50 protein-coding genes and 1 riboswitch (1 of these 51 only partly in view) are annotated in these 56,324 nt (G+C 69.2%); of the genes, 24 read left to right on the top strand and 26 right to left on the bottom strand.

The window, feature by feature from the left end:
* The 5 genes from AC07U4_RS15340 to AC07U4_RS15320 form a co-directional block, all read left to right on the top strand.
* Positions 1-606: the 3' portion of a Vgb family protein gene (locus tag AC07U4_RS15340; protein ID WP_495195998.1), read on the top strand. It extends 414 nt beyond the left edge of the window; the window shows 606 of its 1,020 coding nt (coding positions 415-1,020); its start codon lies beyond the left edge, outside the window; it ends in the stop codon at positions 604-606.
* Between the two features lie 351 nt (positions 607-957).
* Entirely contained in the window at positions 958-1,965 is a 1,008-nt protein-coding gene (locus AC07U4_RS15335; protein WP_495195997.1) for a glycosyltransferase family 2 protein, read from the top strand.
* The gene (locus AC07U4_RS15330) at positions 1,962-2,951 is read left to right on the top strand and encodes an acyl-CoA dehydrogenase family protein (RefSeq protein ID WP_495195996.1); all 990 of its coding nucleotides are present in this window, start codon (positions 1,962-1,964) and stop codon (positions 2,949-2,951) included. Before AC07U4_RS15335 ends, AC07U4_RS15330 begins: the two co-directional genes overlap by 4 nt.
* On the top strand, positions 2,948-3,595 hold the full coding sequence (locus tag AC07U4_RS15325) for a PIG-L deacetylase family protein (RefSeq protein WP_495195995.1): 648 nt from the start codon (positions 2,948-2,950) through the stop codon (positions 3,593-3,595). Before AC07U4_RS15330 ends, AC07U4_RS15325 begins: the two co-directional genes overlap by 4 nt.
* Entirely contained in the window at positions 3,592-4,170 is a 579-nt protein-coding gene (locus AC07U4_RS15320) for a class I SAM-dependent methyltransferase (RefSeq protein WP_495195994.1), read from the top strand. Before AC07U4_RS15325 ends, AC07U4_RS15320 begins: the two co-directional genes overlap by 4 nt.
* Positions 4,171-4,190: 20 nt before the next feature.
* Here AC07U4_RS15320 and asd read toward each other — a convergent pair whose 3' ends face one another.
* From asd to AC07U4_RS15300, 4 genes are all read right to left on the bottom strand, one after another.
* A complete protein-coding gene (gene asd / locus AC07U4_RS15315) occupies positions 4,191-5,045 on the bottom strand; it encodes an archaetidylserine decarboxylase (protein ID WP_495195993.1) in 855 nt (284 codons plus the stop codon).
* Between the two features lie 136 nt (positions 5,046-5,181).
* Positions 5,182-5,805 carry a TadE/TadG family type IV pilus assembly protein gene (locus AC07U4_RS15310; RefSeq protein WP_495181535.1) on the bottom strand — a complete coding sequence of 208 codons (624 nt, stop codon included), beginning with the start codon at positions 5,803-5,805 and terminating at the stop codon, positions 5,182-5,184.
* A complete protein-coding gene (locus tag AC07U4_RS15305) occupies positions 5,802-6,395 on the bottom strand; it encodes a TadE/TadG family type IV pilus assembly protein (protein WP_495181536.1) in 594 nt (197 codons plus the stop codon). The genes AC07U4_RS15310 and AC07U4_RS15305 overlap by 4 nt, the downstream gene beginning before the upstream one ends.
* Positions 6,392-8,359: a TadE/TadG family type IV pilus assembly protein gene (locus AC07U4_RS15300; protein ID WP_495195992.1), complete on the bottom strand. Its 1,968-nt coding sequence runs from the start codon at positions 8,357-8,359 to the stop codon at positions 6,392-6,394. The genes AC07U4_RS15305 and AC07U4_RS15300 overlap by 4 nt, the downstream gene beginning before the upstream one ends.
* A gap of 162 nt (positions 8,360-8,521) precedes the next feature.
* On the opposite strand from AC07U4_RS15300, the gene AC07U4_RS15295 reads away from it, so the two are divergent.
* The 3 genes from AC07U4_RS15295 (at position 8,522) to AC07U4_RS15285 (ending at position 10,945) form a co-directional block, all read left to right on the top strand.
* Positions 8,522-8,734, top strand: a complete 213-nt coding sequence (locus AC07U4_RS15295; RefSeq protein WP_495195991.1) for a hypothetical protein — start codon at positions 8,522-8,524, stop codon at positions 8,732-8,734.
* A gap of 283 nt (positions 8,735-9,017) precedes the next feature.
* A complete protein-coding gene (locus AC07U4_RS15290) occupies positions 9,018-9,932 on the top strand; it encodes an ATP-grasp domain-containing protein (RefSeq protein ID WP_495195990.1) in 915 nt (304 codons plus the stop codon).
* Between the two features lie 14 nt (positions 9,933-9,946).
* A complete protein-coding gene (locus tag AC07U4_RS15285) occupies positions 9,947-10,945 on the top strand; it encodes an LLM class flavin-dependent oxidoreductase (RefSeq protein WP_495195989.1) in 999 nt (332 codons plus the stop codon).
* 20 nt (positions 10,946-10,965) lie between these two features.
* Here the strand turns inward: AC07U4_RS15285 and AC07U4_RS15280 are convergent, their stop codons facing one another.
* Positions 10,966-11,766 carry a TrmH family RNA methyltransferase gene (locus AC07U4_RS15280; RefSeq protein ID WP_495196184.1) on the bottom strand — a complete coding sequence of 267 codons (801 nt, stop codon included), beginning with the start codon at positions 11,764-11,766 and terminating at the stop codon, positions 10,966-10,968.
* Positions 11,767-12,246: 480 nt separating this feature from the next.
* On the opposite strand from AC07U4_RS15280, the gene AC07U4_RS15275 reads away from it, so the two are divergent.
* Complete coding sequence (locus AC07U4_RS15275; protein ID WP_495195988.1) at positions 12,247-14,481, top strand: M3 family metallopeptidase; 2,235 nt, start codon at positions 12,247-12,249, stop codon at positions 14,479-14,481.
* A 36-nt stretch (positions 14,482-14,517) separates the two neighbouring features.
* On the opposite strand, the gene AC07U4_RS15270 is transcribed toward AC07U4_RS15275, so the two are convergent.
* Positions 14,518-16,749, bottom strand: coding sequence for a beta-glucosidase family protein (locus AC07U4_RS15270; protein ID WP_495195987.1), 2,232 nt, complete (start codon positions 16,747-16,749; stop codon positions 14,518-14,520).
* A gap of 248 nt (positions 16,750-16,997) precedes the next feature.
* Here AC07U4_RS15270 and AC07U4_RS15265 point away from each other — a divergent pair, with 248 nt between their 5' ends.
* Both AC07U4_RS15265 and AC07U4_RS15260 read left to right on the top strand, forming a co-directional pair.
* A complete protein-coding gene (locus AC07U4_RS15265; protein ID WP_495195986.1) occupies positions 16,998-17,825 on the top strand; it encodes an alpha/beta fold hydrolase in 828 nt (275 codons plus the stop codon).
* Positions 17,826-17,971: 146 nt separating this feature from the next.
* Positions 17,972-18,361 carry a hypothetical protein gene (locus AC07U4_RS15260; protein WP_495195985.1) on the top strand — a complete coding sequence of 130 codons (390 nt, stop codon included), beginning with the start codon at positions 17,972-17,974 and terminating at the stop codon, positions 18,359-18,361.
* A 157-nt stretch (positions 18,362-18,518) separates the two neighbouring features.
* On the opposite strand, the gene AC07U4_RS15255 is transcribed toward AC07U4_RS15260, so the two are convergent.
* Positions 18,519-19,562, bottom strand: coding sequence for a rod shape-determining protein (locus AC07U4_RS15255; RefSeq protein WP_038665638.1), 1,044 nt, complete (start codon positions 19,560-19,562; stop codon positions 18,519-18,521).
* A gap of 264 nt (positions 19,563-19,826) precedes the next feature.
* Between AC07U4_RS15255 and AC07U4_RS15250 the strand changes: the two genes are divergently transcribed.
* The 3 genes from AC07U4_RS15250 to AC07U4_RS15240 are packed head-to-tail and all read left to right on the top strand — an operon-like array spanning position 19,827 to position 21,467.
* Complete coding sequence (locus AC07U4_RS15250) at positions 19,827-20,417, top strand: alpha-ketoglutarate-dependent dioxygenase AlkB (protein WP_495195984.1); 591 nt, start codon at positions 19,827-19,829, stop codon at positions 20,415-20,417.
* Positions 20,414-21,259, top strand: a complete 846-nt coding sequence (locus AC07U4_RS15245) for an exonuclease domain-containing protein (RefSeq protein WP_495195983.1) — start codon at positions 20,414-20,416, stop codon at positions 21,257-21,259. The genes AC07U4_RS15250 and AC07U4_RS15245 overlap by 4 nt, the downstream gene beginning before the upstream one ends.
* A 58-nt stretch (positions 21,260-21,317) precedes the next feature.
* Positions 21,318-21,467, top strand: a complete 150-nt coding sequence (locus AC07U4_RS15240) for a CsbD family protein (RefSeq protein ID WP_156143866.1) — start codon at positions 21,318-21,320, stop codon at positions 21,465-21,467.
* 24 nt (positions 21,468-21,491) lie between these two features.
* On the opposite strand, the gene pnuC is transcribed toward AC07U4_RS15240, so the two are convergent.
* From pnuC to mqo, 4 genes are all read right to left on the bottom strand, one after another.
* Positions 21,492-22,058, bottom strand: coding sequence for a nicotinamide riboside transporter PnuC (pnuC, locus tag AC07U4_RS15235; protein ID WP_038665646.1), 567 nt, complete (start codon positions 22,056-22,058; stop codon positions 21,492-21,494).
* Complete coding sequence (locus tag AC07U4_RS15230) at positions 22,055-23,185, bottom strand: phosphotransferase enzyme family protein (protein WP_495195982.1); 1,131 nt, start codon at positions 23,183-23,185, stop codon at positions 22,055-22,057. The genes pnuC and AC07U4_RS15230 overlap by 4 nt, the downstream gene beginning before the upstream one ends.
* Before the next feature lie 4 nt (positions 23,186-23,189).
* Positions 23,190-25,466, bottom strand: a complete 2,277-nt coding sequence (locus AC07U4_RS15225) for a TonB-dependent receptor (RefSeq protein WP_495195981.1) — start codon at positions 25,464-25,466, stop codon at positions 23,190-23,192.
* 56 nt (positions 25,467-25,522) lie between these two features.
* Positions 25,523-25,632, bottom strand: a riboswitch (TPP riboswitch).
* Between the two features lie 39 nt (positions 25,633-25,671).
* On the bottom strand, positions 25,672-27,387 hold the full coding sequence (gene mqo, locus AC07U4_RS15220; RefSeq protein WP_495195980.1) for a malate dehydrogenase (quinone): 1,716 nt from the start codon (positions 27,385-27,387) through the stop codon (positions 25,672-25,674).
* A 328-nt stretch (positions 27,388-27,715) separates the two neighbouring features.
* Between mqo and AC07U4_RS15215 the strand changes: the two genes are divergently transcribed.
* Both AC07U4_RS15215 and AC07U4_RS15210 read left to right on the top strand, forming a co-directional pair.
* A complete protein-coding gene (locus AC07U4_RS15215; RefSeq protein ID WP_495195979.1) occupies positions 27,716-29,398 on the top strand; it encodes a sensor histidine kinase in 1,683 nt (560 codons plus the stop codon).
* Positions 29,395-30,684 (top strand): sigma-54-dependent transcriptional regulator, encoded by a 1,290-nt coding sequence (locus AC07U4_RS15210; protein ID WP_495195978.1) that lies wholly within the window; start codon positions 29,395-29,397, stop codon positions 30,682-30,684. The genes AC07U4_RS15215 and AC07U4_RS15210 overlap by 4 nt, the downstream gene beginning before the upstream one ends.
* Before the next feature lie 46 nt (positions 30,685-30,730).
* On the opposite strand, the gene AC07U4_RS15205 is transcribed toward AC07U4_RS15210, so the two are convergent.
* From AC07U4_RS15205 to AC07U4_RS15195, 3 genes are all read right to left on the bottom strand, one after another.
* Complete coding sequence (locus AC07U4_RS15205; RefSeq protein ID WP_495195977.1) at positions 30,731-30,871, bottom strand: hypothetical protein; 141 nt, start codon at positions 30,869-30,871, stop codon at positions 30,731-30,733.
* Between the two features lie 129 nt (positions 30,872-31,000).
* On the bottom strand, positions 31,001-31,990 hold the full coding sequence (locus AC07U4_RS15200) for an SDR family oxidoreductase (protein ID WP_495195976.1): 990 nt from the start codon (positions 31,988-31,990) through the stop codon (positions 31,001-31,003).
* 100 nt (positions 31,991-32,090) lie between these two features.
* A complete protein-coding gene (locus AC07U4_RS15195; RefSeq protein WP_495181554.1) occupies positions 32,091-34,961 on the bottom strand; it encodes a TonB-dependent receptor domain-containing protein in 2,871 nt (956 codons plus the stop codon).
* Positions 34,962-35,211: 250 nt separating this feature from the next.
* Here AC07U4_RS15195 and AC07U4_RS15190 point away from each other — a divergent pair, with 250 nt between their 5' ends.
* Positions 35,212-36,408, top strand: a complete 1,197-nt coding sequence (locus AC07U4_RS15190) for a multidrug effflux MFS transporter (RefSeq protein WP_495196183.1) — start codon at positions 35,212-35,214, stop codon at positions 36,406-36,408.
* A 193-nt stretch (positions 36,409-36,601) separates the two neighbouring features.
* Here the strand turns inward: AC07U4_RS15190 and AC07U4_RS15185 are convergent, their stop codons facing one another.
* From AC07U4_RS15185 to AC07U4_RS15175, 3 genes are read right to left on the bottom strand one after another with little or no spacing between them, the layout of a single operon-like run.
* Positions 36,602-38,932, bottom strand: a complete 2,331-nt coding sequence (locus tag AC07U4_RS15185) for a xanthine dehydrogenase family protein molybdopterin-binding subunit (RefSeq protein ID WP_495195975.1) — start codon at positions 38,930-38,932, stop codon at positions 36,602-36,604.
* Positions 38,929-39,915 (bottom strand): FAD binding domain-containing protein, encoded by a 987-nt coding sequence (locus AC07U4_RS15180; RefSeq protein WP_495195974.1) that lies wholly within the window; start codon positions 39,913-39,915, stop codon positions 38,929-38,931. Before AC07U4_RS15180 ends, AC07U4_RS15185 begins: the two co-directional genes overlap by 4 nt.
* The gene (locus AC07U4_RS15175) at positions 39,912-40,433 is read right to left on the bottom strand and encodes a 2Fe-2S iron-sulfur cluster-binding protein (protein ID WP_495195973.1); all 522 of its coding nucleotides are present in this window, start codon (positions 40,431-40,433) and stop codon (positions 39,912-39,914) included. Before AC07U4_RS15175 ends, AC07U4_RS15180 begins: the two co-directional genes overlap by 4 nt.
* Positions 40,434-40,558: 125 nt before the next feature.
* Here AC07U4_RS15175 and AC07U4_RS15170 point away from each other — a divergent pair, with 125 nt between their 5' ends.
* Positions 40,559-41,566 (top strand): zinc-dependent alcohol dehydrogenase family protein, encoded by a 1,008-nt coding sequence (locus AC07U4_RS15170; RefSeq protein WP_495195972.1) that lies wholly within the window; start codon positions 40,559-40,561, stop codon positions 41,564-41,566.
* Between the two features lie 312 nt (positions 41,567-41,878).
* Here the strand turns inward: AC07U4_RS15170 and AC07U4_RS15165 are convergent, their stop codons facing one another.
* Positions 41,879-42,889 carry a zinc-binding alcohol dehydrogenase family protein gene (locus AC07U4_RS15165; RefSeq protein ID WP_495195971.1) on the bottom strand — a complete coding sequence of 337 codons (1,011 nt, stop codon included), beginning with the start codon at positions 42,887-42,889 and terminating at the stop codon, positions 41,879-41,881.
* 88 nt (positions 42,890-42,977) lie between these two features.
* Positions 42,978-43,757 (bottom strand): IclR family transcriptional regulator, encoded by a 780-nt coding sequence (locus AC07U4_RS15160; protein ID WP_495195970.1) that lies wholly within the window; start codon positions 43,755-43,757, stop codon positions 42,978-42,980.
* Positions 43,758-43,922: 165 nt separating this feature from the next.
* On the opposite strand from AC07U4_RS15160, the gene AC07U4_RS15155 reads away from it, so the two are divergent.
* The 4 genes from AC07U4_RS15155 to AC07U4_RS15140 all read left to right on the top strand — a co-directional run bounded on the left by AC07U4_RS15155 (position 43,923) and on the right by AC07U4_RS15140 (position 48,952).
* Entirely contained in the window at positions 43,923-44,279 is a 357-nt protein-coding gene (locus AC07U4_RS15155) for an L-rhamnose mutarotase (RefSeq protein WP_038665681.1), read from the top strand.
* Positions 44,280-44,355: 76 nt separating this feature from the next.
* Positions 44,356-45,222, top strand: a complete 867-nt coding sequence (locus AC07U4_RS15150; protein WP_495195969.1) for an amidohydrolase family protein — start codon at positions 44,356-44,358, stop codon at positions 45,220-45,222.
* A gap of 97 nt (positions 45,223-45,319) precedes the next feature.
* Complete coding sequence (locus tag AC07U4_RS15145) at positions 45,320-46,858, top strand: alpha-L-fucosidase (RefSeq protein WP_495195968.1); 1,539 nt, start codon at positions 45,320-45,322, stop codon at positions 46,856-46,858.
* A 33-nt stretch (positions 46,859-46,891) separates the two neighbouring features.
* Entirely contained in the window at positions 46,892-48,952 is a 2,061-nt protein-coding gene (locus AC07U4_RS15140) for a beta-galactosidase (protein WP_495195967.1), read from the top strand.
* Positions 48,953-48,976: 24 nt separating this feature from the next.
* On the opposite strand, the gene AC07U4_RS15135 is transcribed toward AC07U4_RS15140, so the two are convergent.
* The 3 genes from AC07U4_RS15135 to AC07U4_RS15125 all read right to left on the bottom strand — a co-directional run bounded on the left by AC07U4_RS15135 (position 48,977) and on the right by AC07U4_RS15125 (position 50,001).
* On the bottom strand, positions 48,977-49,174 hold the full coding sequence (locus AC07U4_RS15135; protein ID WP_038665691.1) for a hypothetical protein: 198 nt from the start codon (positions 49,172-49,174) through the stop codon (positions 48,977-48,979).
* A gap of 52 nt (positions 49,175-49,226) precedes the next feature.
* Complete coding sequence (locus tag AC07U4_RS15130; protein WP_052075736.1) at positions 49,227-49,592, bottom strand: hypothetical protein; 366 nt, start codon at positions 49,590-49,592, stop codon at positions 49,227-49,229.
* Positions 49,593-49,659: 67 nt separating this feature from the next.
* A complete protein-coding gene (locus tag AC07U4_RS15125) occupies positions 49,660-50,001 on the bottom strand; it encodes a PilZ domain-containing protein (protein WP_038665697.1) in 342 nt (113 codons plus the stop codon).
* Positions 50,002-50,167: 166 nt separating this feature from the next.
* Between AC07U4_RS15125 and AC07U4_RS15120 the strand changes: the two genes are divergently transcribed.
* Positions 50,168-50,329 (top strand): hypothetical protein, encoded by a 162-nt coding sequence (locus AC07U4_RS15120; RefSeq protein WP_495195966.1) that lies wholly within the window; start codon positions 50,168-50,170, stop codon positions 50,327-50,329.
* Between the two features lie 101 nt (positions 50,330-50,430).
* The gene (locus tag AC07U4_RS15115; RefSeq protein WP_281177474.1) at positions 50,431-50,562 is read left to right on the top strand and encodes a hypothetical protein; all 132 of its coding nucleotides are present in this window, start codon (positions 50,431-50,433) and stop codon (positions 50,560-50,562) included.
* A gap of 408 nt (positions 50,563-50,970) precedes the next feature.
* Here AC07U4_RS15115 and AC07U4_RS15110 read toward each other — a convergent pair whose 3' ends face one another.
* The 4 genes from AC07U4_RS15110 to AC07U4_RS15095 form a co-directional block, all read right to left on the bottom strand.
* Entirely contained in the window at positions 50,971-53,370 is a 2,400-nt protein-coding gene (locus AC07U4_RS15110; protein WP_495195965.1) for a hypothetical protein, read from the bottom strand.
* Positions 53,371-53,467: 97 nt separating this feature from the next.
* Positions 53,468-54,274 (bottom strand): MetQ/NlpA family ABC transporter substrate-binding protein, encoded by an 807-nt coding sequence (locus AC07U4_RS15105; RefSeq protein ID WP_495195964.1) that lies wholly within the window; start codon positions 54,272-54,274, stop codon positions 53,468-53,470.
* 11 nt (positions 54,275-54,285) lie between these two features.
* Positions 54,286-54,951, bottom strand: coding sequence for a methionine ABC transporter permease (locus AC07U4_RS15100; protein WP_495195963.1), 666 nt, complete (start codon positions 54,949-54,951; stop codon positions 54,286-54,288).
* The gene (locus tag AC07U4_RS15095) at positions 54,948-55,682 is read right to left on the bottom strand and encodes a methionine ABC transporter ATP-binding protein (protein ID WP_495195962.1); all 735 of its coding nucleotides are present in this window, start codon (positions 55,680-55,682) and stop codon (positions 54,948-54,950) included. The genes AC07U4_RS15100 and AC07U4_RS15095 overlap by 4 nt, the downstream gene beginning before the upstream one ends.
* Positions 55,683-56,324: the final 642 nt, after the last annotated feature.

Raw genomic sequence — 56,324 nt, 5'->3', positions numbered from 1 at the left:
TCGGAGCAGGACAGCATGCTGGCCCGCTTCGACGATCCCGCCAACGACGCCGCGCCGTCACGGCTGATCCCGGTCACCGGCGCGCGCAGCCATTATCTGGTCGTCCGGCGCGACGGTGCCCGCGCCTATGTCGCCGACACGTTGAGCGGCGCGGTCATCATGGTCGATCCCGAGGATATGGGCGTTGCCCCGATCCGCCGGCGGATCGGCGCCGCGCCCGAAGGGATGACGCTGAGCGCCGACGAACGGACGCTCTACGTGATCGACCGGCCGAGCGGGACGATCCATGCGCTCGACGCGGCGACGCTGGAGGAACGCGCGCGCCGGCCGCTGCGCGGCGAGGCGGTGCGCATCGTCACGCAGGCCGACGGCCGGCTGATCGTCTCGAACACCGCGGACAAGAGCCTGTCGCGGCTCGATCCGACGACGCTGGTCGAGCAGGATCGCCTGTCGCTCGACGCTGCGGCGCCGGGGCTCAACCTCGCCGGCGAGACGCTGTACGCCGCGCTCGAAAACGATCGGGTGGCGATCGTCGATACGCGCCGCTGGGCGCTCGCCGGCGGGTTCGCGACGGGGGCGGCGCCCGATGCCTCGGTGCTCGTCTAGGATGGATCGATGGTCAGGGTTCGGGAGGAAGCGCCTTCTCCGCAAAAGGCGGGACTATTGCAGATGAACGATCGAGGTGTTGCGGCAACACTCATATCCCGTCACCCCGGACTTGATCCGGGGTCCCGCTTCGTCCCGTGGGAAGAAGCGGGACCCCGGCGCAGGGCCGGGGTGACGGATCTGGCGAGGAAGGCGATCGAGTCTCACGGGGGGCTCCCCGGATCGACCATCGCGGTTGTAGACGTCTGATTTCTTTCGGTTAATGTCCTTCGCAACGCGGCGCCCCGCCGCTGCATCCCCGCCGAGACACGCGCGGCTGGCTGGAGACGATCCCTGACTGATGCCGCGTCCGTGGTGATTTGCGTACCCGCGCGCAACGAGGAGCAGGCCCTGCCCGGCCTGCTCGCCGCGCTCGGCCGTCTCGATGCGGTGGGCGGGGCGACCGTGTGCCTGTATCTCGACGGGTGCGTCGACGGCAGCGAGACGGTGGTGCGGCACGCCGCCGCCAGCGTGCCGTTCGCGTTGCTGCTGCAGGTGGGACCGGGCAGCACGGCATCCAACGCCGGCGTCGCGCGGCGCGCGGCGATGGCGATGGGACTGGCGCATCTGGCCGGCGCCGACGGCCTGCTGTTCACCACCGATGCCGACAGCCGGCCGCAGCGGGACTGGATCGCCGCCGGCCGTGCGGCGCTGGACCATGCCGATGTCGTCGCGGGCCGGATCGTCCGCCGCCACGGCGCACGCGACGGCGCGCAGACGCGGCTGGAGGGATATTACAACCGGCTGCACGCCTATCGGCGGCTGATCGACCCGGTGAGCTGGGAGGCGCACGACACGCATCATTTCAGCGGAGGCGCCAATCTCGCGGTCCGGGCATCGGCGTATCGCGCGATCGGCGGCTTCCGCCCGCTGCCGTTCGCCGAGGATGCGACCCTGCTCGACGATGCGGCGCGGGCCGGTTTCCGGGTGCGGCGCGACGGCGCGATGCTGGTCGAGACCTCGTCGCGCCGGCACGGGCGGGCGCCGCAGGGCCTCGCCAGCGCGTTGCGCGCCGCGGATGTCGGCGAGGTGCCACGGGTCGCGCATCCCGCGCAGATGGCGTGGCAGTGGCGCCAGCATGCCGCGATGCGCTTCGGCTTCCCGACGATCGATCATGGCAGGACCTGCGCCGCTCTCGGTGCGCGGCTGGGGCTGAGCGACGACCATGTGCGCGGCGTCGCGCGCGATTGCCCGAATGCGGAGGCGTTCGCGATGCGGATCGTGCCGGCGGCGCCGGGGGCGGCCGATCTGGTGACGCTGGACGAAGCCGAGGATGCGCTGGCCCGGCTCGAGGCGAGCTGGTGCGAGGCGGCGGCATGATCGCCATGCAAGACGCGTTGCGCGCGGCGATCGCACGCGCGGGATGGGATCGCGACCCGCCCCGCGATCCGGCGACGGCGGAGGCGTATCTGGCGCTGCTCGCCACGCTCTACGCCACGGGTCGGCGCGATCTGCCGCTCGGGCGCTTGCTGGAGGGGCATGTCGACGCGGTGCAGATCGTCGGGCGCTACGGCACCGCCGCGCAGGTCGAGCGGCTGCATGCGGCGCTGGCGGCGGGCGCGATGCTCGGCGTGTGGAATGCGGGGCTGGCGGGCGAACCGTTGATCCTCGCCGACGGCCGGCTGAGCGGGGGCAAGAGCTATGCGTCGGGGGCGGGGGTGCTGACCCATGCGCTGGTGACCGCGCAGACGGACGAGGGCAACCGCCTGCTGCTGGTCGATCTGGCGGCGGTGCCGCCGGCGATCGATCGCGACTGGTGGCGGATGACCGGCATGCAGCGGTCCGAGACGCATCAGGTGCGCTGGGCGGGCGCGGCGATCGACGCGGCGGCGGCCATCGGTCATCCGGAGGAGTACGTGCGCGAGCCGTTCTTCAGCGGTGGCGCGCTGCGCTTCGTCGCGGTCCATGCCGGCGGCGTCGCGGGCCTGTGCGACCGGACGCGCGACCATCTGGTCGCGACCGATCGTGCCGGCGATCCGTTCCAGGCGGCGCGGCTCGCCGATCTCTATGGCCTGGCGGAGGCGGCGGCGGGCGTCGTCCGCCGGGTCGCGAACGACTGGTTCGCTCCCGGCAACGACGCGCGGCTGATGCGGGTGGCGGCGGCGCGGCTGGCGGTCGCCGACGCGGCCGAACGCGCGATCGTGCTCGCGCAGCAGTCGGTCGGGCTAGCCGGCCATTTCCGCGATCACCCGCTGGCCGCGATGCTGACCGATCTGGCGGTCTATCTGCGCCAGCCGGCCCCGGATGCGCAGCGGCTGCGGGTCGGTGCCGCGGTCGCGAGCGGAGCGCTCGTCCCATCGCTGTGAGGCTGAGTCCGGGCCGGCCGCGCCATGCCGTCGTGGTCGCGCCGCATCCCGATGACGAGATCATCGGCGCGGCGGCGCTGATCGCGACGCTGGTGCGACGCGGTACGCGGGTGTCGGTGGTGATCGTCAGCGACGGCGCCGCCTCGCATCCCGGCAGCCGGCGCTGGCCGCGCGCACGCCTGATCGCGGAACGCTATCGCGAATCGCGGCGTGCGCTTCGTCGCCTCGGCGTGCCGGCGGGGGCGGTGCGCTGTCTCGGCCTGCCGGACAGCGCGGTCGCGGCACATCGCGTCGCCCTCACGCGGACGCTCCGCCGCCTCGTGCGGTCGGGCGTCGACCTCATCGTCGCGCCTGCCGCCGCCGACGCGCATCCCGACCATCGGGCGGTCGCCGCGGCGCTGCACCGGCTCGGCGGGCGGGCGCGACGGCTGTCCTATCAGGTGTGGCCGCCGCAATCGCCGCTGCGGCGCGGATCGCGCCTCGTCGCGATGCCCGGCGGCGCGGCGGCCAAGCGATCGCTGATCCGCGTCCATCGCACGCAGCTCGGCGCGATCGGCGACGATCCAGCCGGCTTCACGATCGCGCGGCACGAACTCGACGCCTTCTCGCATCCCCTCGAAGCCTATCTGGAGGTGCGGCGATGACCGCGATCGATCTCGGCGGATTCGCCGGCAAATTCGCCGGCGACGACGATCCCTGGGGCACGTTCAGCAACCGCGACGAGGCGGTCAAGCGCGGTGCGATCCTGCACGCGCTGGGGCCGGGGCCGATCGGCCGGGTGCTGGAGCTCGCCAGCGGCAACGGATCGAACAGCGCCGCGATCGCGCCGCGCGCCCTGCATCTCGACGCGACCGAGGGGACGGCGGAGGGCACGCGGCTGACCGCGGCGGCGATCGCGCGCTATCCGCGGGCGCGGGCGTCCGTGCTCGCGCTGCCGGCGGCCTTCCCGCGCGGCGTGTACGATGCCGTCGTGGTGGCGGAGCTGCTCTATTATCTGTCGGAGCGCGATATGGCGCGGGTCGCGGTCGACGTCGCGGCCGCACTGCGGCGCGGCGGGCGGCTGGTGCTGGCGCACCACCGGATCGACTTCTACGATTTCGCCCAGCATGCCGACGGCATTCACGCGCGTTTCCTCCGCCAGACCGGGCGGCACTGGCACGTCCGGCGCGTGCGTGCGCGCCGCCGGTGGCAGGTCTGCGTCGCGACCTGCACGGGCTGAAGCCGTCCGGCGCGAAACGCTCAGCTGGTCGGCGCGACGCCCATCGGCTCGCCGAGGCGCACGGATCGTTCGGGCTGCCAGCTATCGTCGAATGCGATCACGCCGCGTCCGAACAGCATCACGACGGTCGAGCCGAGCAGGAAGCGGCCCATCTCCTCGCCCTTGCGCAACACGATGTCCCGGCCGGCATAGTCCCATTCCGATGCACCATGCGCGCGCCGCGGATTGACGACGCCGTGCCAGACGGTCGCCATGCTGCCGACGATGGTCGCGCCGACCAGCACCATGACGAACGGCCCGTGGTCCGGCGAGTCGAAGACGCACACCACCCGCTCGTTGCGCGCGAACAGATTGGGCACGCCGCGCGCGGTGGTCGGGTTCACCGAGAACAGCGTCCCCGGCACGTAGATCATCCGCAGCAGCGTGCCGTCGCAGGGCATGTGGATGCGGTGATAGTCTTTCGGGGAGAGGTACAGATTGGCGAAGCTGCCATGGCGGAACCGCGCGGCGAGTGCCGCGTCGCCGCCGACCAGCTCGGTCGTGGTGAAGCGATGCCCCTTGGCCTGGACGATGTGATGATCGTCGATCGCGCCGAACTGGCTGATCGCGCCGTCGACCGGGCAGGCGAAATCGGCGCCGGTGATCGGCCGCGCCCCCGCCTTGAGCGGGCGGGTGAAGAAGGCGTTGAAGCTCGCGTAGCTGCGGACGTCCGCATCCGCGGCCTCGTTCATGTCGACGGCATAGGTGCGCACGAACCAGCGGATCAGCCGGGTCGTCACCGGTCCGCCCTCCGCGCCGGCGATGCGCCCGGCGAGGGCGGTCAGGCGCCGCTTGGGCAGCATATGCTGGAGAAGGATCTTCACGCGATCGGACATCGGCACCTCGAAACGTCGGCCGTCCACCCTAGCGCGATACGGGGGAAGGTCGAAGGAAATGGACCGCGGCACCTCTGCTGACGCGCCGGGCTGATCGCGTACCCGGACGGCAGGCGTCGCGTATGTCGCGTCGTCGCTACGAACAGCGTGCGACGGCGACCTTCTCGTCGTTCGAGACGAATTGCAGATTGCGGTCCGACCGGACCGGCACCGCCGCGTTTTCGACGATCTTGCCGGTGACGAGCGGGACGGTGAACACCATCGGCTTGTAGTCGTAGGCGAGTTCGACGAACTGCACGGGAATGCCGTCCTGCGCCTGGATGCGGGCCGTCGGGGGCCCCATGCCGTTGGTGCCCTGGCCGCTCTGTCCGTCGCCTTCGACGCCCCAGGAGGATGGATGGTTGAGCGCGCCGGTGCAGCGCTGCCAGTGGAGCCACTGCCCCTTCGCCGTGTTGCGTTCGAGGCTGGTCAGGATGATCCGGCCGCGCTGGCGGAGATCCGACGGACTGCCCTGGATCTGTCCTCCCAGCAGGACGTCGTTGATCTGCCTTTCGCTGATCGGCATCGGCCCGGTCAGGCGCGCCTCGCCGAGCCGCGCGGCATTGTCCGCGATCTGAAAGGCCGCCTGGCTGAGCCCTTCGCGAACGATCGCGTAGCGGGCGTATTCGACGAGCCCGAGAATGAGCAGCAGCAGCAGGGGGGCGGTGAAGGCCATCTCGATGACGGCGACGCCGCGTTCGTCTTGGGCGAGCCGCCTCATGGGCAGGTCCTTTCCGCCACCGGGGCCTGGTTGTCGAAGGGTTGGTTGCGCAGATAGGTCGTCGCCGAGACCTTGGTCTGTCGCGGGAGACCGAGCAGCTTGCCCAGCGGCAGGCGATCGTAGGTGAAGTCCGCCTTGAACACGACGACGTCCTTGGCGCCGCCGCCGTCGCCCGCGCGGCCCCCGTCGACGTCCCAGATGCCGTTGTCGTTGGTGTCGGAAAAGACCTCATTGGCGTTGCATCGCCCGTCGTGATTGGCATCGATGTAATCTTCCGCGGTCGATGCGACGTTCGCATAGTCGCGATAGGACGTCCGCGAGAAGGCGACGGTGCCGGAGTGCGCCAACGGGCGCATCGCCGCGCGCACCCGGTTCTCGATCTCCGTCCGTCGTGCCGGGGCTTGCGCGTCCTCCAGCGTCAGGTCGCGTCCCGCCTTGTTGATCTCTCCCCTGAGCAGCGCCGCGATATAGGCGCGATGTCCCACCTCCAGGCCGCCCATCAGGAGCAGCAGGAGCAGGGGCGCGACGAGTGCGAATTCCACCAGCGTGACGCCGCGCGCGTCGGCGCCGAACGATCGCCGCGCGGTCATCGCGTCAGCCGGAGCTGTGAGATCTGGGCGGCGATCTGGGCGAAGGCCTGGTCGAGCTCGCTCGCGCTCTTGGCCTGATAGGCGCGCCCGTCGCTGGCACAATTGGTCAGGAGCGGGATCAGATCGGTGCCGAAGGCGATCACCCACACCGTGATGCCCTTGTTCTTGGCGACGGTGCACAGGCCGCCGAGCCGACGCTCGACCAGCGCATTCTGGTCGCCGTTCGTCGGCAGGCCGCCGGCGGTCGAGCGACGCCGGTCCAGCGCGGCCAGGCCATAGGCATCATAGTCGTTGACGTTCGTTTCGGTCTTGCCGTCGGTCATGAAGATGAGGTGACGCGAGACCTTGCCGCCGGAGGGTGCGACGTTCTCGTTCCTGAAGATGCCCTGCGCCGACAACAGCCGCAGACCCCAGAGGAAGCCGATATCGTGATAGGTCAGCCCGGCGGGCGCGAGCGAGGCCAGATAGGAGTCCAGTTCGGATTTGCTGATCGCGGCGAGCTTGCGCGCCGCGGTGGGGCACGCCGCGCGTAACGCCGCCTTGGCGGCGCTCGCGGTGGGTGAATCGTAATTGTTGGTGACGTTCGATACCGTCGGCACGGTCCAGGTGCCGTTGGTCGCGCTGTTGAGGTCGTTCCACTTCCGCGCATAGATCAGGTCGGGCAGGGCGGGGCGCCATTGCGATCCGGGGTCGCCCGTCACCGGCTCGCCGTCGACGTCGAGGTCGGACAAGGCGGTCGGCTTCAGCGCGTCGTTGGCGGCGCTCGTCTGGCGCTCCTCGATACAGCCGCGCCAAGGGATTTTCTTGGCGGCGTGGTTCGCGCCGATCAGCTGGTCGGGGAGCGACCCGAGGGTCATCGCCGACTCGCTCGCCATCGTCTTCAGCGGCGTCAGATCGTAGCTTCGTGCCAGATAATTCCAGTAATAGACCGTCGACTGCGACGTGTTGCCGTAATTCGGATTGTAGAGCCGATGCACCGTCTTCGTCTGGGCATAATCCTGATAGACGTTCTCGGTCACGGTGCAGGTCGAGCCCGACAGCGACGCCGAATAGGTCGTGCCGTTCCGGGTGACGGTCTCGGTATAGGTGACCTCGCCGTCGGCCGGGACCGGCGACGGATCGGTCGTGGTCTTCGACGTATATTTGATGTTCGCGGGCGCGGTGCAATTCTCCGGCGGGATCGTGTATTTGCGCGTCTGCAGGCTGCCGGTGGTCGTGTTGGGGCCCGATTCGTAGCGGTATTTCGCGGTGTCGGTGTTCGTCGTCGTACCGGTGCCGGCGGCCTCGCGCGACTGGTACGTCCAGCGATCCGCCACCCACGCCGGCTTCAGCAACGCGCCGACGTTCACCGTCGAGGCATAAGGCACGAAGCCGTACCGCACGCGCGTGCCGGGTCCCCGCGCGCTTTCGAGCGTGGAGAAGAAGCTGGATACGCTGTTGCGCAAGACCTGGATGCGCGGGAGCGTGTCGCCGTCGTTCGCCTCGGTCATCGACAAGGTGGTATCGAGGACGAACATCACATCGGCATTGGGCAGTTCCAGCTTCGCCGCGCATTCGGCGGCCATGAGTTTGCTGCCGAAGCCGAAGACCTGCATGATGACCATCGGCAGCGTCAGTTGCGCGGCGCCATGGACGACCTGATCCGTGCCGACCCTGAAGTTGACGCCGACATTCCTGGCGCCGTATCGCCCCTCGGGGAAGTTCACGGCGAAATATTGATGGCCGAGCTGGTCGGCGGCCGGGGTCCAAGTACCGCCCCCCATCGCCCGGCGACCGCCAAGTACACCCGTATCGCACGCCTGCTGAAGCCGGGCCTTGACCAGATAAAGCCTGCTCACCTCCATGGCCCCGCCCAGCATACCGATCAGCGGCAGAATGCTGGCGGCGCCGAGAATGGCGACGTTTCCCTGTCGATGCTCGACGAAGGATCTGATTGCTCGCGTGACGCTGCCCTGGTTCGCCATAAAGATCCGACTTGAAGTGGATTCGGCCTTTCGAAAGCCTGTTGCACCCATATCGGTTCAATAATCTACTTTACGGTTAATGATCTGATACTGATGTAACGTCTGTTCCGTTCGCGCGATGTATATTGACCGGGCCCGTCCTCCCGGACCATCTGGCCGGCGATGACCAAGAGCAAGGGACGCACCGGCGCACATGCGCGCGCCAACATCCAGCCGCCGCCGACCGCTGCCGAGCTCGACGCCGCGCAGCGCGAGGTTGCGCAGATCGAGGGGCGTCTAGTCGGCCTCGCCGCCGGCCATCCCTCGGTGAAGACGTGGAAGGCGCGCCTGCGGACCGCGCAGGCGGTGATCGCACGCGCGTCACGCGACGCTTAGGGCCGACCGACAGTCACCGGCGTCGCGTAATTCCTCCCCCGCCAGGGGGAGGTGGCATGCCGAAGGCATGACGGAGGGGGAGGTAAGCGACGACTTCGGTTCCGTGTCCTCCCCCTCCGTCACGGCTCCGCCGCGCCACCTCCCCCTGGCGGGGGAGGATTTGGATAATGGCGTTCCTACTAAGGCGAAGACGCATCGAGCCCGATGCGTCGCAAGCATAGCTAGTGCGGCACGAACAATTTTGGCCGAACGCCGTGATGGTTTCTGCGCTATTCGCGGCGGCATGACCGATCTCGCCATCCTTTTCGAGCATCCGCAATGGTTTGCGCCGTTATTCGCCGCGCTGGACGCCAGCGGCGTGGCGTATCGCGCGATCCATGCCGACGGCTTCGCCTTCGATCCCGCGGCGACCGCGCCGCCGGCCCGCGTCGTGTTCAACCGTATCGCCATGTCGAGCTTCCTGCGCGAGCCGGAACACCCGATCTTCCACGCGGCGGCGGCGCTGGCGCATTGGCAGGAGCGCGGCGCGCGCGTGCTGAACGGCGCCGGCGCGCTGGCGATCGACGCTTCCAAGGCGCGGCAATTGTCGCTGATCGCGGGGCTGGGCCTCGCCATTCCGGCGACCCGCGTCGTCCATCGCGCCGCCGATCTGACCGCCGCCGCGGCGGCGCTGCGCTTCCCGATCGTCGTCAAGGCGAACATCGGCGGATCGGGCGCCGGGATCGTGCGCTATGACGATGCCGAAGCGCTCGCCGCGGCGGTCGCCGACGGCGCGGTGCCCGACAGCATCGATCGCGTCCTGCTGGTCCAGGAATATGTGCCGGCGCGCGGTGGCACGATCACGCGGATCGAGACGCTCGGCGGCCGCTTCCTCTATGCGATCGAGGTCGACGGCGGCGGCAGCTTCGACCTGTGCCCCGCCGACGCCTGCGCGGTTCCCGGCCGCCCGACGATCACGATGACGCGGGTCGATCCCGATCCCGCGCTGATCGAGGCGGCGGAGGCGATCGTGCGGCGCGCCGGGATCGACGTCGGCGGGGTGGAGGTGCTCATCGACGATCGCGACGGCGTCGCGCGCTTCTACGACATCAACGCGCTGTCCAATTTCGTCGCCAACCCGCTCGGGATACTCGGCTGGGACCCGCATGCGCGGCTCGTGGATTGGTTGGCCGGGATCATCGCGGAGACGAGCAAGTGAGATACGGATATTGGATGCCCGTCTTCGGCGGCTGGCTGCGCAACGTCCCCGACGAGGGCATGGCGGCGAGCTGGGACTATGCCAAGCGGCTGACCCAGGCGTCGGAGCGCTGGGGCTATGACCTCACCCTGATCGCGGAGCTCAACCTCAATGACATCAAGGGGATCGAGCAGCCCGCGCTCGACGCCTGGTCGACCGCGGCGGCGCTGGCGGCGGTCACCGAACGGATCGAGCTGATGGTCGCGGTGCGCCCCAATTTCCATCATCCGGCGCTGTTCGCCAAGGCCGCGGCGAACATCGACCAGATCGCCGGCGGCCGACTGGCGCTCAACGTCGTGTCGAGCTGGTGGGCGGACGAGGCACGGCAATACGGATTGCAGTTCGACCAGCACGACGACCGTTATGCGCGCACCGACGAATGGCTGCGCGTCGTCGACGGACTGTGGACCGAGCCGCGGTTCAGCTTCGAGGGGCGGTTCTACCGGACGGAGAACGCGATCTGCGCGCCCAAGCCGGTCCGGCGGCCGGTCGTCTATGCCGGCGGCGAGAGCGAGGCGGCCAAGACGATGATCGCGGCGCGCTGCGACGCCTATGTCATGCACGGCGATCCCGTCGCGGCGGTCGCGCCGAAGATCGCCGACATGCGCGCGCGCCGCCAGCGTGCGGGCGGACCGCCGATGCAATTCGGGATGGCCGCCTATGCGATCGTCCGCGACAGCGAGGCGGAGGCGAAGCGCGAGCTGGAGCGGATCACCACCGTCACCGATTTGCCCGCGGGATATGACAATTTCGACCAATGGCTGTCGGGCACGCAGCTGGAGCGCGACTTGCAGGTCCAGGAATATTCGGTGTCCAACCGCGGGCTGCGGCCCAATCTGGTCGGCACGCCCGAACAGCTCAAGGAGCGGATCGCCGAATATGAGGCGGCGGGGCTCGACCTGCTGCTGCTCCAGATGAGCCCGCAGGCCGAGGAGATGGAGCGGTTCGCGGTGCAGGTGATGGGCACGGCGTGAGGTGATCGCCGCCGGCGAGGTCAGCGCCGCGCCGTCGCCAGATGGTGCAGCACGATCCCCGACGTCGTCGCGACGTTCAGCGAATCGAACCCCGCCGCCATCGCGATACGCAGGCTGCGCGCGCGGGCGAGGATGTCCGGCGACAGGCCCGGCCCCTCGGCGCCGAGCAGCATGGCGTTGCGCGGACCCGGTCGCCAGTCGGCGAGTTGCATCGCCCCGGCGGGACTGAGCGCGACCGGGGCGAAGCCGTGGCGGTCGAGCAGCGCGAGCGCGTCCTCGTCGCGCGCCAGCCGGGCGGTGGGGACCAGCAGCGTCGCGCCGACCGACACCCGGATCGCCTTGCGGTACAGCGGGTCGCAGCAGTCCGCGTCGAGCAGCACCGCCGCCGCCCCGAAAGCGGCGGCGTTGCGGAAGATGCCGCCGATATTGTCGTGGTTGGCGATGCCCGACAGCAGCAGGACGTCGCCGTCGCCGGGCAGGCGGGCGAGCAGCGTGTCGGCGTCGGGCACGTCGGTGCGCCGGCCGATCGCCAGGATGCCGCGGTGCATCGCGAAACCGGCGATGGCGTCGAGCACCGGCTGCGCGGCGACGAACACCGGCACGTCGTCGCCAAGCTGCGCGACGAGCGGCCGCAGCGCGTCGAGCCGCTTCGCCGCGATCAGCAGCGAGAGCGGGCGGTGCAGCGCACTCCCGACCAGTTTCTCGACGACCACCTTGCCTTCCGCCACGAACAGCCCGGCCCGCCCGACGAGGTCGCGCTCGCGGATGTCGCGATAGGGTTCGATCCTGGGATCGTCGGCGTCGTGGATTTCGATGAGCATCGGCACGGACGGTTACCCGGCCACGGACGGGGCGGCTAGAGCATGTGGGCATTGGTGTCGGCCTCGCGCTTCTTGATCTCCCCCGTCCCCCCGTCCCCCCGTCCCCCCGTCCCCCCGCAACCGTTCGTGCTGAGCCTGTCGAAGCACGGTGAGACTCACCTGCCCTTCGACAGGCTCAGGGCGAACGGGCTGGAGGGGGGAGGGGCGCTGGTTGGTCAGGACACCGCCCGCGCCGTCCCACCAGTGCTCCTGCGAAAGCAGGAGCCCAGGGTACCGGACACCGCAAGATGTTGGTCTGCTTGGCCCTGGGTTCCTGCGTCCGCAGGAACACTGCACCGGGGTGACGGAGCCACTAAGCGAACCTCGCGGCCGAGAAAACGCAAAATACGCACCCCCGGCAACGCGTTTGGCCACCGCCCCATTGATCGGCGATGACGGCGGATGCATCACGCGCGCCATACCCTGTTGATCGGACCATCCATGCGCCTGTTTGCCACTGCCACGATGATGTTGCTGTCGACGACGGCCTACGCCCAGACCAATGCACCCGCCGCCGCATCCGCCGCTCTGCCCGCGACCAACCCGTTCGCGCAGCCGAGCACGCGGCCGTTCGAGGCGCCGCCGTTCGACCGGATCAAGAGCACCGACTACGCGCCGGCCCTGCTCGCCGGCATGGCCGCGCAGCGGGCGGAGATCAACGCGATCACCCGCGCCCGCAGCGCCCCCACGTTCGAGAACACGATCGCCGCGATGGAGCGGTCGGGTCGCCTGCTCGAGCGCGCGAGCCTCGCTTTCTCGGGCGTGGTCGGCGCCAATACCGACGACACGCTCCAGAAGACCCAGGCCGACCTCGCGCCCGCCTTCGCCGCGCATCAGGACGCGATCAACCTCGACCCGGCGCTGTTCGCGCGCGTCAAGACGATCTACGACCAGCGCCAGTCGCTTCGCCTCGACGCGGAGCAGCTGCAGGTCCTCACGCTCACCTATCAGAACATGGTCCGCGCCGGTGCGCAGCTGTCGCCGGCCGACAAGCTGACGCTCAGCCGCTACAACAGCCAGCTCTCGACGCTGGAGACCGCGTTTCAGCAGAAGCTGCTCGCCGCCGCCAAGGCGGGCGCCTTGGTGGTCGACGACAAGGCGAAGCTCGCCGGCCTGTCCGATGGCGAGATCGCCGCCGCGGCCGACGCCGCCAAGGCGCGCGGGATGGCGGGCAAATACGTGCTGACGCTCCAGAACACGACGCAGCAGCCCGAACTCGCCACGCTGACGGATCGCGCGACGCGCGAGGCGCTGTTCAACGCGAGCTGGACCCGGGCGGCGAAGGGCGACGCCAACGACACGCGCGACACGATCGCGCAGATTGCGCTGCTGCGCGCGCAGAAGGCAAAGCTGCTCGGCTTCCCGACCTGGGCCGATTACGTGCTGCAGGACCAGATGGCGAAGACGCCGAAGACCGCGCTCGGCTTCATGCAGCAGCTCGGCACGCCGGTGGCCGCCGAGCAGCGCCGCGAGACGGCCGAATTGCAGGCGCAGATCAAGGCGACCGGCGGCACGTTCGCGCTCAAGCCGTGGGACTGGGACTTTTATTCCGAACAGGTCCGCAAGGCGAAATACGATCTCAACCAGGACCAGCTGAAGCCCTATTTCGAGATCAACAAGGTGCTCACCGACGGCGTCTTCTACGCCGCCAACCAGCTGTACGGCCTGACCTTCAAGCGCCGCACCGACATTCCGGTCTATCAGCCCGACGTCATGGTCTACGAAGTCAACGAGGCCGACGGCACGCCGGTCGGCCTGATGTATTTCGATTATTGGAAGCGCGACAACAAGAACGGCGGCGCGTGGATGTCGAACTTCGTCAACCAGTCGAAGCTGCTAGGTACGAAGCCGGTCATCTATAACGTCGGCAATTTCACCAAGCCCTCGGCGGGGCAGCCGGCGCTGATCAGCTTCGACGATGTGACGACGATGTTCCACGAATTCGGCCATGCGCTGCACGGCCTGTTCGCCAACCAGACCTATCCCAGCGTCTCGGGCACCAATACCGCGCGCGACTTCGTCGAATTCCCGTCGCAGTTCAATGAACATTGGGCGCTCGATCCCAAGGTGCTGCCGCATTATGCGGTCGATTACCGCAGCGGACAGGTCATCCCGCAGGCGCTGGTCGACAAGATCAAGCGCGCCGGCACGTTCAACTCGGGCTATTCCTTCGGCGAGGCGCTCGCCGCGGCGGAGATGGACATGAGCTGGCATTCACTGACCGCGGCACAGGGCAAGCAGAACCCCGACGCGTTCGAGACGCAGGCGCTCGCCGCCACCGGGCTCGACGTCGCCGACGTGCCGCCGCGCTATCGGTCGAGCTATTTCCTCCACATCTGGGGCAACGGCTATTCGGCGGGCTATTACGCCTATAGCTGGACCAAGATGCTGAGCGCGAACGCGTTCAACTGGTTCGAGCAGCACGGCGGGATGACGCGCGCCAACGGCCAGCGCTTCCGCGACCTGATCCTGTCGAAGGGCCATACCGAGGATTACGCGCCGATGTTCCGCACCTTCAACGGTGCCGACCCGCAGGTCGGGCCGCTGCTGAACGATCTCGGCCTCAACGCCGACGGTTCGCGCATCGCCGCGGACGCGGCGACGCCGCCGGTCAGCGATGGCACGGTGCCGGCCGCCCCGTCCGCCAAGCCCGCGACGGGCAAGACGGGGGGCTGAGCCCGGCGTCACGACCATCGCGGGGAGGGGCGCTGCCTATCGCGCGCTGGTCGCCGGTCCCACCGGCAGCCAGCGTTCGGGCAGGGTCACCGTGACCTGCTGCTTGATATCGGCTGCCGAGGTCGCGAGCATCACCGTGTAGCGGCCGGGCGCGACATGCCATTGGTGTCGCGTCTCGTCCCAGGTGGCGAGCAGCCGCGGGTCGACGGTCACGGTGCGCTGCTCCGACTGTCCGGGACGCAGCGCCGCCTTGGCATAGCCCGCCAGTCGCTTCGGCGCTTCCCATGTGCCGTCGGGCGACGCGACATAGACCTGACCCAGCGCCTGACCGGGGATCGTGCCGGTGTTGCGCAGCGTGAAGCCGACCTGAAGGTCACCCGCGACTTCGCGCGCGGTGAGCCCGCCGTGGTCGAAGCGCCCGTAGCTGAGCCCGAAGCCGAACGGGAACAGCGGACGCGCGCCGGTGCGGTCGAGCCATTTATAGCCGACCGCCGCTCCCTCGGCGTAGCGGACGCCGAAGATCTGTTTTTCGGGCAGGCCCTTGCCGGCGATCGTCGGCCGCGGATACTGGTCCGGCGTCGCCGGGAAGGTGATCGGCAGATGGCCCGACGGGTTGACCGCGCCCGACAGGATGCGAGCGATCGCGGGGCCGCCGCGGCTGCCGGGATACCAGCTTTCGACGACGCCGCGCACGTCGGCGATCCACGGCATGGCGACCGCGCCGCCGGTTTCCAGCACGACGATCGTGTTGCGATTGGCCTTGGCGACCGTGTCGATCAGCCGGTCCTGATCGTCGGGCAGCGACAGCGGGAAATCCAGCGATTCGGCGGTCCATTGCGTCGCGAACACGATCACCACGTCGGCGTTCCTGGCCTTTGCGGCGCTGGCGGCCGGGTCGGAGCCCGGGTCGTAATCGACCGTTGCGTCGGGGCGTTCGGCCTTGATCGCCGCGAGCGGCGACGATTTGTCGTAGACGATCGGCCCGGGCCACGATTTGGGGCCGAGCCCGCGCACCGCATTGCCGCCGGGGGCATAGACCTGCGCCGAGCCGCCGCCCGACAGCACCCCGACGTCGGCATGGCCGCCGACGACGAGGATGCGCTTCGCCGCGCGCGTCAACGGCAAGATGCCGCCCTCGTTCTTGAGCAGGACGATGCCATTCTCCGCCGCGGTCTGCGCGACGACCGCATGCGCGGCGAAATCGATCGGGCCGGGCGTCACGGGATCGTCGACCGTGCCGCTGACGATCAGCGCGCGCGCAATCCGGCGGACCTTGTCGTCGAGCGCCGCGATCGGCACCTTGCCGCTCGCGATCGCCGCCTTCAACTTGTCGCGCCAGACGTAATTGTCCTTGTTGGACACGCCGGTTTCCTGATCGAGCCCGCCCAGCGCATTCTCGACCGTGTCGTGCTGCGCGCCCCAGTCGGACATCACATAGCCTTTATACCCCCAATCGCCCTTCAGCACGCGGTTGAGCAGCCAGTCGTTCTGGCAGGCGTGCTTGCCGTTGACGAGATTGTACGAACACATCACCGAGCCGGGATCGCCCCGCTCGATCGCGATCTGGAAGGCGAGCAGGTCCGAGGTGCGGGCGGCGCCTTCGTCGATCGCGACGTCGACGGTGCTGCGTCCGGTCTCTTGGTCGTTGAGCGCGAAATGCTTGACCGTCGTGACGATCCGGTTCGACTGGATGCCCTTCATGAACGCGCCGACCATCGTCCCCGCCAGCCACGGGTCCTCGCCGCCATATTCGAAATTGCGGCCGTTGCCGGGCTCGCGGGCGAGGTTGACGCCGCCGGCGAGCTGCACGTTGAAGCCCGACGCCCGCGCCTCGGCGCCGACCATCGTGCCGCCCGCCATCGCCACCGCCGGGTCCCACGTCGCCGCGCTGAGGATGCCCGACGGCAAAGCGGTGCGCTCCAGGGCCGGTGGCGCTTCGCCCTGCGTCGCGACGCCGCTGCCCGCATCCGCCTGCCATTGCGGCGTGAACCCCAGCCGGGGGACGCCCGGCACGAAGCCCGCCGATTGCGGTCGCGCCTGCGGATCGCGGAAGCTGTTCCAATCCTGCTGGGTGCCGAAGAAGCCCGTCACGACCGCGAGTTTCTCGTCCTCGGTCATCGCCTGGACCAGCAGCTCGGCGCGCCGGTCCGCGGACAGGGTCTTGTCCTGCCAAGCGCTGGCCGCGACCGGCGCCGCAGCGGTGACGGGGCCCGAGGGGCCGGCGAGGGCGCCGACCAGCATTGTCGTGGCGAGTAGCAAAGCGCGCATGGTCGAAGCCTCCGAGTCGATACCGCGTCCGACGCGAACGGTCCGACCGCCGGAGGTATTCCGGACTATCGGCCGCCGCGTCAAACCCCTTGCAGTCGTAGGCGCATCGCCGGGCGGAAGACCGTCGTCGGCGAAAAAATCGAGGGTGGCCAAATGTTTGTATGCCGATCGCGACCCCGATAAGCTGCCGGTGCCGCCGCCGTGACGACGGCAGCGGATCGGTGCGGACTGCATAAGGGAGCAAGACAATGCCGACGATCACCACCACGGACGGGACCGAGATCTTCTACAAGGACTGGGGGCCGCGCGACGCGCAGGTCGTCATGTTCCATCATGGCTGGCCGCTGAGTTCGGACGATTGGGACGGGCAGATGATGGCCTTCGTCGCCAAGGGCTATCGCGTCGTCGCCCACGACCGCCGCGGCCATGGCCGATCGAGCCAGGCGGCGACCGGCCACGACATGGATGGCTATGTCGCCGACGTCGTTGCGCTCGCCGACGCGCTCGACCTGCGCGGCGCCGTCCACATCGGCCATTCGACCGGTGGCGGCGAAGTGGCGCGCTACGTCGCCCGCGCCAAGCCGGGGCGGGTCGCCAAGGCGGTGCTGATCAGCGCGGTCGCGCCGATCATGATCCAGAGCGATGCCAATCCCGACGGCGTGCCGTTGTCGGTGTTCGACGAGATCCGCGAACAGACTGCGACCAATCGCGCGCAATATTTCTACGACTTCACGCTGCCCTTCTTCGGCTACAATCGCGACGGCGCGGAGGTGAAGGAGGGCGTGCGGCGCAACTGGTGGCGGCAGGGCATGACCGGCAGCGTGCTCGCCCATACGCTCGGCATCAAGGCCTTCTCGGAAACCGACTTCACCGAAGATCTCAAGGCGATCACGGTGCCGACGCTGGTGCTGCACGGCGAGGACGACCAGATCGTGCCGTTCGCCATCACCGGCAGGAAATCGGCGGAGATCGTACCAGGCGCCAGGCTCATCTCCTATCCCGGTTATCCGCACGGCATGCCGACGACGCACGCCGACCGGATCAACGCCGATCTGCTCGCCTTCGTCGAGGGCTGAGCCGGCACGGGCGGCGGTAGGTCCGGTGTCGCGACGCCGGATCTGCCGCACGCCAAGCCGATGCACCAGATTAGGACTTCGTTAACCCTAGACTGGTCCGACCTTCTCCGCACAGATCGTCTATCGATCCGGCCAGGAGGCGGATCATGGCGCAGATTACGGCGGCGACCCTGTGGATGATATTGACCGGCGGCTTCGCGGCGTCGGTTCCGATCGCGCTGCTGCGGCGCGATGGCTCCGCGGCGCTCGCCATGGCGGTGGGCGGATTGCTCGCCGGCCACCTGTCGCATCTTCCGGCGCCGATGCTGGCTTGGGCATCGATCGCGGTGGCGGTCGGGCTGGCGGCGGCCCTCGCCGGCTGTATCCTCAACGCCGCCTTCGGCGGTCGCTCCGCCTATGCGCTGGGGCTGGTGCTGACCGCGACGACGCTGGGCGCGATCGCCTCGGCACCCGCCACCGCGTCGCACGATCGCGTAAGCGGGCCGGCGGCGGGTATCGCCCTGAGCGCCGCGCTGACGACGCTGGCCGCCGGGTGACGCCACGCCTTTAGTCGTAAAACACACTTTTATATTTGACGTTGCGCTTTCGGATCGTCATGAAAATCAAGCCGTTAGGCATCCTCCCCAACAGGATTACTGGGGCCGCTCCGGCGGCCCCTTTTATGTCCGGCCCCCTTTAATGTCCGGCGGCGCGTCACTGGGTGTGCAGCACGCCGCTGAACGCCGCATCCTCCAGCGCGCGCCCGGCGCCGAGCGCGACGCACATCAGCGGCGCTTCGGCGACGATCACCGGCAGCCCGGTCGAGCGGCTGAGCACCTCGTCCAGCCGGCGCAGCAACGCCCCGCCGCCGGTCATCACGATACCCTGTTCGACGATATCGGCGGCGAGTTCCGGCTCGACCTGTTCGAGCGTCTTCATCACCACCTCGACGATCTGCGCGACGAGATCGGCGAGCGCATCGGCGATCTCGGTCTGGCTGATGCTGATCTCCTTGGGGATGCCGTTCATCAGGTCGCGCCCGCGCACGCGCATGTCCGGCTCCGGCTCGCCCGTGGGCCGGCTGGCGGCACCGATCTGTTGCTTGATCCGCTCAGCGGTCGCCTCGCCGATCATCAGATTGTGCTTGCGGCGGATGTGCGAGGCGATCGCCTCGTCGAGCTTGTCGCCGCCGACGCGCACCGAATTGCTGTAGGCGAGGCCGCCGAGCGAGAGTACCGCCACCTCGGTGGTGCCGCCGCCGATGTCGACGACCATGAACCCGATCGGTGCGGTGATCGGCAGCCCGGCGCCGATCGCGGCGGCGAGCGATTCCTCGATCAGCAGCACCTTCGACGCGCCGGCGCTGGTCGCCGCCTGGCGGATCGCGCGCCGCTCGACCTGCGTCGATCCCGCCGGCACGCAGATCACCATCTTGGGATTGCGCTGCAATCGGCCGGCGTCGCCATGCACCTTCTTGATGAAATGCTTGATCATCTGCTCGGCGACGTCGATGTCGGCAATGACGCCGTCGCGCAACGGCCGGATCGTCTCGACGCCCTGCGGCGTCTTGCCCATCATCAGCTTGGCATCGGCACCGACCGCGAGAACCTTGGGGATGCCGTCGCGCGTCTCGATCGCGACGACGGAGGGTTCGTCCAGCACGATGCCGCGACCGGCGACGAACACCAACGTGTTCACGGTGCCGAGGTCGATCGCCATGTCATGCGAGGCAAGACCGAAATTGAGGGACAGTCGCAGCGCAGCCTACCTTGTTGGGAGTGGCACCGGCCGTTGGCCGATGCGAAGGCCCCGCGCATTGGCGCTTTGCCGGGCAGCGTCAACCGGCGTGCGTCCACCGGCCTGTCCCGGCGGACGGACGGTTTGCCGGGCGGATGGCGGGGCGGCGGGCTTGCTTGCGGCCGGCGGTGGCCGGGCCTACATCGGCGACGGCGTGGCTATCCCCTTGATCTCTCTTGCGATGCTGCCGGCGTACGGTCTCGGGGCCGGCGCAGGCCGGTCGTGATGCGCGACCTGTTCGACCGACCGCTGCTGCCCGGGCTGCGCAGCGAGGAGGGGTTCGTCACCGCCGACGACGAACGCGCGCTGATCGCGGCGATCGATGCGCTCGCGCTGACGCCGTTCCGGTTCCAGGGCTGGACCGGCAAGCGGCTGACCCACAGTTTCGGGCTGCATTACGATTTCGAGCGCGGGTCGCTCGCACCGGCGGCGCCGATGCCGGCATGGCTGGCGGCGATCCGTGCGCGGGCCGAGGCGTTCGCCGGGGTCGCCTCGGGGAGCTTCGTGCAGGCACTGCTGATCCGCTACGATCCGGGTGCGGGGATCGGCTGGCATCGCGACCGGCCGCATTTCGATCATGTCGTCGGCATTTCGCTAGGAGCGGCGGCGGCGATGCGCTTCCGCCGCCGGACGGGCGAGCGGTTCGCGCGGGTCGCTGCACCGCTGCCGCCGCGCGGCATCTACCACCTCCACGGCGAGGCGCGCCACGACTGGGAGCATAGCATCGCCGCGATGACCGAGACGCGCTGGTCGATCACGCTGCGCAGCCTGTCCGAGCGCGGGCGCCGGATGCTCGCCGCCGGGGATGGCGCGTGACGACCCCCGATTTCGTCGTGATCGACGTCGAGACCGCCTGTTCGCGGGTGAGCAGCATCTGCCAGATCGGCATCGTCGGCTTCCGCGACGGCCGCGAGGTCTTCGCCTATGAGACCTTGCTCGATCCGTGCGACGATTTTCATGCGATGAACACGCGCATCCACGGCATCGCCGCGCATCACGTGATCGGCCAGCCGACCTTCGCGCACGTCCACGCCGACATCGACCGCCATCTGACCGGCCGCGTCACCGTCGCCCATTCCTATTTCGACAAGGGCGCGCTCGCCGCGGCTTGCCGCGTCCATGACCGGGCGATGATCGAGACGGTCTGGCTGGACAGCGTGCGGGTCGCCAAACGCGCCTGGCCCGAACTGCCCAACCACAAGCTCGGCGGCCTCGCGCGCTATCTCGGCATCGCCCACCGCCACCATGACGCGCTGAGCGACGCGCGCGCCGCCGGCTGGGTGATCGTCAAGGCGATCGACCATACCGGCCTGTCGCTCGCCGACTGGCTGGCCCCGCCGCGCAAGCCGCAGCCGCCGCCCCGCGCCGCGCCGGCGGGGCCGCTGAAGGGCGAGCGGATCGTCGTCGTCGGCGAGGCGCGCGACGGGGCAATCGCGCAGGCGCTCGCCGCGCAGGGCGGCACGATCATGTCGGCGGTCGGGCTGACGACGACGATGGTGGTCGTCGCCGATCATCTGCCCGATGCGCGCGCGCCGCGCGCGAGCGCCGAGATGGACAAGGCCGCGGCGGCGCGGCGGGCCGGCCGGGCGATCCGAATCGTGTCGGCGCGGACGCCGGGCCTGCTCGACGACGCTGCCGGGGCCATTGTTGGCGGCTGAGGGGTTGAGCCGTGGACGACGGGGCGCTTCCGCGCTCCCGAACCGCGAAGGACGTCTCATGGTAAAATCGATCTCCGGCATCGTAAGCGCGATCAACACCGCCGTCGGCAAGGCCAAGCAGAATGCCGACGATCCGTCGCTGCACGAAGAGGGCGCCGAACAGGAAGCGCGCGGCACCAAGCAGCAGGCCGACGCCAGGAAGAAGTAGGCGTATGCGCGTTCGCCGGCGGGGTCAGCCCTGCCGGTGGCCGCCCGCCCGGCGCCATTGCCGATAGCCGAGGACGGCGAGCCCGACCATCGCCGCATAGAGGCCGGCGGTCGGCAGCAAATCCTTCCAGACGAACATGCCGACGTAACAGACGTCGACCACGATCCACAGCAGCCAGCTCGCGGCGTGGCGGCGCCCGGTCCAATATTGCGCGACGAGGCTGAAGCTGCTCAGTGTCGCGTCCATCCAGGGCAGCGCCGCGTCGGTATGGTGGCTGGTCAGCCAGCCGATGCTCACCGCCCCCACCGCGCCCGCCGCCAGCCCCGCCAGCACCTGCGCCGGCCGCAGCGGCGCCACCACCACCTCGCCCTCGCTATCGGTCCCCCGCGCCCAGGCGACCCAGCCGTAGACGATCGCGATCGCGAACAGCAGTTGCAGCACCATGTCGGCGTACAGCCGCACGTCGAGGAACAGCTTCGCGTATAGCGCGCAGGCGAGCAGATTGACCGGCCAGCACAGCATGCGCCGCCGCGCGGTCAGCCAGATTCCGGCGAAGCTGACGACCACCGCGACGATCTCCAGCGGCGTCATGGCTTGGCCTCGCCGATCCGGCGCAGCAAAGCCTGCCCCGCGGCGGAGAAGAACCACGCGGCATGGCCGATGGCATAGCCGTCCCAGGTCAGCGCCGCGGCGGCGGGATCGGCGACCACCGCGGTGAAATAGTCGATCTCCGACAAAGCGAATTCGAGGTGGACGAGCGGCAGCAGCCGGACGATCGCGGCGATATCGGCGGCGGCGAGCGGGACGCGCGATGCATAGCCGGCGAGCAGCGCCAGCGCCGCCGCGGAATCGGCGATGTCGTCGCCCTGCGGCAGGTCGAGCCAGCGGATCGCGCTGCGTTCGATCGCGGTTGCAATATCGTGCACCGCGCAGGTGCGATCGGCGAGGCCGAAGTCGATCACCGTCCGCACGCTGCCGTCGTCCGTCCAGAGCAGGTTCGACGGATGCCAGTCGTTATGCGTCCACAGCGGCGGCTGATCCGCCAGCACCGCGGGCAGGCCATCGCCGAGCGTCGCGAACAGCGCGCCGAGCTGCGCCCGCCACGGCCGCGTCGTCAGGAAGGCGGCGAGCGCCGGCCGGGCGGCGACATAGGCCTCGGCCGCGGCGAGCGGATCGCGTGCCGGCAGGATGGTCAGGCTGGCGACCAGCGGCTGCGCCCGGCGCGCAGGGGCGGCGAATCCGGCCGCGGCGAGGTGCAGCCGCGCCAGCGCGACGCCGGCGGCATGCGCCTGCGCGTGCGAGAAGAACGGCGTCCACGACAGGCGGTCGCGGTAGAGATCGGCGCCCGGCGCCTGCCGGTGCGCTTCGTAGCGCCACGCGTCGATCGCGATTGCGGTCGCACCGTCGGCCGTCGCGAGGACCTCCGGCACCGATAGGCCGGCCGCGGCGAGATGCGCGATGAACGCATGTTCCTCGGCCAGCCCCGCGATCGACCGCAGCCGGTGGTGATGCCGCTTGAGCAGGACGGTGCCCGTCCCGGTCCGGACCAAGGCTGCCGCCGAGAAGGGGCGCGGCGAATGCCAGTGCAGCCCGGTCGGCGGCCCCGCCGCCGGAAAGCGCGCCAGTACCGCGGCGGCCTCGCCGGTGGTGATCGCCGGCCAGGTCGGCGCCTCCAGCGCCTGCCCCATGCCGTGCACCAGATGACCGGCGGGCGTCATCGCCTCAGAACGCGCGCGAGAGGGTCGCCATCACCGCGGCGCCGCTGCCGATATAATAAGCGGGTGCCTGACCGGCGATGACGGTGCCGTTGCGGCCGATGGTGTCCTGCGCATTGGTCGTCACCGCCTGAACGCCGGCGAGCACGTGCGGATCGGTGACGTTGATCGCGTTGACGCGCAGGTCGGTGCGCTTGCCGTCGAGCCACTCGGCCAGATGCACGCCGATCGACAGGTCGAGCGTCGCATAGCCCTTGATGCGCTCGTCGTTCATGAAGGTGGCATATTGCCGGCCGAGATATTTCGACGCGATGCTGCCGAAGACGCGACCGTCGTCATAGGTACCGCCCGCGCCGAACTGCACCGTCGGGCTCGACACCGCATGCCGGCCGCGCGTCGGCAGGAAGTCGCCGCCGACCGGCAGATCGTCGTCGAGCCGCGCATGCAGATACTCGCCCGACACATAGAGGCTGACCGCGGCGACCGGGCGATAGTCGATCTCGGCATCGACGCCATAAGAGGTCTGTCCGCCGGCGTTGAGCGTCGCATTGACCTGCGCGCCGCCCTGATCGACCACCGTCGCGAGCTGTCGGTTGCGGAATTTATAGTGGAAGCCAGTCACCGAGGCCGAGACCGCTTCGCCGATGAAGCGATAGCCAATCTCTTCCGACACCGAATATTCGTTCTTGAGCGCGTTGCTGCCCTGCACGACCAGCGCTCCGCCGGCATAGCTGTTGTACAGCGTGAATTCGTTGGGCGTGCGGAAGTTGGTGGTGACGTTGGCGAAGAGCTGTTGCCGGTCGTCGAGCCGGTAATGGATCGCGGCGCGCGGCAGCGCGGCGAAACTGTCGATCCGCACCTTGTCCTGCGGCCCGGGCAGATAGTTGCGGCCGTTGCGCAGCACGTCGACGCCCTTGAACCCGACGTCGACCGTCAGCCGCGGCGCGACGGCGACGCTGTCGGCGAGGAAAAAGCTCTTGGTGACGGTGACGGTGCGCTGGTTCTCATAGGCGAGCAGGCGGCCGTCGGCGGTGCGGATCGCTTTGGCGCGATAGCCCCAGCGGTCGGTCGGCCGACCATCGGCATCGATGCTGGTATAGGATTGGGTGACGCGATCGGTGCCGTAATCGAACCACAGCCCGGCGGTGATCCGGTGGCTGCCGGCCTGCAGCGTCAGCTTGGCGACGCTGCCGGCGCGGAACTGGTCGCCGGTATAATTGCCGAGCACCGTCGCGACGCCGTCGACTGCGCCGGGCAGCGCGATCGGCTGCGCCAGCTCCTCGGTGCCGAGGAAATTGCCGGTGGTGGTGAGCTGCGTGCCATAAGGCGAATTGCCGTAGCCGAATTGCGCATAACTGGTGCTGTCGAACGTCAGGCGCTCGCCGAGCACGAGATGCACCGGCGCCGAGGCGTAAAGATTGCGGAACGGCGCGCGATAGAGCCGCCAGTAATCGGTGGCGCCCGGCGTGTAGCGCTTGGCGTAGTTGAAGCCGCGGCCCTGCGCCTGCCATTCGGCGAGCGTCGGGCTGGGGTAACTCGAGGAATTGGCGTCGTTGAACGACAGCGCGAGGCTGGCGCGATTGCCCGCGCCCCATTCGTTGAGCAGCTTCGCGTCGATATGCTGGCGCGTGTCGAAGCCGGCGCCGCGCCAATTGTCCGCACGCGTGTTGGAATAGGACAGGAAGGCCTTGAGTCCGGTGCCGCCGATCGTCCCGCTGTCGATCCGCACGAAGCCGCGCCGCGCCGCATAGCTGCCGAGCGACAGATCGACGAGACCACCCGCCCGGGCCTTGGGATCGTCGAGCGCCAGCGACAGCAATCCGCCGGCACCGCCCAGCGTCGGCGAATCGATGTCGACCGACCCCTGCGCGATCGATATCCGCCGGAGGTTGCCGGGGTCGGCGAACTGTGACGGGTACGCGTAATAATAACCGATGTCGTTCTGCGGCGCGCCTTCCATCAGCACGCCGATCTCGTCCTGCCCCAGCCCGCGCAGCGTCAGGCTGGAACTGGTCGACAGGCCGTAGGGATCGCTCGACGCGACATTGGCGCCGGGCAGCAAGGTGACGAGCTGGAAGGCGTTGAGCGTCGGCGCCTGTTTGACGATGAAGTCGGCCGAGATCGCGCTCTGGCTCTTCGGCGCCTGTTGGTCGGGCAGCAGCCCGGCGGGATCGGGATGGCCGACGACGCGGATCTCGGCGGGTTCGGCGGTCTGCGCCGCGGCGGGTGCCGCCAGCAGCAGCACCGGCACCCCCAGCGCGAGCCAGGATCGCGCGGGTCGCATGTCGGAACGGGAAACAAGAGCCGAAATCGTTCGCATCCACTTCATCGGAGGAACGACGGCGCACCGCAGACCCTCCCTACGCCGGTATCACCCGGATCAGGTTCAGCGGGTCATGGGCTGCTGCCCATTTCTCAGCCGCGCGTCAGCGGCCCCCCGGGGATGGCCCGGCTTAGGCGATCCCGCGGGGTAGCGATAGGGGGCTCGATTACAGCGCCAGATCGGGGTGGCGGTCGGCCTTGACGCGGGTGGCGGCGGGGCGCGGCCGGGTGGCGACATGGACCGCAGGCGGCGGCGTCGTCAGTTGCAGCGCGTCGCTGGTCTGCGCCCATTCCTGCGCGAGCAGGTCGGGATGATCGTTGAGCGCGATCCCGTAGGACGGCACGATCTTGCGCAGGCCGTCCTGCCACGCCGGAGTCGCGAGCCGCTTGGGGAAGACCGTCTTGAGCAGGTTCAGCATGATCGCCGGCGCGGTCGACGCCCCCGGCGACGCGCCGAGCAGCGCCGCGATCGAGCCGTCCTTCGAAGCGACGATCTCCGTCCCCAGCTTGAGCACGCCGCCCTTCTCGGGATCGCGCTTGATGATCTGCACGCGCTGGCCGGCCTGCCACAGCTTCCAGTCTTCCGCGCGCGCACCGGGCAGATATTCGCGCAGCGCCTTCAGCCGGTCCTCGTCGGACATCATCAACTGGCCGGCGAGATATTCGACGAGGTCGAAATTGTCCCAGCCGACCGCCATCATCGGGCGGAAATTGTCGAGCGTCACCGACGCCGGCAGGTCGAAATAGGAGCCGTGCTTGAGGAACTTGGTCGAGAAGGTGGCGAACGGCCCGAACAGCAAGGCGCGGCGCTTGTCGAAATAGCGCGTGTCGAGATGCGGCACCGACATCGGCGGCGAGCCGACCGCGGCCTTGCCATAGACCTTGGCGAGGTGACGGTCGGCGATCTCGGGCTTTTCGGAGACGAGGAACGAGCCGCCGACCGGGAAACCGGCGTAATTGTCGGCTTCGGGAATCCCCGAGGCCTGCAGGATCGGCAGCGCACCGCCACCGGCGCCGGCGAAGACGAAGCGCGCGTTGATGATCCTTTTGCCGCCGCCGTTGGTCGCCTCGGCGGTGACGCGCCAGCTCTTGTCCGCATTGCGTTCGAGCTTGCGCACCTCGTGGCCGCTGGTCAGCGTCACGCCCGGCTGGCGGCTGAGCGACGTGATATATTGCCGCGTCACCTCGCCCCAGTCGCAATCGGTGCCGAGCGGCGAGCGCGTCGCCGCCAGCGGCAGGCCGCCGCTGCGCCCCTCCATCATCAGTGGCACCCATTGGCCGATCTGATGCGGATCGGTGGTGAACTCCATCCCCGAGAACAACGGGCTGGCGCCGAGCGCCGCATGCCGCTTGCGCAGGAATTCGACGTTCTCGCGGCCCCACACCAGATTCATGTGCGGCGTCGAGTTGATGAAGGCGCGCGGGTCGCTGAGCACCCCGGCGCGGAGCTGGTGGCTGAGGAACTGGCGGGTGATCTGCCATTGCTCGTTGATCTCGATCGCCTTGGCGATCTCGACGCGGCCGTCGGCGGCGTTGACCGGCGTATAGTTGAGCTCGCACAGCGCCGAATGGCCGGTGCCGGCGTTGTTCCAGCCATCGGAACTCTCGCCGGCGGCGCGGTCGAGCCGCTCGACCATCTCGATCGTCCACGTCGGTTCGAGCTGGCGCAGCAGCACGCCGAGCGTCGCGCTCATGATGCCGCCGCCGATCAGCAGCACGTCGACGCTCTGTTCGCTGCGCGCCTGCGCACGCGCCGCCGCCGGCAGCAGCGAGGCGCCCCCCGCGGCGGCGACCGCGCCGATCAGCCCGCGGCGGGTGACGGCGGCAGCCGGGAGGGTCGACGTGTCGGCGGTCGGGGCCAGCTCGCGGGGGTCGGAGTGCATCGCATGATCCTTCTGCAGCCGCTTGCGGTACGACGTCGCGGCAGGACGCGGATCGCAGCGGGGCGTGTCCACGGCCGCGACCGGCGAATCCGGACGGCCGATGCCGCATCGCTCCGGCGGAGCCATGCGACCGTATCGACCCGCTTGTGCCCGACCCGCGGATGCGGCCCGCGCAGAAAATGACACTTCGATATAATCGAGCATAAACAATGATTTAGCGACGATCTGTCGTGCGGGAATGGTTCGTAGAGGGCAAGAAGTGACACATCCCTTGCGGTGAAAGTGCAACTTCTTGCCACACGGCAGGCGGGCGGGTAGGTATTCGACCGTGAGTCTCCGCCCTCTGATCCGCGGCTGGCCCTGGCTGGCGGGCGTGCTGTTGCTCGCGATCGCCGCCGCAATCCTCGCCGGTGCGCTCGCGCAACGGCGCACGATCGCGCAGCAGCAGATCGAGGTGACACAGGATGCGCGGCTGCGCGCGGCGCTGCTCGACAGCGAGATCGCCCGTTTCCGGCTGCTGCCGCTCACGCTTGCCAACGATCGCGACATTTCGGCGGCGATCGCCGGCACCGGCGCAGCGCGACCGGCGCTCAACCGCAAGCTGGAGGCGCTGGCCCGCGTCACCGGCGCGCCGGCGATCTACGTGGTCGGCCCGGACGGCTGGTCGATCGCCGCGAGCAACTGGCGCAGCCCGCGGGCCTTCGTCGGCATCGATTATCAGAGCCGTCCCTACGTCCGGCAGGCGGAAGCCCGCGGCGAGGGCAGCCATTTCGCGATCGGCAGCGTCAGCCAGCGCCCCGGCCTGTATCTCGCCGCGCGGACCGCGACCGGCGGCGTCACCGTCATCAAGCTGGAGTTCGACCGGATCGAACGGGCCTGGGCGCGCAACGGCGGGATCAGCTTCGTGCAGGACGCCCGGCAGCGCATCCTCGTCACCAGCCGCCCCGGCTGGCGCTTCGCCACCGTGACGCGGGCAACGGCGCCGGCGGCCGGCACGGTGGCGCTGGTGCCGCTCGGCGACGGCCGCGTGCGGATCGGCGGTGCGCCGGCGTCCTACGTCGCGCAGATGGTGCCGGTCAGCCAGCCGGGCTGGCAATTGGTGCAGATGCGACCCGTCGATCGCGCGGTCGCGGCGGCGCGGCTGTTCGCCGCGGCGGCGGCGGGGGCGAGCGTCCTCGCGCTCGGCGTCATCGCCTGGGCCATGCGCCAGCGTGTGCTGGCGACGCGTCGCCGCACCGCCGAGCTGGAGGCGGCGGTTGCCGACCGCACCGCCGACCTGCGTCGCGAGGCGGCCGAGCGCGCGCTGTCCGATGCGCGCGGCGCCGAATTGCGCGAGGCGCTGCGCCAGGCCAACCGGCTGGCGTCGCTCGGCCAGATCACCGCCAGCGTCGCGCACGAGACCGCGCAGCCGGTCGCGGCGATCCGCACCTATGCTGAAACCAGCCGCATGCTGCTCGACCGCGACGAGCCCGACGAGGTGCGCGCCAATCTCCGCACGATCGCGCAGCTCGCGGACCGGGTCGGCGTGGTGACCGCGCAGCTTCGCGCCTTTTCACGCCGCCAGACGGACGAACTCCGCCCGGTATCGCTCGCCGAGGTGATCGATGGCGCGCTGCTGATCGTACGCGAACAGCTCGAGGATGCGGTGCTCGACCGGCCCGCGATCGATCCGGCGCTGATGGTGGTCGGCGGCAAGGTCCGCCTCGAACAGGTGCTGGTCAATCTCGTCCAGAATGCGCTCGACGCACTCGCCGGCCGCGCCGAGCGGCGCATCACGCTGACCCTGGTCGAGGAGGAGTCCCGTGTGCGGCTGCGCGTCGCGGATAACGGGCCGGGCATCGATCCGGCGATCGCCGCCGGCCTGTTCAAGCCGTTCAACACCAGCCGCGCGGCGGGTCTCGGTCTCGGCCTCGTCATCGCGCAGGATATCATGACCGACCTCGGCGGCTGGCTGCATCATCTCCCCTCGGCGGGCGGGGCGGTGTTCGAGATCGGGATGCGGCGGGCATGACGACGATCGACAGGACACCGGTCGTCGCGCTGGTCGACGACGAGCCGGATCTCCGCGCGGCGGCGTCGCAATTGCTCAAGCTGCACGGTTTCGAGGTGCGACCGTTCGCCGACGCGCGCAGCGCGCTGCCCGAACTCACCGCCGACTTTCCCGGTATCCTCATCACCGACGTCCGCATGCCGGGCATGTCGGGGCTGGAATTGATGGACGCGGTGCGTGGCCGCGACGCCGACCTGCCGGTGCTGCTGCTCACCGGCCATGGCGACATCGGCATGGCGGTGGAGGCGATCAGGAACGGCGCATGGGACTTCCTGTCCAAGCCGTTCGATCCCGAGGCGCTGGTCGCCGCGGCGGTGCGCGCCGCGACCGCACGCGGGCTGACGCTGGAGAACCGGCGGCTGCGCGCGCTCGCCGACGAACAGCAGGGCGAGACGCTGATCGGCGACAGCCTCGCGATCCGGCAGCTGCGCGGCATGATCCCGCTGCTCGCCGATGCGCCGCTCGATCTGGTGATCGAGGGCGAGGTGGGGACGGGGCGCGAACATTTCGCGCGGCTGGTGCATCGCGCCGGGCGGCGTGCGCGCCACCGCTTCCTCGTCATCGACTGCGCGACGGTGCCGGTGGCGCTGGTCGAACGCGAAGTGTTCGCGCGCAACGGCCCGATCGACCGTGCGCATCGCGGCACGTTGTTCCTCGATCATCTCGAAGCCGCCGGACCCGAATTGCAAAACCGGCTGACGCATTTCGCCGAGAAGCGCGCGCTGCCGCTCGACGGGCGCGATCCGCATGCGGTCGACGTGCGAATCGTCGCCGCGCTGGAGGAGGGGCGGCGCGACCGCATCCTGCCCGGCCTGTTCCACCTGCTCGCCGGCGTGCCGCTGCGCCTGCCGCCGCTGTCCGAGCGCAAGGAGGATATTCCGATGCTGTTCGCGCATTTCGCCGCGCGCGCCGCCGAGCGCCATCGCTGCGCGGTGCCGGCGCTGGCCGATCACGCGATGCGGCTGGCGGCGCGACCATGGCCGGGCAACGTGCTCGAACTGGAGAAAGCGGCGGAGCGCATCTGCCTCGGCCTCGACGACGGCGCGCCGAGCAGCGGCGAACCCGCGTCGCTGCCCGAACGGCTCGATGCATTCGAGCGGGCGACGATCATCGATGCCATCGCCGCTGCGGACGGCGAGATCGCCGCCGCGATCCAGGCGCTCAAACTGCCGCGCAAGACCTTCTATTATCGCGTCAACCGGCTCGGGATCGACCTGCGCGCGATCCGCCGCCAGACCCGTCCGTGACCGGCGTCGGTGGTCGAGGCAACAGGGGAGCCTCGACCCGCTCCTGCTACCGGTCGAACAGGAAGCGGAACCAGCCCTGATACATGCCGCCGATCGCGATCAGGCAGGCGACGACCAGCAGCGCGATCGCGGTATAAGCGATCGGCCCGGGCCGCACCTTTTCCGGACGCTTGCTTCCGTCGCTCATGCCGGGGCCGCCTTTCGCCTGCGATTGCCACGATGGCGCGGATCCTGCCGCAAGCAGGTTACAGATCGCTGACGGTGCCGGGAGGGTGGGACGGCATGGCGTGATCCGGCCTGCCGTCCCACCCGGCGGTTACGCCGGCTGGCCGTTGCCGCCGGTCGAGCCGAAGATCTGGCCGGTCGAATAGCTCAGCGCCGGATCGGCGGCGGCGACGTACAGGCCGGCGATCTCGGCCGGCTGCCCCGCGCGCGCCAGCGGCGAATCGCCGCCGAAGCTCTTGAGCTTGTCGGGCGTCGCGCCGCCGCTCACCTGCAACGGCGTCCAGAACGGCCCCGGCGCCACTGCGTTGACGCGGATGCCGCGGCTGGCGAGTTGCTTGGCCATGCTTTTGGTGAAGTTGAGCACCGCGGCGCGGGTCAGCGCATAATCGACGATGTCGGGCGAGGGGTTGCCCGCCTGCTCGGACGAGGTGTTGACGATCACCGCACCCGCGCCCATCCGCTCGACCGCCGCCTTGGTCAGCCAGAAGGGCGCGTAGACGTTGGTCTTCATCGTATCGTCGAAATCCTCGCTGGAGATATCGGCGATGCCGGGGCGGGTCTGCTGCCGCGCGGCGTTGTTGACGAGGATGTCGAGCCCGCCGAGCTGCTCGGCCGCCTGCTGCACCAGCTTGCGGCAGAAGCGTTCGTCGCGCAGATCGCCGGGGATGGCGACCGCCTTGCGGCCCTCCGCGCGGATCAGCGCGACGACCTCGCGCGCATCGGGCTCCTCCGCCGGCAGATAGTTGATCGCCACGTCGGCGCCTTCGCGGGCGTAGGCGATCGCCGCGGCGCGGCCGATGCCGCTGTCGCCGCCGGTGATCAGCGCCTTCTTGCCGGCGAGCTTGCCCGATCCCTTGTAGCTGGTCTCGCCATGATCGGGGCGCGGCGTCATCTTGCTGGCGAGGCCGGGCCAGGGCTGGCGCTGCACCGGATAGGGCGGCTTGGGGTAGGCGGCGGCGGCGGGCGTCCTGGCGGCGGCGCTGCCGCCGGCCTGCGCGGCGGCGGCGGCAGTGGCGGTGGCGGCGGTGCCGGCAGCCAGCGCTGCCCCCGCCACGAAGGTGCGGCGTGTGGTATCGGTCATGATCGTTACTCCCGGAAAGATCACGACCAGAAGCGTCGACCGATCGGTTCCGTTCCGAACCTTTCGGGCTGCCGACCCCCCGATCGGCAGCCCGGTACGGTTACAGACCGTAGGAGAGGCGCAGATAACCGAACCGACCGGGGATATCGTAGGTGGTCGGGTCGAAATTGTTGAGGCTGCAGCTGAAGCAGGCCGGCGGATCCTTGTCGAAGACGTTGTTGACGCCGAATGTGAAGGCGAATTTCGCATCGAGCCAGCTCGGGCGGAATTGCAGCTGCGCGTCGCCGTACAGCCGGCTCTTCAGCTCGTTCTCCGCCGCGATCTCCTGGACGTTGTCGATATAGCGTGCGGTGATGCTCGCGGTGACCGGGCCGAGCGTCCAGTCGATCGTGCCCAGCCCCTTGAAGTGCGGATAGGCCTGATCGGGCGATCCACGCTCGGTGCCGACATAGTCGGTGGTGGTGAAGCCGTCGGTCGCCGGCGTGCGCTCGGCATATTTGAGCAGGTAATTGCCCGAGACGTAGAGGCCGAAGCGGCCGGCGCCGGTCTCGCCCGAGCGGACGGTCAGCGTCGCGTCGATGCCCTTGGTGCGGACGCCGCCGGTGTTGAGCAGCAGGCCGTTGATCGCGGTGACGATGCCGCTCGGCGCGCGGCGGATCGCGGTGCAGCTGAGCGCGTCGCCGGTCTCGGCGCAGCGGCTGAGCAGCACCTGCGCCGGGATCGACGCGATCGCGCCATCGACCTTGATGTCGTAATAATTGACCTCGAGGCTGAGCGCCGAGAGCGTGCCGTTGCGCGCCCAGCGCGGGCTGTAGACGCCGCCGAACAGCAACGTACGTGCGGTTTCGGGGCGCAGGTCGGGGTTGCCCCCGGTCAGCACCGGCAACTGGCCCGACGGTTCGGCATAGCTGCCGCTGGCGGGAACGCCATTGGCGACGCAATTGGCGCGCACCGTGGCGTTCGACGGGAACAGGCCACCCGCCGCGCTGGTGCAGGGATCGTCGATCGTCGCGTCGAAGCGCGACTGCGCGCCATAAAGTTCGCCGATCGACGGCGCGCGCAGCGATTCGGCATATTGGCCGCGCAGCAGCAAGTCGTTGAACGGCTTCCACAACGCGCCGCCACTAAACGTCGTGTTGCTGCCGAAGGTCGAATAATTCGAATGGCGGACTGCGCCGTTCAGCTCGAACGAGGCGATGGCGGGCAGGTCGCGGAGCAGCGGCAGGCGGATTTCGCCATAGACCTCGTCGACGTTGAAGCGGCCGCTCGCCGCCTGCGCGGGGATGTCGGCGCCCAGGCCCGCCTGGATGATCGGATCGGGGGTGAAGCTGCCGAACTGGTAGCGATGCTCGTAGCCGACGGCGATGCCGACCGGGCCGCCGGGCAGGTCGAACAATTCGCCCGACAGGTTGGCGGTATAGTCGTTGAGCGTCTGGCGACTGCGATCGCGCTCGTCGAATCCGATATAGCCGAGCATTGCCGGGGTGATCGAGCCGACACCGCCGAAGAAGTTGAACGGCACGCATTCGTCGGTACACTGGCTAACCGGGCCGATCGCGCGGGCGAGGCGGGCGGCGTTGATGTTGCCGGTGAACAGCTGCTTGGCGTCGTTATAGCCGAGCACCGCATTGACGTCCCAATACCAGTTGCGGTCGAACATCCGGAACTTGCCGTCGAGCGTGCCGGTCAGCGACATGGTGTCGACCTGCTGGCTGTAGGTGCGCTGCCCCGCCTCAACGAGGCGGCGGAAGATCGCGGTATAATTCTGGCCGGGGGTCAGCGTGACGCCGAACGGATTGTACGGATTGGTGGCATCCACGGACAATCCGTCGAGCATGTTGCCGTTGCCGACGTCGGGACCGATGCCGAGCGGCAGGAAGGCCGCCTGATTTTGCGAATTGCGCCGATTGTAGACCGCCTTCACGCTGAGGTTGATCGCGTCGGAGAAGCGCGCGCGGGCGTTGACGAAGCCGCCGAAGCGCTCGACCGGGGTCAGGAAGTAATTGAACGGCGCGAAATTGTAGCGGTCGGCGGCGGTGAACGCCTTGAAGTCGCCGGTCGCCAGCGTCGGGTCGTAGACCGGGCGGCCGCTGGCGACGGGGCCGCGCAACGTGATGTTCTGGCCGTTGACCAGGAAGCGGCCGAGCGGGGTGAAGCTGGAACAGCCGCCGATCGGGTCCGCACAGCTCGTCTGGCCGGGATTGGGGAATTGCGAGATGCTGCGGTTCGCGGCGCTGACCGATTCCTGCTTGGTGTAATAGCCGCCCGCGACGACATGGACGTCGTCGCCGCCGACGCCGTAGCTGAGCTGGTAATCCTGCGTCTTGCCGTCATTGTCGCCGAGGAACTGGCCGTATTGCGCCGAGCCCTTGAAGCCCTTCTGGCTCTGTTTGGTGATGATGTTGACGACGCCGGCGATCGCGTCCGAACCATATTGCGGCGAGGCGCCCGATTGCAGCACCTCGACGCGTTCGATCATCGACGAGGGGATCGAATTGAGATCGACGGTGGCGGGGATGCCGCTCGCGGAGGCGCCGTTGACGAAGCGCAGCCCGTCGACCAGCACCAGGGTGCGCTTGGCACCGAGATAGCGCAGGTCGAGCACCGCCGAGCCGGCACCGACGCCGCCGCCGTCGGGCGGGTTGCCGAAATTGCCCGAGCTGTTGAACTTGGAGTTGAGCCCGCCCGACGAGGCCGGCAGTCGCTGCAGCACGTCGGCGATTGAGGACAGGCCGGTGCGCGCGATCGCGCTATCGTCGATGGTGACGACGGGGGAGGGCTGGTCGAGCGGATCGCGGCGGATGCGCGATCCGGTCACGACGATGTCCTCGGCGGGGGCCTCGGTCGCGGCGGGGGCGGTCGGCGTCTGCGGGTCGGTCGCCAGCTGCGCGGCGGCGACCTGCGCCGACAGCGCCAGCCCGGCCATCATCGCCAAGCTCGACGATCGCATCATCCACGTCGTTGCACGCATTGCTCATTCCCCTTGTCTTGCGCCCTTTGCGGCGTCGCAGGAGGAATATGCAGGATTGTTGCCGCGCGGCCATATCGCAGCGCCGGGTAAGAACCATGATGGCAATATTTCGGTAACGATGTTGCTGCGCGGTAACAGGCCGGAACGCATAATGCATAGATTTACAGCAGTTTGCCCGGTCCCTGCCTTGTGATGCGGCACGATGCCGCCGATAGGCGCGGCCATGACCGATCATCCCGCGCCACCCGGCATGCACCCGCGCGAGTTCGTCGCGTTCATCGCCGCCGTGATGGCGGTCAACGCATTGGGCGTCGACCTGATGCTGCCGGCGCTCGCCGACATCGGCCGCGACCTGCTGGTGAGCGCGGCCAACCACCGGCAATGGGTGGTGACCGTCTATATGGTCGGCTTCGGCGCCGGCCAGCTCGTCTACGGGCCGCTCGCCGACCGGCTGGGGCGGCGGCCGGTGCTGATCGCGACGCTGCTCGGCTTCATCGCGGCGAGCGTCTTCGCGGCGAGTTCGGTGACCTTCGCCGCGCTGCTCGGCGCGCGGCTGTTGCAGGGGCTGATGTCGGCCTCGACGCGCGTGCTCGCGGTCGCGATCGTCCGCGACGGCGCCTCGGGCCGGCAGATGGCGCGGACCATGTCGATCGCGCAGATGATCTTCTTCATCGTGCCGATCCTTGCGCCGACGCTCGGCCAGGGGCTGCTCGCCTTCGGGCCGTGGCGGTTCATCTTCTACGCGCTGGGCGGGTTCGCCGCCTTCGTGCTTGCCTGGTCGCTGGTCCGCCTGCCCGAGACGCTGCCGGTGGCGCGGCGGCGGCCGCTGTCGCTCGCCAACCTGCGGCAGAGCTATCGCCTGACGCTGACCAACCGCTATTCGATCGGCTATGCGATCGCCGCGGCGCTGACCTTCGGCGGCATCATCGCCTTCGTCTCCTCGGCGCAGCAGATCTTCGTCGACGAATTCGGCGCAGGCCGGCGGTTCACCTTGTTGTTCGCGATCTGCGCCTTTTCGATGGGCGTCGCCTCCTTCGCCAACAGCCGGCTGGTCGAGCGGCTGGGGACGCGGCTGATCTCGCAGACGGCGGTGCTGGCGCTGATCGCGCTGTCGGTCGTCCACCTGATCGTCATCCAGGCGGGGCAGGAGACGCTGACCAGCTATATGATCCTGCAGGCGCTCAGCATGACCTGCATCGGCCTGTGCGGATCGAACTTCGGCGCGATGGCGATGGAGCCGGTCGGCCATATCGCCGGCACCGCCTCGTCGGTGCAGGGCTTCATCACCAGCATCGGTGCGGTGCTGGTCGGCTCGGCGATCGGCCAGTCCTATGCCGGCACGACGCTGCCGCTGGCGATCGGCTATCTGCTGATCGGCGTTGCGGTGCTCGCGCTGATCTGGGTGGTGGAGAAGGGCGAGCTGTTCCGGCCGCGGATGGCGGGTTAGCGGTATCTGCGATCGTACGTTCGGGTGATCCCGGCGTCGGCCAGACCTTGCGATCCTCGATACGCTGTACCCCGGCGGAGGCCGGGGCCCAGTTGGGGAAGGTTTGTAATAACTTACAGGGGCCTTCCCAACTGGGCCCCGGCCTTCGCCGGGGTACATCAGGGAGTCTCGCGTCGGGCCGGATGCCCGAATCCTACAGCAATTTGTCCAGCGTGATCGGCAGGTCGCGGATGCGCTTGCCGGTGGCGTTGAAGACCGCATTCGCCACCGCCGCGCCGACGCCGGTGATGCCGATCTCGCCCACCCCGCGCGCGCCCATCGGCGTGTGGGGATCGGGGATGTCGGTCCACATCACCTCGATCTCGGGCACGTCCATGTGCACCGGCACGTGATATTCGGCGAGGCTGGGGTTCATGATCCGGCCGTTGCGCTCGTCATATTGCGTCTCCTCCATCAGCGCGAGGCCGAGCCCCATGATGATGCCGCCGCGGAACTGGCTCGCCGCGGTCTTGGGGTTGAGGATGCGGCCGCAGTCGAACGAGCCGAGGAAGCGGCTGACCCGCACCTCGCCGGTCACCGTATTGACCCGCACCTCGCAGAACATCGCGCCGTGCGAGTGCATCGACCAATGCATCGTCTCGAGCGGCATCGGCGGCGTCGCCTCGACCACGACCGTGTCGCGCTGCGCGCGCGCGAGGATCGAGGCGTAGCTTTCGTGCCGCGTCGGCTCGTCGAGCTTGGCGAGGCCGCCGTCGATCCCGCCGACCTCGTCGGCATCGAGCCCGGCGAGCGGCGAATCGTTGCCGGCGAGCTTGAGCAACTCGCCGACCAGCGCGCGATGCGCGGCGATCACCGAGGCGCCGATCGCCGCGGTCTGCTGTGACCCGCCGGCCATGACGACGCCGGGCAGGCTGCTGTCGCCGTAGCGGAAGGTCACCTGATCCATCTCCAGCCCGAGCCGGTCGGCGGCGACCTGCGTCTGCGCGGTGGCGGTGCCCATCCCCATGTCGTGCGCGGCGATGTCGACCGTGGCATGGCCGTGGCGGGTCAGCGTGATCCGCGCCGCGCCGCCGGGCATCCGGTAATAGGGATACGTGGCGGTGGCGACGCCCATGCCGACCAGCCATTCGCTTTCGCGCCGCGCCCCGGGCTTGCCGCGCTGCGCCCAGCCGAAGCGGGCGGCGCCGTCGCGATAGGCCTTCTCGACCTCGCGCGACGAGAAGGGCGCGCCGGTGGTCGGGTCCTTCTCGGGCTCGTTGCGCATCCGCAGCTCGATCGGGTCGATATCCATCGCCACGGCGAGTTCGTCGATCGCGCTCTCCAGCGCGAAGGTGCCGACCGCCTCGCCGGGCGCGCGCATGAAGGTGTTGGCGACCATGTCGAGATAGGCGACCTCGACGTCGAGCTTCATCGTCTTGCTCGCATAGGCGCTGCGCGTCGGCAGGATGAACGGTTCGGGCAGCACGTTGTGGTGGCTCATCGCCACGGTGCCGGTGTGGACCAGCGCGTCGAAGCCGCCATCCGCCTGCGCGCCGATCGCGACGCGCTGCTCGGTGATCGTGCGGCCGCCGACGATGCGATAGACGCCCTCGCGCGACAGCATCAGCCGCACCGGCCGGCCGGACAGCTTTGCGGCGGCGGCGGCGAGCACCTGATGCTGCCACAGCCCCTTGCCGCCGAAGCCGCCGCCGACGAACGGCGAGGTGACGTGGACCTGATCCTCGTCGAGCCCGAAGACGTGACCGAGCGACCACGCCATGTGCGCGACCATCTGCGACGCGTCGTGGACGCGCAGCGTCTCGCCCTCCCAGACGACGGTGACCGCATGCAGCTCGATCGCATTGTGGCTGTGGCGCGGCGTCGTATAGGTCGCATCGACGCGATGCGGTGCGGCGGCGAGCGCCGCGTCGGCGTCGCCGCTCTCGTATTTGAGCGGCTGGCCCATGAACTGGCCGGGCTCGGTGCCGTTGGCCTTGGCCTCGTCGAGCGCGGTGACCGAGGCTTCGGCGACGTAATCGACGTGGATCAGCGAGGCGGCATGATCGGCCTCGTCCTGCGTCTCGGCGAGCACCAGCGCGACCGGCTCGCCGTTCCAATAGACGCGGTCGTCCTGCATGATCGGCAGGTCGTTGCCGCCGCACGCCTTCTCCGAGGTCATGAACAGCGGCATCGGCGCCATCCGCGGCGCGTTGCGATAGGTCATCACCAGCGCGACGCCGGGCGCGGCCTCCGCCGCCGCGGTGTCGAGCGTGGCGATGCGGCCCTTGGCGACGGTGCTGAACACCAACGCGGCATAGGCCATGCGATCGAGCGGGAATTCGGCGGCATAAGGCGCGATGCCGCGCACCTTGATGGCGCCGTCGAGCCGCGAGATCGGCTTGCCGACGAAGCCGTGCTGCTGGCGGATCAGCGGATCGGGGCGGCCGCCGGGCATCCAGCTGTCCGGCGCCATCTGCACCGCGGTCTGCATCGCGGCCTGCGCGGCGCCCTTTACCGCCTGTTTGGCGTCTTCGACGATGCTCATGAATCCACTCCCGCGAGGTCGGCGAGCACGGCGACGATCGTCCGCCGCGCCAGTTCGATCTTGAAGCCATTGTCGCGCAGCGGCTGCGCCGCCGCGAGTTCCGCCGCCGCCGCCGCCTCGAAGGCGGCCCGCGTCGCCGGGCCGTCGCGCAGCGCGGCCTCCGCCTGCGTCGCGCGCCACGGCTTGTGCGCGACGCCGCCGAGCGCGAGGCGGACGTCGGCGACCCGCCCGTCCCGCACCTCGATCGCCGCGGCGACCGAGATCAGCGCGAAGGCGTAGCTCGCGCGGTCGCGGACCTTGCGATAGGTCGAGTGTGCGGCGAGCGGCAGCGCGGGCAGCTCGATCGCGGTGATCAGCTCGCCGGGTTCGAGCAAAGTCTCGATCTCGGGATGATCGCCGGGCAGGTGATGCAGCTCGGTCAGCGGCAGCGTGCGGGTGCCGCCCGGCGCGGCGAGATGGACGGTCGCGTCGAGCGCGGCGAGCGCCACCGCCATGTCGGACGGATGCGTCGCGACGCAAGCGGACGACGCGCCGAGGATCGCATGGATGCGGTTGAAGCCATGGATCGCGTCGCAGCCCTGGCCGGGCTGGCGCTTGTTGCAGCGCGAGCCCTCGACGTCGTAGAAATAGGTGCAGCGGGTGCGCTGGAGCAGATTGCCGCCGATCGTCGCCATGTTGCGGATCTGCGCGCTGGCGCCGGCGAGGATCGCCCGGCTGAGCATCGGGTAGCGGCTGCGCACGATCGGATGCGCGGCGAGCGTGCCGTTGCGCACGCCCGCGCCGATGCGCAGCCCGCCCCGCTCGGTCTCCTCGATCGTGGTCGACAGCGCGGTGACGTCGACCAGCGCGGCGGGACGCTCGATCGTCTCGCGCATCAGGTCGACCAGATTGGTGCCGCCGCCGAGATAGCGGGCGTCGGGCGCCGCGGCGAGGCGGAGCGCCTCGTCGGTGGCGGTCGCGCGGGCGAAGGTGAAGGGGGTCATGCCGCCACCGCCCGGTCGTCCGCCGCGGGGGCGTAGACGTCGAGGATCGCATCGACGATGCCGTTATGCGCGCCGCAGCGGCACAGATTGCCGCTCATCCGCTCGCGCAATTCGTCGCGGTCGAGCGTGATCGCGGCGTCGAGATCGGCGGTGACGTGGCTCGGCATGCCGCGTTCCAGCTCGGCGGCCATGCCGATCGCCGAACAGATCTGTCCGGGCGTGCAATAGCCGCATTGGAAGCCGTCATGCGCGATGAAGGCGGCTTGCAGCGGATGCAGCGTCTCGCCATCGGCAAGCCCCTCGATCGTCGTCACCGACCGGCCGTCATATTGCACCGCAAGCGCGAGGCACGAGACGATCCGCTCGCCGTCGACCAGCACGGTGCAGGCGCCGCACGCGCCCTGATTGCAGCCGAGCTTGGTGCCGGAGAGGTGGAGGCGTTCGCGCAGCAGGTCGAGCATTGAGACGCGGGGGTCGTCGGGCAGCGGCACCGAAGATCCGTTGACGGTGATGGGCATCGCGATTTCTCCCAATATTTTGGCCAACTTAGCCGAGGCGCTGCGGGCCGGCAACGCAGCCGTCGGCTTTTTGGGAAAGCGATGCGATCTGACGCGTTCGGGTCATCGAGCATAAGGAATTCCCGATGAAAGCGATGACATTGCCCGCCCCCGGCGGCCTCGACCGGCTGGCCTTCGCGGAGCGCGCCGATCCCGGCGCGCCCGGCCCGCAGCAGATCCGCGTCGCGCTGCACGGCAGCTCGCTCAACTATCACGATCTCGGCATCGCCACCGGCCGGATGCCGAGCGCCGACGGCCGCATCCCGCTCGCCGACGGCGCCGGGATCGTCGAGGCGGTCGGCGAGGGCGTGAGCGAGTTCGCCGTGGGCGACATGGTCGTCTCCTGCTTCTTCCCCGACTGGCAGGACGGCACCCCGACCGTCGGCGACTTCAGCCGCACGCCGGGCGACGGCATCGACGGCTTCGCGCAGGAGCATGTCGTCCTGCCCGCCACCGCCTTCACCCATGCGCCCAAGGGCTATGACGCGGTCGAGGCGGCGACGATCACCACCGCGGGGCTGACCGCGTGGCGCGCGCTCGTCGTCGATGCGCAGATCAAGGCGGGCGACACCCTGCTGCTGCTCGGCACCGGCGGCGTATCGATCTGGGCGTTGCAGATCGCCAAGGCGATGGGTGCGCGCGTCGCGATCAGCTCGTCGTCCGACGAGAAGCTCGCGCGCGCCGAGGCGCTCGGCGCCGACTTCATGCTCAACTATCGCAGCGACGAGAAGTGGGGCCGGACGGTGCGCGACTGGACCGGTGGGCGCGGCGTCGATCACGTCGTCGAGGTCGGCGGCCCGGGCACGCTCGCCCAGTCGATCGAGGCGGTGCGTGTCGGCGGGCATATCTCGCTGATCGGCGTGCTCACCGGCATATCGGGCGAGGTGCCGACCGCGGCTTTGATGGGCAAGCAGGCGCGGCTTCAGGGCCTGATCGTCGGCAGCCGCCGCGAGCAGCAGGAGTTCGTCCGCGCGCTGGAGGCGACCGGCATCCGCCCGGTGATCGACCGCCGCTTCCCGCTCGACCGGCTCGCCGAGGCGTTCCAGTATGAGATGGACGGCAGCCATTTCGGCAAGATCGGCATCGAATGGTAAGTTCGGGGGCGCCGGAACCTCGTCCCCGTTAGCCCTGAGCCTGTCGAAGGGCGGTGCCGCAAGCACACGCGCCGCTTGTGGAACCCCGTGCTTCGACAAGCTCAGCACGAACGGGTGGTGGAGTGGTTGGCGGAGGGTTGGTTGAAGGGTGGTGGAACGGTCGCGGAACAGTGGTGAACGCATACCCGGCCCCTCATCCCCGTTAGCCCTGAGCCTGTCGAAGGGCTGTGCCGCACACGATACGTCGGATGTAAAAACCCGCGCATCGACAAGCCGCCACGCCCCATCGGAAACGCGCACAGCGCGGCGCGTTCAGAACGCCGCGATCGCCTTGAGCACCCGATCGGCCTGCGCCACCAGCCGCGGCAGTTCGACCGGCAGGTCGATCGCGGCGACGCTGTGCGTGTGCAAAGCATCGGTGTCGATCGCGCCCTGCCGGATCGCGTCGATAACGCGGGCGAAGTCGGCGGCGAGCGCGTTGCGGCTGGCGAGCAGCGTCGTCTCGCGCTTGTGGAAGTCCGGGTCGGCGAAGACGAGGTCGCCCTTGGCGACGCCGACCAGCACGTAGCTGCCGCCATGCGCGACCTCGGCGAGGCCGGCGTTCATCGCCGCGATGCTGCCGGTGGCGTCGAACACCGTCGCAAAGCCGCTGCCCTCGGTCAGCACCGCGAGGCGCGCCGCGGCACCCTCGTCGGCGAGCACGCAATCACCGAAGCCGAGCCGGTCGCGGGAATGGTCGAGCCGGGCGGCGCGCGTGTCGCAGAGCACGACGTGCGCGCCATCCAGTCGCGCGAACAAGGCGGTGGCGATGCCGATCGGTCCCGCGCCGCGGACCAGCACGCGCTCGCCCGCCGCCAGTCGCGCGCGCGCGACCGCATGCGCGCCGATCGCGAGGAATTCGACCATCGCCGCCTGGTCGAGGCTGAGCCCGGTCGCATCGATTGCGGCACGTTCGGGGATCGCGATCATCTCCGCCATGCCACCGTCGACATGGACGCCGAGCACCGCGACGGTGACGCAGCAATTGGGCTTGCCGCCGCGACAGGCGACACAGACGCCGCAGGCGAGATAGGGGTTGATCGTGATCCGCTGGCCGGCGCGGAAGGCGCTGCCCGCGGGCGCCTCGACCACCTCGCCGGCGAGTTCGTGGCCCATCACCCGCGGATAGGCGAGGAACGGCTGATTGCCCGCGTAGATATGGTAATCGGTGCCGCACAGGCCGACGCGGCGAATGCGGACCAGCAGTTCGCCCGGCCCCGCCTGCGGCGGGTCGCGCTCGACCGCCTGCAGGTCGAAGGGTTGCTGGCACACGATCGTCAACACAAAGCCAGCCTCTATTTGCAAGTCAGCTTGCAAATATGAAAGAACGTCGGATCTGGCAAGTACCGATCGCCGACCCGCGGCGAATCGGTCAGGAGGGGTGGTAGCCGAGCGCGATCGAGATGTCGGCGGCGGCGTTGCGCAGATGCTCGCGTGCCGCCTGCATGTCGACGGTCTGCGATCCGTCGATCAGTTCGAGAAAGGGGATGGTCAGCGCCGCCGCGACCTGCCCGTCGAAGCCGAAGATCGGGAAGCTGAGGTCGGTGACGCCGCGGGTGATCGGGCTCTTGCGCTGATCGTAACCGCGGGCGCGGACCTGCGCCAATTGCCGGTCGAGCGCCGCGCGATCGACCGGTGTGCGGGCCGCGGGGATCGCCTGCGCGAGCACCTGGTCACGCGCCTCGTCGGAGGAGAAAGCGAGCAGCACGTTGCCCGAACAGCTCGCCAGCATGTCGATCCCGGCGCCGAGCCGCAGCGAGAAGCCGCGCGTGCCCGGATTCTGTTCGCGGGTGATGACGAGGCCGCTGCCGTCGTTGATGACGACGAGGTGGCAGGACTGGCCGGTATCGATCGCGAGGCGCCGCATCGCGGCGCGCGCGGCGGTGACGAGATCCTGCGCGGGCGTCGCGCGATAGGCGAGGTCGAGCAGCTTGTAGGCGACCGAATAGCGATCGTCCTTGCTCGATTTCTGGAGATAGCCGAGCTTCTCCATCACCACGACGATGCGGAACAGCTCGCCGACCGAGCGGTTGAGCCGCACCGCCATCTCGCTGATCAGGATACCGCTGGGTTGCGTTTCGAGCAGTTCGAAGATCTCGAACGCCTTTTCCACGGCCGGCGCCGCGTAGGTCGTCTTCGAACCCGATGCCATCTGGCCCTCCTCCGTTCGTCGTCGCCATGCGGGGACCGCAGGCGGCTGTCAAATCGCTCGCCGCTGCCGGATGCGCGCCGAGCTGCGCAAGGCGGCGGCACGCGCGCCTTGCCGCATCCCGGCGTACGGGCGATGTTGCCGCATCCCCAAGCACTTGCAGCGAGAATGCCGACGATGACGCGCCACCTTCTGTTCCTCGACATCGATCCGTCGTCGGCCTCGGTCGCGGCCTATCGCGACTGGCACCGCGCCGGCGGGCCTCCCGCCGCGATCAACCGCTCGATTCGCGCCAGCGGCATCGAATCGCTCGAGATCTGGCACGTCGGCGACCGGCTCGCGATGATCATGGAGACCGGCCCCGATTTCTCCGCCGCGGCGAAGGCGGCGGCGGACGCGGCGGACCCCGACGTCCAGGCCTGGGAAGCGTTGATGGAGCGCTTCCAGCGGCGGCTGCCGTTCGCCCCCGACGGCGAGAAATGGGTCGCGGCGGAGCGCGTCTATTCGCTCGACGAACAGCCCTGACGTGCCGCCCGGGGGCCTTGTCGCCGCGGTAAGACTATGAAAGGCGACGATCTTTCACGACAAGGCGAGGTGGAACGTGGCAATCGGAACGGCAGGCAGCACCGCGATCGCCGGGGTGGTCGACGCGCATCACCATGTCTGGCGGCTCGACTGGCCGGGGCATCAATGGCCCGATGCGAGCCTGCCGGCGATCCACCGTGACTTCGCCATCGCCGATCTGCGCGCCGACAGTCGCGGCGTGGATCTCGCCGCGACGGTGCTCGTCCAGTCGCAGCCGACCGATGCCGATACCGACCGGCTCTGCGCGATCGCCGCCGCCGAGCCGCTGGTCGGCGCGCTGGTCGGCTGGGTCGATCTCGCCGCCGCCGACGCGCCGCGCCGGATCGCGCAATTGGCGGCCGCCCCCAAGCTGCGCGGGCTACGGCCGATGCTCCAGTCGATCGCCGACACCGACTGGATCCTGCAACCGGCGCTGGACGATGCGATCGCGGCGATGATCGCGCACGGCCTGCGCTTCGACGCGCTGGTCCAGCCGCGCCATCTCAGCGCGCTGCATCGCTTCGCGCATCGCTGGCCCGACCTGCCGATCGTGATCGATCACGCCGCCAAGCCGAGCGCGGCGGCAGGCGGGCTCGATCCGTGGCGCGACGAGATCGCCGCGCTGGCGGCGTGCGACACCGTCTGGTGCAAATTGTCCGGCCTGCGCACCGAACAGCCGCCGGGCGAGCCCGCCGCGGCGCTGGCGCCTTATGTCGCGCATCTCGTCGCCTGTTTCGGTGAGCGGCTGATGTGGGGCAGCGATTGGCCGGTGCTGCACCTCGGCGGCGACGATTACGGCAGCTGGTTCCAGGCCGCCCGCACGCTCGCCGCACTCGACCCCGCCGGCGAGCGCAGCCTGTTCGCCGACAGCGCCCGGCGGTTCTACGGACTGGCCCTGGCATAGGTTACCCGCAAGATCGCTTGCCTAATGAAAATACATTTGCAAGTATGATAACTTGACCGAGCGCCCGACCTGGCGGCGAGCGGCGCGGGAGAGAGATATGGCGGGCATCAGCAAGCGCGAATTGTTGGGGGCATCGCTCGGCGCGGGCCTCGCCGCCGGGCCGTTCGCGCGCGCCGTCGCCGCCGCCCCGCTGCCCGCGATCGCCCCCGGCCGCTTCCAGCCGACGGTGGACTCGCTCAGCACCTATCAGACGCCCGACTGGTTCCGCGACGCCAAGTTCGGCATCTGGGCGCATTGGGGGCCGCAGGCGGTGCCGCGGCGGGGCGATTGGTACGCGCGCTTCATGTACGTGCCGGGTCATCCACATTACGCGCATCACCTCGCCACCTACGGCCATCCGTCCGAATTCGGCTATAAGGACATCATTCCGCTGTGGACTGCGGACAAGTTCGATCCCGAAGCGCTGATGGACCGCTACGCCGCCGCGGGCGCCAAATATTTCGTGTCGATGGGCGTCCATCACGACAATTTCGACCTGTGGAAGTCGCGGCATCATCGCTGGAACGCGGTCGCGATGGGACCCAAGCGCGATATCGTCGGCGACTGGCAAAAGGCCGCGACGCGTCGCAAGCTGCGCTTCGGCGTCTCCGAACATCTCGGCGCCAGCCACAATTGGTGGTATCCGAGCCATCTCTACGACCAGTTCTGGCCGAAGCTCGGCGTCGATTACGACGGCGCCGATCCGCGCTTCGCCGATCTCTACCACAAGCCGCACGACGAGCCCTACACCAACAAGCCGGGCAGCTGGTACACCAACGATCCGGCCTATCATGCGCTGTGGTTCGCGCGCATCCGCGACCTCGTCGACAGCTACCAGCCCGACCTGCTCTATTCCGACGGCGGCCTGCCGTTCGGCGCCACCGGCCGGTCGCTGGTCGCGCATCTCTACAACAGCAGCATCGCCCGCCACGGCAAGCTCGACGCGGTCTACACCTGCAAGGATCAGGGCTCGGGCGATTTCTACAAGGGCGCCTGCGTCCAGGACGTCGAGCGCGGCGTGCTCGCCGGCATCAACCCGCTGGCCTGGCAGACCGACACGTCGAACGGCGACTGGTTCGACAATGTCGACGACAAGTTCAAGACGCCGCCGCAGGTGATCGCGATGCTCGCCGACATCGTCAGCAAGAACGGCAACATGCTGCTCAACGTCGCGCTGCATGCCGACGGCAGCCTGCCGCCGCAGTCGGAGACGCTGCTCGCCGAACTCGCCGCATGGATGGCGGTCAATGCCGAGGCGATCCACGGCACCCGGCCGTGGACGATCTACGGCGAGGGGCCGACCGAGGCGGTGGCGGGCAGCTTCAAGGAAGACGGCAGCTACGTCGCACAGGACATCCGTTTCACCACCAAACGCGGCCGGCTGTATGCGATCACGCTCGGCGAGCCCGCCGGCGCGACCGCGATCAAGGCGCTGGCGCAGGGCAATCCGCACGATCCGCGCCGGATCCGGCGGGTGCGCCTGCTCGGCCACGGCGGCGCGATCCGCTTCGAACAGACCGGCCAGGCGCTGGTGATCGAACGACCGGACCGGCTGCCGACCCGCCACGCCAGCGTGTTCGAGATCAGCTTCGCCTGAGCGGCGATCCTAAAGACAATCGAAAGTACAATCATGATCCCGATCAAATCCTTCGCGCTCGCGGCGGGTGCGCTCCTGCTGGCGGCGGCGCCGGCCCCCGCGGTCCACGCGCAGGATTCCGCAATGCGCGCCGACTGGCCCGGCAAGGGCGATCTGTTCGTCGGCACCTGCTACCAGCCGGTCGACCGGTCGCCGGCGCAGATCGCGCAGGACATTGCGGTGATGAAGGGCGCGGGCTTCACGATGGTCCGCATGGGCGACCTGTCGTGGGATTCGTTCGAGCCGGAGGAGGGGCGCTACACCTTCGCCTGGTTCGACAGCGTCATGGACCAGATGCATCGCGCCGGCATCCGGGTGGTGCTCGACATCCCCGGACTCCCCGCGCCCGGCTGGCTGCACAAGACATATCCCGGCGTCGACCTGATCAACCAGGACGGCGCGCGGCTGCACGCCGCCAGCCGCTATTGGGACGACATCAGCGATCCCGACTACCGCCGGCACGTCCATGCGCTCGCCGAGCAGATGCTCAAGCGCTACGCGCACCACCCCGCGGTGATCGCGATCGGCTATGACAATGAGGTCGGCAGCTCGCCGATGTCCTATTCGGACGGGGTCCGGCAGCGGTTCGTCGGCTGGCTCAAGCAAAGATACGGCACGATCGAGGCGCTCAACACCGCCTGGGCGACGCAGCGCTGGTCGCGCCGCATCGTCGATTGGGACGGCGTCGACATTCCTTATGGCAACGGGCCGGGGCCGAACGAGCGCAACCTCGACCTTCATCGTTTCTGGTCCGATCAGACGATCGCCGCGCTCGACGATCTCGACGGCGTCCGCCGGCAATATGCCCCGCATCTGCCGACCGCATCGAACCTGTGGCCGGAGGCGGGCAACAAAGGCTTCGACTATCTGCGGTCGTGGAACCGCTATGCGACCTATGGCGCGCTCGGCTTCTATCCGGGCGATGCGCTCGGCGCCGCGTTTCAGGTGATGATGATGAAGGCGGGGCACCGGACGCCGGTGTGGTTCAACGAATTCACCGCCGGCGGCGGCGGCGATTACGGCACGCCGGACCGGTCGCGGATGTGGGCCTATTTCGGCCTGCTCAATTATGCGCAGACCTTCCTCGCCTGGACGTTCAACTCGCATCTCGGCGGCGAGGAGCAATCGTTGTTCGGGCTGCTCGACCATGACGACCGGCCGTCGTGGAAGGTCGCCGAATTCGCGCGGATCGCCAAGGAGTTCGGCAGGATGAAGACGCTCGGCTTCCCGCGCGACGTACAGCCGCAGGTGGCGATCGCTTATTCGTTCGATACCAACTGGCTGGTCAGCCCGCCGCCCGGCCCCAATACGATCAAGCAATATTTCGCCGGCAGCTACGTCGATCAGGCCAAGACGGCGTTCCAGCCTTTGTTCGAGGACAATGTCGACACCGCGGTGATCGACATCGCGCACGACCCGATCGACGCCTACAAACTCGTCGTGCTGCCGAGCGCCTATATCATGGACGCGCCGACCGCCGCGGCGGTGCGGCGCTATGTTGCGGGCGGCGGCACCGTGGTGATGACCGGCTATTCCGCCAAGGCGGACGAGACCGGCAAATGGTTCGCGACGCCGCTGCCCGGGCGACTTACCGATGTGTTCGGGCTGCGCACCAACGCCTTCTACCGCGCCGCCACGCCGCTCAAGGTGACGCTGAACGGCGCGACGGCGACCGCGACGGACGGCTATTACGAGATCCTCGAACCCTCGACCGCCAGGCCGCTCGCGATGTTCGACGGGCTCGCGCAGCCGACGCCGGCGATCACCGTCAACCGCTTCGGCAAGGGGCGCGCCATCTATCTGGCGACCGCGCCGCAGGCGGCGCTGCTCGGCCCGCTGCTCCGCTCGCTCTATGCCGGGACCGGCATCGTGCCGGGGCCGAAGACGCCCGCCGGAGTCGTCGCGCGGACGGTCGAGGGGCGGACGATGTACGTCAACACCACCACCGCGCCGGTCGCGATGCCGCTTGCCAAACCGGGTCGGGACATGATCGGCGGCCGCGCGGTGGCGGGAACGCTGACGCTGCCGGCCTATGAGGTGGCGCTGGTCGAGTGAGCCGCGGCCGGCGCGGCGGCGGCGCTACAGGCGGATGCCGCGCCGCGTCATCTCCGCGACCGCGATCGCGCCGAGCGGCGTGTCGGCCGAGGCGTTGAAGATATCGGCGAGGTCGAGCAGATCCTCGTCGCCGAGCTGGAGGATCGAGGTTTCGATGTCGGCGAGACGCTGCACCGCCAGCTCGCCGCGATCGGCAAGCCGCTTCATCCGTGTTCTTAGCATGACGGGATCCTAGAAAAGATGGCGGGGCAATGGCAGCAGAGACTTGCCGCGGTCAATCGAGCCGGCGTTGCGCCTCGAACAAGCGTTCCAGCATCGTCTGGACCATCTCGTACCCCAGTTTCGACAGCGCCAGCAGGCCGTCGCGTCGCTCGATCAGCCCGGCTTGGGCGAGCGCGATCACCCAGCGTTCGGTCGTCGCGGGCGGCCCGCCGAGTTCGGCTTCCGACGGATAATGCGCCGCTTCCTCGGCGACGAACAGCGCGAGCAGGATATTGGTCGGCAACGGCGCGTTGAAGCCTTGCGGCAGCGCCTCTGCCACCACCTGCGCCGCGGCGAGCATCCGCTCGGCGAGCTTGGTCGTGGTCGTCGTGCTCACGATCCGCACCGAACCATCCGACGGTGTCAAGGTGCGCGGCATGACCTTCTCCCCCAAGGTCATCTGTTTAACTTCCATTGATATGGAAAATCAACAAGCTACGGTAAGATCAATGCGGCGGCCCGGCCTGCATCCGCACCTCGATGTCGCTGAGCACGTCGACCGGCAGCGGATGGCTGAACTCCACGCCGACCTCATGCTCGCGGTTCCATGCGATCCAGCCTTCCAGCTTGGTCAGCTGCGGCATGTCGATCGTCACATAGGTGCCGACCGTGACGCGATGCGCCAGCATGATCCGGCATCCCAGATGGGTGATGTCGCTGATCGAACATGCCTCCGCATCGAACTTCATCGACGAGATCGTCGCCGGCCAGACGACGGCGAGGCGCTCCGCCTGGCGCTCTTCTTGCGCGAGCCAGGACGGATAAGGGGTGGGATCTACGGAAGCCATGGCTCCTGCTACGGAAAATAGGTTAATATCCCGTCTTGCCGGCGGCTGGACGGGCGCGCTGACACGGTGGCAACAGTCAGTGGCACACGGGCAATGGCCGTGCCGGTATCGGCGTCGCACCCGCCGCTCTAGGGCCGGAGCCACAGGCTGGATTGCGGGGGCACGCATGACCTATTTCATCGTCGCGGCGGCGGCCACGGTCGCTGCCGTCGCGACCTATGGCTATGGCCGGCATCGCCGGCGGCGTGCGCTGCGCAGCGATGCCCGCCGTCGCCTGTCGCGGACGATGGCCGGTGCCCGCGCCGGTGCCGGGCGGTCGCGGGACTGACCGGCCGCCGCGTCCGACCGCGCTGAACCCTGGATAAACACTTGGTTCAGCATCATTCCATAGCAGCGGGCGCAATACCATGGGCTTTTGAGGAGCGTATCATGCCTGCTCTACGCTGCCGCATCGGCCTGCATAAATGGACGATCAAGCCGGCGACCCACCGGCCGGGAACGACGGTCCACCGCTGTTCGCATTGCGGCCTCGTCCGCCTCCGCCACGCCCGGCCCAGCTAGGCCGGATCGACAGTCCCGATCCCAGCGGCCCCCGCCCGTCACCCCGGGCTTGACCCGGGGTCCCGCTTCTTCCCGATCGGCACGGTGAAGACCCTGGCGGGACCCCGGATCAAGCCCGCGGTGACGGCAGGGCTATCGCATATGGCTGCGGTGATGAGGTTCGATCGGTGTCCTCACAAAATTCGTCACCCCGGACTCGTTCCGGGGTCCACCCGGCCGCGAGAGAATGGTGGCGATTCAAGCCTTTCTCCTCGCCGCGGAGTGGACCCCGGAACAAGTCCGGGGTGACGGGGCGGGTTTTGAAGACGGCAGACTCGCCCAAATCCTCATATGTGAAAGCCCTCGTGGTGACGGGGAGCGGGTAACGAGGTCGCGGCGGCGAGGAACTTCGAGCGGTCCCGCGCTCCCTTACGGCACCGCCACCGTCGCGATCGCCTCGCCCGCGTCGCGCAGCCGCAGGGAGAGGCTGGCGGGCTTCTGCCCGGCGACCGACGGTGCGACCTCGACCGCATTGCCGGTGAAGCCGTCGGGGATCGCCTGCGCCGCATCGACGCGCGCGTCGGTGGCGATCGCCTGCGCCAGGAACAGCCGGTCGCCGGTCACCGTGCAGCGGCCCGCCGCCGTGCAGGCGATCGACCGCAGCTCGGGCAGGCGGACGACGCTGCCGAGCGGAACCCAGCGCGTCGCCACGCCATCCTGCACGATGCGGACGCGCAGCGCGCCGTGTACCAACGGGCCGAGCGCCTCGGCAGGCACGATCGTGCCGATGCCGGTCGTCGCATCCTGCAGGTCATAGCCCTTGCCGGCGGTCAGCCGGCTCGTCGTCTGGCCATCGGCGGTGGCGATCTCGACCACCTCCTTGCCGGTGAGCGGCGTCGCGGGATCGAGGCGGAAGGCGAAGGTGAGCCGCGCGTCCTGCGCGAACACGCCGTCGGGCTGCACTGTCATCGGCAGCACACCCGCGTGCGGCACCGGCTGCGCGCTGCGCTGGAGCACCAGCGGCGTGCGCCGTGCGGCGCCGACGGTCACCCCGATCGTCTTGTGGCGGTTGCCGGCGAAGGTGACGTCGGCGACGATCCGGCTGCCGGCGGCGAGCGCGCGCAACGCCGCGGGATCGGCGGGAGCGAGCGTCAGCTGATCCGCCCGGTCCGACCGGGTCAGCGCTCCCGGCGTCAGCGTGACGCCGCCTAGCCTGACCTCGCGGACCTGATCCAGCCGCGATCCGGTCAGCATCGCCGCATCGTCGCCGGCCGCGATCGTCAGCGCGTCGAGCCGGCCGATCTCCTGCAGGGCGGGCAAGGTGATCGTCGCCGGCGCCGCGCCGGCCGCACCGGTGACGGTCAGCGTCACCGGGCCGGGCGTCGCCTTGTCGAGCGGCACGTCGACGACGATCCCGCGCTGGCCGTCCTGCTTCCAGTCCAGCGTCTCGCTGGCGCCGTCGCCGCGGCGCATCTCGACCCTGGCGATGCAGCCCGCGCCTTCGCCGGCGAGCGCGAGCGTGTTGGTGCGGCCGACCACCAATGTCGTGTTGGCGGGTGCCGCCCACAGGTTCGCCTGCGGCCGCGACAGCGTGAAGCGCGGCCCGTCGAAGGCGGTGAACCCCCAATTGCCGTGCAGCTGCGCGCCCACCGGCCCGGTAAACCCGGCGTCGGGCAGCCCCTTGTCGAGCACGTATCCGCCGCGGCGGGCGTCGGCATGCGCGGGCAGGTCGACCGACGCGCCGCCGGCGCCGGCGATGCGGACCATGACGTCGCGGGCATAGCGCGTCGCATAGACGAGCGGCGCGCCCTCGACCGGCAGCACCGCGCCGCTCGCCGCACATAGCAGGCCGGCGCCCTCGCCACGGCGCAGCGGCGGCGGCTTGGCGGCCTCGATCGCGGGCAGGCCGACGACCATCACCGATGCCGGCTTGGCGAAGGACAGCGGCGTGTTGAGCAGCAGGGTGATCCGGCTGTCGCCCATCCGCGCCAGCGCCGGCACGAACTGGAGCTGCGTCGACTGGAAGGCGCCGAACAGCCGGAAGATGTCGCGCACCACGCCGATATACGAACTGTAGAAGCCATAGCCCGCCTGCGGCGTCGCGCTGAGCTGGAAGGCGAGGTCGGTCGGCGCGCCGGTCAGCGTGTCGGCGAGCGCCGAGCTGTGCGTGTCGGCGAACAGCAAGGTCTCGCGATCGCCGGTCAGGCAGGCGGCCTGCAGCTCGGCGGGCTGTTGCAGGCATTCCGCTTTCAGCTTGATCGACAGGCTGCGGGTGAGCACCTGCGAGGTCGCGCCGACGCTCGCCGGATCCTCGCGCTCGGCCTGGAGCAATACGTCGAGGAAGGTGTCGAGCCGTGCTCGGTCGAGCGTCGCCTGGTTGAGATCCTGCACCGCGCGCACGAAGGCGCCGGGCTGTTTGCGCACCGCGCTGGCCACCGCATCGGCGCTGCCGCCCTTTTCCGGCAGGATGAACAGCGCGAGCTGCTGCGCGCCCTTGGGCACGATGAGCGAGAGGTCACCGCCTTTGCCCTTGCCGCCCAGCGTATCGTGGAACCAGTCGCGCGGCGGCCGCTCGACCGCGCCGCGCAGGAACACCGCGACCAGCCGGAAGCGCTCGCTGCCGGCGGGCGGCAGGTCGAGCTTGATCGACACCCGGTCGCCCTCGGCGAGATTGGGCACCCAGGCGAGCGGCAACGTCGCGCCATCATGGGTGACCGCGACGTCGAGCCGCGGCCCGACCAGATCGAATTGCGACGGCGCCGCCTCGACCCGCCACGCGGCGGCGGCGAGCAGGGCGAAGACGCTGAGATGGCGGAACACACGCGGCATGAGGCAGGCAGCAATCCCGGTTCAACGACGCCGCGCTTCTGCCCCGCGCTTGTGTTCAGATTGAGGCTGGCGGGGCGGAAAAGCCGCCCCCGTCACCTCAAAACGCCGGCAGCACCGCGCCCTTGTAATGGCTGTCGATGAACGCCTTGGTCTGCGGGCTGCGCAGCGCGGCGATCAGCTTGACCACGCGCGGGTCGTTCTGTTCGCCGGCGCGGCCGACGACGAAATTGACGTAGGGCGATTTGGCGTCCTCGATCACCAGCGCGTCGCGGGTCGGGTTGAGCTTGGCGTCGAGCGCGTAATTGGTGTTGATCATCGCCAGATCGACCTCGCCGAGCACGCGCGGCAGCGTCGCCGCCTCCAGCTCCTTGAACTGCAGACGTTTGGGATTGGCGGCGATGTCGCGCAGCGTCGACAGCGCGTTGGTCGGCTCCTTCAGCCGGATCAGCCCGGCGCGCTGGAGCAGCAGCAGCGCGCGGCCGCCGTTGCTCGGCTCGTTGGGCAAGGCCACCACCGCGCCGTCGGGCAGCTGCGCCAGCGTCTTGTAGCGGCGCGAATAGCCGCCGAGCGGCTCGACGTGGATGCCGGCGAACGGCACCAGATGGGTGCCGCGCGCGGCGTTGAACTGGTCGAGATACGGCTTGGTCTGGAAGTAATTGACGTCGATCTGCCGCTGGTCGACCTGCAGATTGGGCTGCACGTAATCGTTGAACACGCGGATATCGAGCGTCAGCCCCTGTCTGGCGAGCAGCGGCTTCACCTGTTCGAGGATCTCGGCATGCGGCACCGCGGTGGCGGCGACGGTGAGCGTCGCGCCATCGGGCTTGGCGCCGCCCGAACAGGCGGCGAGCAGGCCGAGCGACACGACGGCGGGCAGGGCAGTGAGCAGGGTACGACGGTTCATCGGCAGGACCTTCAACGGCGGGTGACGCGGCGGGCGAGACGATCGCCGCCATATTGGATAGACTGGACGAGCGCGACGAGCAGCACGACGGTGACGACCATCACGTCGGTCTGGAAACGCTGGTAGCCGAAGCGGATGGCGAGATCGCCGAGCCCGCCCGCGCCGACGACGCCGGCCATTGCGGTGAACGAGACGAGCGCGACCGCGGTCACCGTCGCGCCGGCGATCAGCCCGGGCAGGGCCTCGGGGATCAGCGCGCCGGTGACGATCTGCCGCGTCGTCGCGCCCATCGCCTGCGTCGCCTCGATCGTGGTGCGGTCGACCTCGCGCAGCGCGCTTTCGACCAGCCGCGCATAGAAAGGCGCCGCGCCGACGACGAGCGGCGGGATCGCGCCGGCGACGCCGAGCGAGGTGCCGACCAGCGCCATCGTCAGCGGGATCATCACGATCAGCAGGATGATGAACGGCACCGAGCGCAGCACGTTGACGATGCCGCCGAGCATTGCATTGCCGAACCGGTTGGCGAGCAGCCCGCGCTCGCCGGTGAGATAGAGCAGCACGCCGAGCGGCAGCCCGAACAGGATCGACAGCAGCAGCGATCCCGACAGCATCGCCAGCGTATCGACGCAGGCGCGGCCGATCTCGGGCCAGTCGATATTGGCGAACAGGCCGGTCATGCCGCCACCGCCGAAAGCATGCGCTGCGTCGCCGGGTGGCGCGCCGCGGCGAAGACGGCGTCGACCGACCCGGTTTCGACGATCCGCCCCGCCTCGATCACCGCGACGCGGTCGCAGATGCTGCGCACCACCGCCATCTCGTGCGTGATCAGCACGATGGTGAGGCCGAGTTCGCGATTGAGATCGCGCAGCAGCGCGAGCACGTCGCGCGTCGTCTCGGGATCGAGCGCGCTGGTCGCCTCGTCGCACAGGAGCACGGCGGGGTCGGTCGCCAGCGCGCGGGCGATGCCGACGCGCTGGCGCTGGCCGCCCGAGAGCTGCGCGGGATAGCGGTTCGCGAACGCGGCGAGGCCGACGCGGTCGAGCAGGGCGGCGACCTTCGCCTCGCGGTCGCGCCGCGGCGCGCCGGCGAGTTCGAGCGGAAAGCCGACGTTGCCCGCCACCGTGCGCGACGACAGCAGGCCGAAATTCTGGAAGATCATGCCCGTGCGCTGGCGCAACCGGCGCAGGTCGGCGGCGGGCAGCGTGTCGATCACCTGCCCGTCGATGGCGACATGACCCGAGGAGGGCCGTTCGAGCCCGTTGAGCAGCCGGATCAGCGTCGACTTGCCCGCGCCCGAACGGCCGATGATCCCGAACACCTCGCCCTTCGCGATCTCAAGCGACACGCCGTCGAGCGCCGGCGCGGCGCCGCCGGGGAATTGCTTTCGGACGTCGGTAAGCTTGATCATGATCGCTGGTTCGCCGCCTTCGCTACGCAAAGGCCGAGCCTGTGCCGGATCGGACGGCGCAATGCCATCGGCAGAAGACTTGGGGCCGCTAAAGGAGGCTTTGCCCGTCGCGGCGGGCGAGGCGGGCCGGTGCGCCCCCACGAGGTCCGCCACCCCGGACGTGTTCGCCACCCCTGCGAAGCTCTCATCACCAGCAGATCAGCGCAGTGCTCCTGCGAAAGCAGGAGTCCAGGGTATCAAGCGCCATAAGGCGTTGCTTTGCTTGGCCCTAGGCTCCTGCTTTCGCAGGAGCACCGGGCTGCTCCTCCGGGCGATGCCGGCTTCCGCAGAGGTTTAGAACGGGTCCGAAGTGACGGGGGTGAAGTTTGAGCGCGAGCGCCGGCCCTATGCGATCGCCCCGGTCACCATTGCCGGCGCAGCGCGCGGATCGCGTCGATGCTGTCGCGGCGGGCGAGGCGGGTCGGTGCGGCCCCACCAGGTCCGCCACCCCGGACGTGTTCGCCACCCCTGCGAAGCTCCCATCACCAGCAGATCAGCGCAGTGCTCCTGCGAAAGCAGGAGCCCCGGGTATCAAGCGCCATAAGGCGTTGCTTTGCTTGGCCCTAGGCTCCTGCTTTCGCAGGAGCACCGGGCTGCTCCTCC

It is taken from the genome of Sphingomonas sp. GW821-FHT02B09 (assembly GCF_059421875.1).
The sequence above is the reverse complement of the archived record's forward strand: the minus strand, read 5'-3'. Positions and strand labels throughout refer to the sequence as shown.

Bases quoted from the DNA above. Each gene is read 5' to 3' on its own strand.
- AC07U4_RS15100 (WP_495195963.1), bottom strand. From the start codon at position 54,951: ATGACCGGCCTGTTCGCCAATATCGACTGGCCCGAGATCGGCCGCGCC.
- AC07U4_RS15310 (WP_495181535.1), bottom strand. From the start codon at position 5,805: ATGAGGCGGCTCGCCCAAGACGAACGCGGCGTCGCCGTCATCGAGATG.
- AC07U4_RS15210 (WP_495195978.1), top strand. From the start codon at position 29,395: ATGACGACGATCGACAGGACACCGGTCGTCGCGCTGGTCGACGACGAG.
- AC07U4_RS15195 (WP_495181554.1), bottom strand. From the start codon at position 34,961: ATGCGTGCAACGACGTGGATGATGCGATCGTCGAGCTTGGCGATGATG.
- AC07U4_RS15250 (WP_495195984.1), top strand. From the start codon at position 19,827: ATGCGCGACCTGTTCGACCGACCGCTGCTGCCCGGGCTGCGCAGCGAG.
- pnuC (WP_038665646.1), bottom strand. From the start codon at position 22,058: ATGACGCCGCTGGAGATCGTCGCGGTGGTCGTCAGCTTCGCCGGAATC.
- mqo (WP_495195980.1), bottom strand. From the start codon at position 27,387: ATGCACTCCGACCCCCGCGAGCTGGCCCCGACCGCCGACACGTCGACC.
- AC07U4_RS15155 (WP_038665681.1), top strand. From the start codon at position 43,923: ATGCCGACGATGACGCGCCACCTTCTGTTCCTCGACATCGATCCGTCG.
- AC07U4_RS15320 (WP_495195994.1), top strand. From the start codon at position 3,592: ATGACCGCGATCGATCTCGGCGGATTCGCCGGCAAATTCGCCGGCGAC.
- AC07U4_RS15190 (WP_495196183.1), top strand. From the start codon at position 35,212: ATGCACCCGCGCGAGTTCGTCGCGTTCATCGCCGCCGTGATGGCGGTC.
- AC07U4_RS15110 (WP_495195965.1), bottom strand. From the start codon at position 53,370: ATGCCGCGTGTGTTCCGCCATCTCAGCGTCTTCGCCCTGCTCGCCGCC.
- AC07U4_RS15170 (WP_495195972.1), top strand. From the start codon at position 40,559: ATGAAAGCGATGACATTGCCCGCCCCCGGCGGCCTCGACCGGCTGGCC.
- AC07U4_RS15260 (WP_495195985.1), top strand. From the start codon at position 17,972: ATGGCGCAGATTACGGCGGCGACCCTGTGGATGATATTGACCGGCGGC.
- AC07U4_RS15290 (WP_495195990.1), top strand. From the start codon at position 9,018: ATGACCGATCTCGCCATCCTTTTCGAGCATCCGCAATGGTTTGCGCCG.
- AC07U4_RS15300 (WP_495195992.1), bottom strand. From the start codon at position 8,359: ATGGCGAACCAGGGCAGCGTCACGCGAGCAATCAGATCCTTCGTCGAG.
- AC07U4_RS15240 (WP_156143866.1), top strand. From the start codon at position 21,318: ATGGTAAAATCGATCTCCGGCATCGTAAGCGCGATCAACACCGCCGTC.
- AC07U4_RS15135 (WP_038665691.1), bottom strand. From the start codon at position 49,174: ATGCTAAGAACACGGATGAAGCGGCTTGCCGATCGCGGCGAGCTGGCG.
- AC07U4_RS15275 (WP_495195988.1), top strand. From the start codon at position 12,247: ATGCGCCTGTTTGCCACTGCCACGATGATGTTGCTGTCGACGACGGCC.
- AC07U4_RS15205 (WP_495195977.1), bottom strand. From the start codon at position 30,871: ATGAGCGACGGAAGCAAGCGTCCGGAAAAGGTGCGGCCCGGGCCGATC.
- AC07U4_RS15180 (WP_495195974.1), bottom strand. From the start codon at position 39,915: ATGACCCCCTTCACCTTCGCCCGCGCGACCGCCACCGACGAGGCGCTC.
- AC07U4_RS15265 (WP_495195986.1), top strand. From the start codon at position 16,998: ATGCCGACGATCACCACCACGGACGGGACCGAGATCTTCTACAAGGAC.
- AC07U4_RS15285 (WP_495195989.1), top strand. From the start codon at position 9,947: ATGCCCGTCTTCGGCGGCTGGCTGCGCAACGTCCCCGACGAGGGCATG.
- AC07U4_RS15105 (WP_495195964.1), bottom strand. From the start codon at position 54,274: ATGAACCGTCGTACCCTGCTCACTGCCCTGCCCGCCGTCGTGTCGCTC.
- AC07U4_RS15230 (WP_495195982.1), bottom strand. From the start codon at position 23,185: ATGACGCCCGCCGGTCATCTGGTGCACGGCATGGGGCAGGCGCTGGAG.
- AC07U4_RS15145 (WP_495195968.1), top strand. From the start codon at position 45,320: ATGGCGGGCATCAGCAAGCGCGAATTGTTGGGGGCATCGCTCGGCGCG.
- AC07U4_RS15200 (WP_495195976.1), bottom strand. From the start codon at position 31,990: ATGACCGATACCACACGCCGCACCTTCGTGGCGGGGGCAGCGCTGGCT.
- AC07U4_RS15185 (WP_495195975.1), bottom strand. From the start codon at position 38,932: ATGAGCATCGTCGAAGACGCCAAACAGGCGGTAAAGGGCGCCGCGCAG.
- AC07U4_RS15225 (WP_495195981.1), bottom strand. From the start codon at position 25,466: ATGCGACCCGCGCGATCCTGGCTCGCGCTGGGGGTGCCGGTGCTGCTG.
- AC07U4_RS15125 (WP_038665697.1), bottom strand. From the start codon at position 50,001: ATGGCTTCCGTAGATCCCACCCCTTATCCGTCCTGGCTCGCGCAAGAA.
- AC07U4_RS15330 (WP_495195996.1), top strand. From the start codon at position 1,962: ATGATCGCCATGCAAGACGCGTTGCGCGCGGCGATCGCACGCGCGGGA.
- AC07U4_RS15160 (WP_495195970.1), bottom strand. From the start codon at position 43,757: ATGGCATCGGGTTCGAAGACGACCTACGCGGCGCCGGCCGTGGAAAAG.
- AC07U4_RS15140 (WP_495195967.1), top strand. From the start codon at position 46,892: ATGATCCCGATCAAATCCTTCGCGCTCGCGGCGGGTGCGCTCCTGCTG.
- asd (WP_495195993.1), bottom strand. From the start codon at position 5,045: ATGTCCGATCGCGTGAAGATCCTTCTCCAGCATATGCTGCCCAAGCGG.
- AC07U4_RS15095 (WP_495195962.1), bottom strand. From the start codon at position 55,682: ATGATCAAGCTTACCGACGTCCGAAAGCAATTCCCCGGCGGCGCCGCG.
- AC07U4_RS15120 (WP_495195966.1), top strand. From the start codon at position 50,168: ATGACCTATTTCATCGTCGCGGCGGCGGCCACGGTCGCTGCCGTCGCG.
- AC07U4_RS15305 (WP_495181536.1), bottom strand. From the start codon at position 6,395: ATGACCGCGCGGCGATCGTTCGGCGCCGACGCGCGCGGCGTCACGCTG.
- AC07U4_RS15280 (WP_495196184.1), bottom strand. From the start codon at position 11,766: ATGCTCATCGAAATCCACGACGCCGACGATCCCAGGATCGAACCCTAT.
- AC07U4_RS15270 (WP_495195987.1), bottom strand. From the start codon at position 16,749: ATGCGCGCTTTGCTACTCGCCACGACAATGCTGGTCGGCGCCCTCGCC.
- AC07U4_RS15115 (WP_281177474.1), top strand. From the start codon at position 50,431: ATGCCTGCTCTACGCTGCCGCATCGGCCTGCATAAATGGACGATCAAG.
- AC07U4_RS15130 (WP_052075736.1), bottom strand. From the start codon at position 49,592: ATGCCGCGCACCTTGACACCGTCGGATGGTTCGGTGCGGATCGTGAGC.
- AC07U4_RS15295 (WP_495195991.1), top strand. From the start codon at position 8,522: ATGACCAAGAGCAAGGGACGCACCGGCGCACATGCGCGCGCCAACATC.
- AC07U4_RS15175 (WP_495195973.1), bottom strand. From the start codon at position 40,433: ATGCCCATCACCGTCAACGGATCTTCGGTGCCGCTGCCCGACGACCCC.